Annotated in this window: 64 protein-coding genes, 1 tRNA gene and 1 pseudogene (2 of these 66 cut by a window edge); 28 read left to right on the plus strand and 38 right to left on the minus strand. The window is 68.4% G+C overall.

All coding sequences use genetic code 11. From position 1 onward, the window contains the following. From FHR33_RS13415 to FHR33_RS13465, 11 genes are all read right to left on the minus strand, one after another. Positions 1–51, minus strand: the 5' portion of a protein-coding gene (locus FHR33_RS13415; RefSeq protein ID WP_312895517.1) for an HD domain-containing protein. Its footprint begins 654 nt before the window's first position; 51 of the gene's 705 nt are visible here — the first part of the coding sequence; the start codon lies at positions 49–51; its stop codon lies off the left edge, out of view. Between the two features lie 50 nt (positions 52–101). Next, on the minus strand, positions 102–722 hold the full coding sequence (locus tag FHR33_RS13420) for an alpha-ketoglutarate-dependent dioxygenase AlkB (protein WP_183646732.1): 621 nt from the start codon (positions 720–722) through the stop codon (positions 102–104). An 18-nt stretch (positions 723–740) separates the two neighbouring features. Further along, positions 741–1,076 (minus strand): cupin domain-containing protein, encoded by a 336-nt coding sequence (locus tag FHR33_RS13425; protein ID WP_183646735.1) that lies wholly within the window; start codon positions 1,074–1,076, stop codon positions 741–743. Beyond that, positions 1,076–2,467, minus strand: a complete 1,392-nt coding sequence (locus FHR33_RS13430; protein WP_183646738.1) for an NAD(P)/FAD-dependent oxidoreductase — start codon at positions 2,465–2,467, stop codon at positions 1,076–1,078. Before FHR33_RS13430 ends, FHR33_RS13425 begins: the two co-directional genes overlap by 1 nt. Continuing rightward, on the minus strand, positions 2,464–3,546 hold the full coding sequence (locus FHR33_RS13435) for an ABC transporter ATP-binding protein (protein ID WP_312895518.1): 1,083 nt from the start codon (positions 3,544–3,546) through the stop codon (positions 2,464–2,466). The genes FHR33_RS13430 and FHR33_RS13435 overlap by 4 nt, the downstream gene beginning before the upstream one ends. After that, on the minus strand, positions 3,536–4,318 hold the full coding sequence (locus tag FHR33_RS13440; RefSeq protein WP_183646741.1) for an ABC transporter permease: 783 nt from the start codon (positions 4,316–4,318) through the stop codon (positions 3,536–3,538). The genes FHR33_RS13435 and FHR33_RS13440 overlap by 11 nt, the downstream gene beginning before the upstream one ends. Beyond that, positions 4,315–5,142, minus strand: coding sequence for an ABC transporter permease (locus FHR33_RS50190; protein WP_221241082.1), 828 nt, complete (start codon positions 5,140–5,142; stop codon positions 4,315–4,317). Before FHR33_RS50190 ends, FHR33_RS13440 begins: the two co-directional genes overlap by 4 nt. A gap of 7 nt (positions 5,143–5,149) precedes the next feature. After that, positions 5,150–6,268, minus strand: a complete 1,119-nt coding sequence (locus FHR33_RS13450) for an ABC transporter substrate-binding protein (protein WP_183646744.1) — start codon at positions 6,266–6,268, stop codon at positions 5,150–5,152. Between the two features lie 33 nt (positions 6,269–6,301). Then, positions 6,302–6,859, minus strand: a complete 558-nt coding sequence (locus tag FHR33_RS13455) for a helix-turn-helix domain-containing protein (protein WP_183646747.1) — start codon at positions 6,857–6,859, stop codon at positions 6,302–6,304. A 355-nt stretch (positions 6,860–7,214) separates the two neighbouring features. Beyond that, the gene (locus tag FHR33_RS13460; protein WP_183646749.1) at positions 7,215–7,862 is read right to left on the minus strand and encodes a hypothetical protein; all 648 of its coding nucleotides are present in this window, start codon (positions 7,860–7,862) and stop codon (positions 7,215–7,217) included. Between the two features lie 334 nt (positions 7,863–8,196). After that, a complete protein-coding gene (locus FHR33_RS13465) occupies positions 8,197–8,865 on the minus strand; it encodes a TetR/AcrR family transcriptional regulator (protein ID WP_183646752.1) in 669 nt (222 codons plus the stop codon). Between the two features lie 95 nt (positions 8,866–8,960). Between FHR33_RS13465 and FHR33_RS13470 the strand changes: the two genes are divergently transcribed. Next, on the plus strand, positions 8,961–10,061 hold the full coding sequence (locus tag FHR33_RS13470; RefSeq protein ID WP_183646755.1) for a serine hydrolase domain-containing protein: 1,101 nt from the start codon (positions 8,961–8,963) through the stop codon (positions 10,059–10,061). 157 nt (positions 10,062–10,218) lie between these two features. On the opposite strand, the gene FHR33_RS13475 is transcribed toward FHR33_RS13470, so the two are convergent. The 3 genes from FHR33_RS13475 to FHR33_RS13485 form a co-directional block, all read right to left on the minus strand. Continuing rightward, positions 10,219–10,725 carry an RICIN domain-containing protein gene (locus tag FHR33_RS13475; RefSeq protein WP_183646758.1) on the minus strand — a complete coding sequence of 169 codons (507 nt, stop codon included), beginning with the start codon at positions 10,723–10,725 and terminating at the stop codon, positions 10,219–10,221. A 176-nt stretch (positions 10,726–10,901) separates the two neighbouring features. Further along, positions 10,902–11,834, minus strand: coding sequence for a D-2-hydroxyacid dehydrogenase (locus tag FHR33_RS13480; RefSeq protein ID WP_183646761.1), 933 nt, complete (start codon positions 11,832–11,834; stop codon positions 10,902–10,904). Between the two features lie 26 nt (positions 11,835–11,860). Beyond that, entirely contained in the window at positions 11,861–12,046 is a 186-nt protein-coding gene (locus FHR33_RS13485) for a hypothetical protein (RefSeq protein ID WP_183646764.1), read from the minus strand. 143 nt (positions 12,047–12,189) lie between these two features. On the opposite strand from FHR33_RS13485, the gene FHR33_RS13490 reads away from it, so the two are divergent. Further along, complete coding sequence (locus FHR33_RS13490) at positions 12,190–12,609, plus strand: hypothetical protein (RefSeq protein WP_183646767.1); 420 nt, start codon at positions 12,190–12,192, stop codon at positions 12,607–12,609. Positions 12,610–12,892: 283 nt separating this feature from the next. Here FHR33_RS13490 and FHR33_RS13495 read toward each other — a convergent pair whose 3' ends face one another. Next, positions 12,893–14,440 carry an alpha/beta hydrolase gene (locus FHR33_RS13495; RefSeq protein WP_183646771.1) on the minus strand — a complete coding sequence of 516 codons (1,548 nt, stop codon included), beginning with the start codon at positions 14,438–14,440 and terminating at the stop codon, positions 12,893–12,895. Positions 14,441–14,795: 355 nt separating this feature from the next. Continuing rightward, positions 14,796–17,543, minus strand: a complete 2,748-nt coding sequence (gene aceE, locus FHR33_RS13500; protein WP_183646774.1) for a pyruvate dehydrogenase (acetyl-transferring), homodimeric type — start codon at positions 17,541–17,543, stop codon at positions 14,796–14,798. Positions 17,544–17,927: 384 nt separating this feature from the next. Here aceE and FHR33_RS13505 point away from each other — a divergent pair, with 384 nt between their 5' ends. The 7 genes from FHR33_RS13505 to FHR33_RS13535 all read left to right on the plus strand — a co-directional run bounded on the left by FHR33_RS13505 (position 17,928) and on the right by FHR33_RS13535 (position 20,945). Continuing rightward, entirely contained in the window at positions 17,928–18,110 is a 183-nt protein-coding gene (locus FHR33_RS13505; RefSeq protein WP_183646777.1) for a DUF1918 domain-containing protein, read from the plus strand. Positions 18,111–18,119: 9 nt separating this feature from the next. Next, complete coding sequence (locus FHR33_RS13510) at positions 18,120–18,527, plus strand: YjbQ family protein (RefSeq protein WP_183646780.1); 408 nt, start codon at positions 18,120–18,122, stop codon at positions 18,525–18,527. Positions 18,528–18,628: 101 nt separating this feature from the next. Next, positions 18,629–19,057, plus strand: a complete 429-nt coding sequence (locus FHR33_RS13515) for a DUF3052 domain-containing protein (RefSeq protein WP_183646783.1) — start codon at positions 18,629–18,631, stop codon at positions 19,055–19,057. Positions 19,058–19,102: 45 nt separating this feature from the next. After that, positions 19,103–19,540 carry a peroxiredoxin gene (locus FHR33_RS13520; RefSeq protein ID WP_183660063.1) on the plus strand — a complete coding sequence of 146 codons (438 nt, stop codon included), beginning with the start codon at positions 19,103–19,105 and terminating at the stop codon, positions 19,538–19,540. A gap of 12 nt (positions 19,541–19,552) precedes the next feature. Continuing rightward, positions 19,553–19,867: a hypothetical protein gene (locus tag FHR33_RS13525; protein WP_183646786.1), complete on the plus strand. Its 315-nt coding sequence runs from the start codon at positions 19,553–19,555 to the stop codon at positions 19,865–19,867. 53 nt (positions 19,868–19,920) lie between these two features. Beyond that, positions 19,921–20,853 (plus strand): ROK family protein, encoded by a 933-nt coding sequence (locus tag FHR33_RS13530; protein WP_183646789.1) that lies wholly within the window; start codon positions 19,921–19,923, stop codon positions 20,851–20,853. Between the two features lie 17 nt (positions 20,854–20,870). Beyond that, positions 20,871–20,945, plus strand: a tRNA-Val gene (locus tag FHR33_RS13535). 56 nt (positions 20,946–21,001) lie between these two features. Here the strand turns inward: FHR33_RS13535 and FHR33_RS13540 are convergent. The 8 genes from FHR33_RS13540 to FHR33_RS13575 all read right to left on the minus strand — a co-directional run bounded on the left by FHR33_RS13540 (position 21,002) and on the right by FHR33_RS13575 (position 27,573). Further along, positions 21,002–22,114: a tyrosine-type recombinase/integrase gene (locus tag FHR33_RS13540; protein WP_183646792.1), complete on the minus strand. Its 1,113-nt coding sequence runs from the start codon at positions 22,112–22,114 to the stop codon at positions 21,002–21,004. Then, on the minus strand, positions 22,114–23,733 hold the full coding sequence (locus tag FHR33_RS13545; RefSeq protein WP_183646795.1) for a replication initiator: 1,620 nt from the start codon (positions 23,731–23,733) through the stop codon (positions 22,114–22,116). Before FHR33_RS13545 ends, FHR33_RS13540 begins: the two co-directional genes overlap by 1 nt. After that, the gene (locus tag FHR33_RS13550) at positions 23,730–23,936 is read right to left on the minus strand and encodes a hypothetical protein (protein WP_183646798.1); all 207 of its coding nucleotides are present in this window, start codon (positions 23,934–23,936) and stop codon (positions 23,730–23,732) included. Before FHR33_RS13550 ends, FHR33_RS13545 begins: the two co-directional genes overlap by 4 nt. Before the next feature lie 2 nt (positions 23,937–23,938). After that, positions 23,939–25,408, minus strand: coding sequence for an FtsK/SpoIIIE domain-containing protein (locus FHR33_RS13555; protein ID WP_183646800.1), 1,470 nt, complete (start codon positions 25,406–25,408; stop codon positions 23,939–23,941). 93 nt (positions 25,409–25,501) lie between these two features. Next, positions 25,502–25,774: a hypothetical protein gene (locus FHR33_RS13560; protein WP_183646802.1), complete on the minus strand. Its 273-nt coding sequence runs from the start codon at positions 25,772–25,774 to the stop codon at positions 25,502–25,504. Next, on the minus strand, positions 25,774–26,184 hold the full coding sequence (locus FHR33_RS13565) for a transcriptional regulator (protein WP_183646804.1): 411 nt from the start codon (positions 26,182–26,184) through the stop codon (positions 25,774–25,776). Before FHR33_RS13565 ends, FHR33_RS13560 begins: the two co-directional genes overlap by 1 nt. 121 nt (positions 26,185–26,305) lie before the next feature. Beyond that, entirely contained in the window at positions 26,306–27,040 is a 735-nt protein-coding gene (locus FHR33_RS13570; protein ID WP_183646806.1) for a GntR family transcriptional regulator, read from the minus strand. A 233-nt stretch (positions 27,041–27,273) separates the two neighbouring features. Then, entirely contained in the window at positions 27,274–27,573 is a 300-nt protein-coding gene (locus FHR33_RS13575) for a hypothetical protein (RefSeq protein ID WP_183646808.1), read from the minus strand. A gap of 293 nt (positions 27,574–27,866) precedes the next feature. On the opposite strand from FHR33_RS13575, the gene FHR33_RS13580 reads away from it, so the two are divergent. Together FHR33_RS13580 and FHR33_RS13585 are read left to right on the plus strand one after the other, a co-directional pair. Continuing rightward, complete coding sequence (locus tag FHR33_RS13580; RefSeq protein WP_221241084.1) at positions 27,867–29,081, plus strand: helix-turn-helix domain-containing protein; 1,215 nt, start codon at positions 27,867–27,869, stop codon at positions 29,079–29,081. A 32-nt stretch (positions 29,082–29,113) separates the two neighbouring features. Next, on the plus strand, positions 29,114–29,593 hold the full coding sequence (locus FHR33_RS13585) for an NUDIX domain-containing protein (protein ID WP_221241085.1): 480 nt from the start codon (positions 29,114–29,116) through the stop codon (positions 29,591–29,593). Between the two features lie 442 nt (positions 29,594–30,035). On the opposite strand, the gene FHR33_RS13590 is transcribed toward FHR33_RS13585, so the two are convergent. The 4 genes from FHR33_RS13590 to FHR33_RS13605 form a co-directional block, all read right to left on the minus strand. Further along, positions 30,036–30,485 carry a hypothetical protein gene (locus FHR33_RS13590; RefSeq protein ID WP_183646812.1) on the minus strand — a complete coding sequence of 150 codons (450 nt, stop codon included), beginning with the start codon at positions 30,483–30,485 and terminating at the stop codon, positions 30,036–30,038. Positions 30,486–30,904: 419 nt separating this feature from the next. Beyond that, positions 30,905–31,213, minus strand: coding sequence for a site-specific integrase (locus FHR33_RS13595; protein WP_183646815.1), 309 nt, complete (start codon positions 31,211–31,213; stop codon positions 30,905–30,907). A gap of 619 nt (positions 31,214–31,832) precedes the next feature. After that, positions 31,833–32,252, minus strand: coding sequence for a hypothetical protein (locus FHR33_RS13600; RefSeq protein WP_183646817.1), 420 nt, complete (start codon positions 32,250–32,252; stop codon positions 31,833–31,835). Between the two features lie 23 nt (positions 32,253–32,275). After that, positions 32,276–32,584: a hypothetical protein gene (locus tag FHR33_RS13605; RefSeq protein ID WP_183646820.1), complete on the minus strand. Its 309-nt coding sequence runs from the start codon at positions 32,582–32,584 to the stop codon at positions 32,276–32,278. Positions 32,585–32,708: 124 nt separating this feature from the next. Here FHR33_RS13605 and FHR33_RS13610 point away from each other — a divergent pair, with 124 nt between their 5' ends. Next, a complete protein-coding gene (locus FHR33_RS13610) occupies positions 32,709–33,515 on the plus strand; it encodes a UTRA domain-containing protein (RefSeq protein WP_183646823.1) in 807 nt (268 codons plus the stop codon). Between the two features lie 106 nt (positions 33,516–33,621). Here FHR33_RS13610 and FHR33_RS13615 read toward each other — a convergent pair whose 3' ends face one another. The 3 genes from FHR33_RS13615 to FHR33_RS13625 all read right to left on the minus strand — a co-directional run bounded on the left by FHR33_RS13615 (position 33,622) and on the right by FHR33_RS13625 (position 36,952). Beyond that, positions 33,622–34,227, minus strand: a complete 606-nt coding sequence (locus tag FHR33_RS13615) for a DUF6461 domain-containing protein (RefSeq protein WP_183646826.1) — start codon at positions 34,225–34,227, stop codon at positions 33,622–33,624. Between the two features lie 724 nt (positions 34,228–34,951). Further along, on the minus strand, positions 34,952–35,779 hold the full coding sequence (locus FHR33_RS13620; protein WP_183646829.1) for a hypothetical protein: 828 nt from the start codon (positions 35,777–35,779) through the stop codon (positions 34,952–34,954). Between the two features lie 459 nt (positions 35,780–36,238). Further along, positions 36,239–36,952 carry a hypothetical protein gene (locus FHR33_RS13625; RefSeq protein WP_183646833.1) on the minus strand — a complete coding sequence of 238 codons (714 nt, stop codon included), beginning with the start codon at positions 36,950–36,952 and terminating at the stop codon, positions 36,239–36,241. Positions 36,953–37,500: 548 nt separating this feature from the next. On the opposite strand from FHR33_RS13625, the gene ybiA reads away from it, so the two are divergent. Beyond that, complete coding sequence (ybiA, locus tag FHR33_RS13630) at positions 37,501–38,019, plus strand: riboflavin biosynthesis intermediates N-glycosidase (RefSeq protein ID WP_312895519.1); 519 nt, start codon at positions 37,501–37,503, stop codon at positions 38,017–38,019. A gap of 90 nt (positions 38,020–38,109) precedes the next feature. Here ybiA and FHR33_RS13635 read toward each other — a convergent pair whose 3' ends face one another. Together FHR33_RS13635 and FHR33_RS13640 are read right to left on the minus strand one after the other, a co-directional pair. After that, on the minus strand, positions 38,110–38,322 hold the full coding sequence (locus tag FHR33_RS13635) for a plasmid pRiA4b ORF-3 family protein (protein ID WP_183646836.1): 213 nt from the start codon (positions 38,320–38,322) through the stop codon (positions 38,110–38,112). Continuing rightward, positions 38,319–38,840, minus strand: coding sequence for an SEC-C metal-binding domain-containing protein (locus tag FHR33_RS13640; protein WP_183646839.1), 522 nt, complete (start codon positions 38,838–38,840; stop codon positions 38,319–38,321). The genes FHR33_RS13635 and FHR33_RS13640 overlap by 4 nt, the downstream gene beginning before the upstream one ends. A 106-nt stretch (positions 38,841–38,946) precedes the next feature. Here FHR33_RS13640 and FHR33_RS13645 point away from each other — a divergent pair, with 106 nt between their 5' ends. After that, positions 38,947–39,231 carry a hypothetical protein gene (locus FHR33_RS13645; RefSeq protein ID WP_183646843.1) on the plus strand — a complete coding sequence of 95 codons (285 nt, stop codon included), beginning with the start codon at positions 38,947–38,949 and terminating at the stop codon, positions 39,229–39,231. A gap of 161 nt (positions 39,232–39,392) precedes the next feature. Here the strand turns inward: FHR33_RS13645 and FHR33_RS13650 are convergent, their stop codons facing one another. Then, positions 39,393–40,187 (minus strand): class I SAM-dependent methyltransferase, encoded by a 795-nt coding sequence (locus FHR33_RS13650; RefSeq protein ID WP_183646846.1) that lies wholly within the window; start codon positions 40,185–40,187, stop codon positions 39,393–39,395. A 388-nt stretch (positions 40,188–40,575) separates the two neighbouring features. On the opposite strand from FHR33_RS13650, the gene FHR33_RS13655 reads away from it, so the two are divergent. Then, positions 40,576–41,058: a CHRD domain-containing protein gene (locus FHR33_RS13655; protein WP_183646849.1), complete on the plus strand. Its 483-nt coding sequence runs from the start codon at positions 40,576–40,578 to the stop codon at positions 41,056–41,058. 242 nt (positions 41,059–41,300) lie between these two features. Here FHR33_RS13655 and FHR33_RS13660 read toward each other — a convergent pair whose 3' ends face one another. Then, the gene (locus FHR33_RS13660) at positions 41,301–42,029 is read right to left on the minus strand and encodes a LysR family substrate-binding domain-containing protein (protein ID WP_312895520.1); all 729 of its coding nucleotides are present in this window, start codon (positions 42,027–42,029) and stop codon (positions 41,301–41,303) included. A 55-nt stretch (positions 42,030–42,084) separates the two neighbouring features. Here FHR33_RS13660 and FHR33_RS13665 point away from each other — a divergent pair, with 55 nt between their 5' ends. From FHR33_RS13665 to FHR33_RS13680, 4 genes and pseudogenes are all read left to right on the plus strand, one after another. Further along, complete coding sequence (locus FHR33_RS13665) at positions 42,085–42,456, plus strand: DUF5997 family protein (protein ID WP_183646852.1); 372 nt, start codon at positions 42,085–42,087, stop codon at positions 42,454–42,456. Between the two features lie 229 nt (positions 42,457–42,685). Next, positions 42,686–43,516 (plus strand): SDR family oxidoreductase, encoded by an 831-nt coding sequence (locus tag FHR33_RS13670; RefSeq protein WP_183646855.1) that lies wholly within the window; start codon positions 42,686–42,688, stop codon positions 43,514–43,516. A gap of 142 nt (positions 43,517–43,658) precedes the next feature. After that, a pseudogene (locus FHR33_RS13675) lies at positions 43,659–44,100 on the plus strand (transposase family protein); the annotation flags it as partial. A gap of 191 nt (positions 44,101–44,291) precedes the next feature. Further along, entirely contained in the window at positions 44,292–44,687 is a 396-nt protein-coding gene (locus FHR33_RS13680) for a DUF2809 domain-containing protein (RefSeq protein ID WP_183646858.1), read from the plus strand. Positions 44,688–44,815: 128 nt separating this feature from the next. Here the strand turns inward: FHR33_RS13680 and FHR33_RS13685 are convergent, their stop codons facing one another. From FHR33_RS13685 to FHR33_RS13695, 3 genes are all read right to left on the minus strand, one after another. After that, complete coding sequence (locus FHR33_RS13685; protein WP_221241086.1) at positions 44,816–45,430, minus strand: hypothetical protein; 615 nt, start codon at positions 45,428–45,430, stop codon at positions 44,816–44,818. Positions 45,431–46,192: 762 nt separating this feature from the next. After that, positions 46,193–46,918, minus strand: a complete 726-nt coding sequence (locus FHR33_RS13690) for a helix-turn-helix transcriptional regulator (protein ID WP_183646863.1) — start codon at positions 46,916–46,918, stop codon at positions 46,193–46,195. 131 nt (positions 46,919–47,049) lie between these two features. Then, positions 47,050–48,069 (minus strand): PHP domain-containing protein, encoded by a 1,020-nt coding sequence (locus tag FHR33_RS13695; RefSeq protein ID WP_183646866.1) that lies wholly within the window; start codon positions 48,067–48,069, stop codon positions 47,050–47,052. An 82-nt stretch (positions 48,070–48,151) separates the two neighbouring features. Here FHR33_RS13695 and FHR33_RS13700 point away from each other — a divergent pair, with 82 nt between their 5' ends. The 9 genes from FHR33_RS13700 to FHR33_RS13740 all read left to right on the plus strand — a co-directional run. Further along, positions 48,152–48,508 carry a hypothetical protein gene (locus tag FHR33_RS13700; RefSeq protein WP_183646869.1) on the plus strand — a complete coding sequence of 119 codons (357 nt, stop codon included), beginning with the start codon at positions 48,152–48,154 and terminating at the stop codon, positions 48,506–48,508. Continuing rightward, complete coding sequence (locus FHR33_RS13705) at positions 48,508–49,014, plus strand: hypothetical protein (RefSeq protein ID WP_183646871.1); 507 nt, start codon at positions 48,508–48,510, stop codon at positions 49,012–49,014. The genes FHR33_RS13700 and FHR33_RS13705 overlap by 1 nt, the downstream gene beginning before the upstream one ends. Continuing rightward, complete coding sequence (locus tag FHR33_RS13710) at positions 49,014–50,168, plus strand: glutathionylspermidine synthase family protein (RefSeq protein ID WP_183646874.1); 1,155 nt, start codon at positions 49,014–49,016, stop codon at positions 50,166–50,168. Before FHR33_RS13705 ends, FHR33_RS13710 begins: the two co-directional genes overlap by 1 nt. A 9-nt stretch (positions 50,169–50,177) precedes the next feature. After that, positions 50,178–50,612 carry a DUF350 domain-containing protein gene (locus FHR33_RS13715; RefSeq protein WP_183646876.1) on the plus strand — a complete coding sequence of 145 codons (435 nt, stop codon included), beginning with the start codon at positions 50,178–50,180 and terminating at the stop codon, positions 50,610–50,612. A gap of 103 nt (positions 50,613–50,715) precedes the next feature. After that, on the plus strand, positions 50,716–50,988 hold the full coding sequence (locus FHR33_RS13720) for a hypothetical protein (RefSeq protein WP_183646878.1): 273 nt from the start codon (positions 50,716–50,718) through the stop codon (positions 50,986–50,988). A 61-nt stretch (positions 50,989–51,049) separates the two neighbouring features. Then, on the plus strand, positions 51,050–52,174 hold the full coding sequence (locus tag FHR33_RS13725; protein ID WP_183660067.1) for a PucR family transcriptional regulator: 1,125 nt from the start codon (positions 51,050–51,052) through the stop codon (positions 52,172–52,174). 103 nt (positions 52,175–52,277) lie between these two features. Next, on the plus strand, positions 52,278–53,174 hold the full coding sequence (locus FHR33_RS13730; protein ID WP_183646880.1) for an ACP S-malonyltransferase: 897 nt from the start codon (positions 52,278–52,280) through the stop codon (positions 53,172–53,174). After that, positions 53,171–54,127 (plus strand): beta-ketoacyl-ACP synthase III, encoded by a 957-nt coding sequence (locus tag FHR33_RS13735; RefSeq protein ID WP_183646881.1) that lies wholly within the window; start codon positions 53,171–53,173, stop codon positions 54,125–54,127. The genes FHR33_RS13730 and FHR33_RS13735 overlap by 4 nt, the downstream gene beginning before the upstream one ends. 55 nt (positions 54,128–54,182) lie before the next feature. Next, positions 54,183–54,329 carry the 5' portion of an acyl carrier protein gene (locus FHR33_RS13740; RefSeq protein WP_183646883.1) on the plus strand. Its footprint extends 93 nt past the window's final position, so 147 of the gene's 240 nt are visible here — the first part of the coding sequence; it begins with the start codon at positions 54,183–54,185; its stop codon lies off the right edge, out of view.

Below are 54,329 nucleotides of genomic sequence, written 5' to 3' on the forward strand. Positions count from 1 at the left end.
CGCCCTCGACCGCCCGGCCAGCGCCGTCCATCCTTCGAGGAGAGTCTCCACCCCTGGAGCCTACTGAGCGCGCCCAGCCACAGGGAAAGGGGGCGAAGGGGTCAGCGCACGCCGCGCGGGCGGTACTGGATGCTGATCCTGGGCCCCACCGGCTTGGCCGTCTTGGGGATGGCGTGCTCCCACGTGCGCTGGCAGCTGCCGCCCATCACGATGAGGTCGCCGTGGCCGAGGTCGTGGCGCACCGTCGCGCCACCGCCCCCGCGAGGGCGCAGGAGCAGCGCGCGGGGCGCGCCGACCGAGACGATGGCGACCATCGTGTCCTCGGTGCTGCCGCGCCCGATCGTGTCACCGTGCCAGGCGACGCTGTCGCGCCCGTCGCGGTAGAAGCACAGCCCCGCCGTGGCGAACGGCTCGCCCAGCTCGGCGCCGTAGTGCGCGTCGAGCGCCGCCCGCGCCTCCTCCAGCACCGGATCGGGCAGCGCCTGCCCCTCCTCGTAGAAGGCGAGCAGCCTCGGCACGTCGACGACCTTGTCGTACATGTGCCGCCGTTCGGCCCGCCACGGCACACCGGTGACGAGCCGTTCGAGCAGGGCGTCGGCCCCGCCGATCCAGCCCGGCCGGACATCGATCCAGGCGCCGTGGCCGAGCTGGACGCGCTTGACCGTGAGGGGCCCCGGCCCCTCCTCGGCGCCCAGGTCGAGCAGTGAACCCTGGAACAGCATGCGTCCAGGATAAATGAACTAATGTTCGATTGTCACATAGATCTTGCGCAGCTTCTCGTGCACCACCCACGTGCCCTGCCAGCCGTCCGGCAGCACCACTGTCGATCCGGGGCCCAGCTCGGTCACCTGCCCGTCCACGGTGGTGAGGGTGGCGCTGCCGCTCAGGATCTGGCAGATCTCGTGGAATCCGTCGCGCACGGCGGTGAAGGTGCCGGGTTCGCACTCCCACACGCCCGTCTCCGCGCCGCCCGCGCGCCACAGTTCGAGCGTCGACTCGCGCTGCCCCGTGAGGCTGGTGGGCTTGGCCACGGCGGGCGGCATCGCCACGGTGTAGGCGTCGTCCAGGTACGTCATCAGCGACCCGCGATCAGGTTGGCCAGCCGGGCGTAGCCCGAGGTGGAGGTTCCTCTGTCGTTCTCCCGCCGGTCGGCGGCCCTGAACAGGGTGTAGATGAGCTGGACTCCCGCGTAGCGCAGCGGCTCGGGCTCCCACTGACGCACCTGACGGCCCACCCACGGCAGCCCCGTGAGCTCGGTGTCGCGCCGCAGCACCAGGTCGCGCAGCGTGCGCCCGGCCAGGTTGGTGGTGGTCACGCCGCTGCCGACGTAGCCGCCGGCCCAGCCGAGCCCGGTGGAGTGGTCCAGGTGGACCGTGGAGCACCAGTCGCGCGGCACGCCGAGCACGCCGCACCAGGAGTGCTGGATGCGCGCGTCGGCCGCGGCGGGGAAGAGCTTGACCAGCATCCGCCACAGCGACTCGACGGTCCACTTCTGCGTGGCGCCGCGGTCGTCGGTGCGCGAGCCGTAGCGGTAGGGCACGCCGCGCCCGCCGATGGCGATGCGGTCGTCGGAGGTGCGCTGGGCGTAGATGTAGGCGTGTGCCTCGTCGCCGAGCAGCTCGCGCCCCTCCCAGCCCAGGTGCTTCCACACGTCGGCGGGCAGCGGCTCGGTGACGATCATCGAGCTGTTCATCGGCAGCCACTGGCGGCGCTGTCCCTCGATGCCCGCGGTGAAGCCCTCTGTGGCCCTGATGATGTACTCGGCCCTGACCACGCCTCTGTCGGTGATCGCCTCGCGTGGCTTGATCTGGGTGACGGTGGTGCCCTCGAAGATGTCGACGCCGAGCCCGGCGACGACGCCGGCCAGCCCGACGGCCAGCTTGGCCGGCTGAATCCTGGCGCAGTGGGGGCTGTAGGTGGCGTCGAGCGCTCCCGCGACGCGCAGCCGCTTCTCGCGCTCGTCGCGTTCGAGCAGGCGCAGGTCCTGCTCGCCGTAGCCCCACGCGCGCAGCTCGTCGAGCTCCTCGTGCAGGCGGCGGCGCTGGGCCGGGTTGGTGGCGGTGTGGATGAGACCGCCCTTGTGGATGTCGGCGTCGATGCCCTCGGCGTCGGCGACGCGGATGACCTCGTCGACGGAGGCGAACATCGCGTGCTGCAGGTCGATCATCGACTGGCGGCCGCGCGCCTTGGCGTGCCGTTCGCGTGAGCCGGCGAACTCGGCCGACAGCCAGCCGCCGTTGCGCCCCGATGCGCCGAACCCGGCGAACTCCTTCTCCAGGATGGCGATCCGCAGGTCGGGCTGCTCCTTCTTCAGGTAGTAGGCGGTCCAGAGGCCGGTGTAGCCGCCGCCGACGATCGCCACGTCGTAGTCGCGCGAGCCGGGCAGCGCCGCCCTGCGCTCGGGGATGCCGATCTGGCGGTACCAGAAGGAGACTCCTCCGTTGGCGAAGTCCTTGGTGAGGTTCACGTGAGCACAGCCTCCGCGTCGCTTTCGTCGGGTAGGAGGACGGAGTCAGCGACGCGCCAGGTCAGCGTCACCTCGTCGCCCACGCGAGCCTCGCTCAGGCCGCCGGCCTGCTCGCGGGCCAGGGCGGGCGAGCCGTCCGGCAGTTTCAGCTCCAGCTTGCGGCTGGAGCCCAGGTAGATCTCGCCGGTGACCGTCGCGGGCAGGGCGTTCCAGCCGGACTCGGCCTCGTGCCCCTGCTTGCGCACGGCCAGCCGCTCGGGCCGCACGACGAGCGCGCCGTCCCTGCCCTCGATCGAGCCGGGCACCCGCAGCAGCCGGGCGCAGGCGCCGAGGCCCTGGCCGTCGACGGGGCCGCGCAGGACGGTCGACTCGCCGAGGAACTTGGCCACGAACAGCGTCCTGGGCCGCTCGTAGAGCTCGGCGGCGGGGCCGACCTGCTCGATGCGGCCCTTGTTGAACACCGCGATCCTGTCGGAGAGCACCAGCGCCTCGTCCTGGTCATGGGTGACGTAGACGAAGGTGGTGCCGAGCTCGGCGTGGATGCGCTTGATCTCCAGCTGGAGCCAGTCGCGCAGCTTCTTGTCCAGGGCGCCGAGCGGCTCGTCCATCAGCAGGACGCGCGGGTTGTAGACGATCGCGCGGGCGACCGCGACGCGCTGCTGCTGGCCTCCTGACAGCTCGCGCGGGTAGCGGTGACCGAAGTCGCCGAGGTGGACGGTCTCCATCGCCGCCGCCACCAGCTCGGCGCGCCTGGCCTTCGGCACCTTGCGCTGCTTGAGCGGGTAGGCGATGTTCTCGGCGACCGTCATGTGCGGGAACAGGGCGTAGTGCTGGAAGACCATACCCATGTCGCGTTTGTGCGGAGGGGTGGCGCCGATGGAGGCGCCGTCGACGGTCAGCTCGCCGCTGGTCTGCCTGACGAACCCGGCGATGATGTTGAGCGTCGTGGTCTTGCCCGAGCCGCTCGGCCCGAGCAGGGTCATGAACTCGCCGGGCTCGATCGCCAGCGACACGTCGTCGACGGCGACGAAGTCGGCGTAGGTCTTGGTGAGGCCGGTGAGCTGGATGCTACTTGGCACGGGTCCTCCTGGCGACGAAGAAGGTGGCGACCAGGACGAGCGTCGTGGTGAGCACGATGATCATCGTGGCCGCTGCGGCGATGGTGGGATCGGTCTCGCGGGTGACGCTGGCGTACATCTTCACCGGCAGCGTCTGCAGGTAGGGGCTCTGGATGAACAGCGAGACGACCACCTCGTCGAAGCTGGTCACGAAGGCGAACAGGGCACCCGAGGCGACTCCGGGGGCCACCAGCGGCAGCGTCACGCTGCGGAAGGCGGTCCACCTGCTCGCCCCGAGGCTGGCCGCGGCGTCCTCGAGCCGCCTGTCGAAGCCGCGCAGCGACGCCGTGACCGGGATGATCACGAACGGCAGGGCGAGCACGGTGTGCGCCATGACGAACCCGGCCAGCGTGCCGACGAGCTGGAGCTTGAGGAAGACCGCGTAGGTGCCGATGGCGAGCACGACACCCGGCACGATCATCGGCGCCAGCATGGAGCCCTGGGCCAGCGCCAGGCCCCTGATCTTCGCCCTGGTCAGGCCGAGCGCCGCAGCCGTCCCGAGGACGGTGGCCACGACCGTGACCAGCAGCGCCACCTGCACCGAGGTGCCGAGCGCCGACATCCAGGCGGGGTCGCCGAAGAAGTTGGCGTACCACCGGGTGGAGTAGCCGTCGGGAGGGAACTTCAGCGACGGCTTGTCGGTGAAGCTCAGCGGCACCACGATCAGCGCCGGTGCGACCAGCCACACGCCGATCAGGGTGCAGAAGGCCCAGAGCAGGCCGCGGGCCCTCATCCGGTCACCTTCCTTCCCGTACGGCGCAGCGTCACGGCCAGCAACGCGATCATGGCGAGTGTCAGGCCCAGCAGGACCACGCCCATCGCCCCTCCCCTGCCCCACTTGAGCAGGCCGTTCACCTGCGTGAAGATCTGCTGGGAGATCAGCGCGTCGGTCGGCGAGCCCAGCAGCGCGGGGGTGACGTAGAAGCCGAGCGCGCTGATGAACACCGTCAGGCAGCCCGCGGAGACGCCTGGCAGCGACTGCGGCACGTACACCTGCAGGAACGCCTTGACCGGGTGCGCGCCCAGGCTGGTCGCGGCCGACAGCAGCCGCCTGTCGATGCCGCTCATCACCGCGTACAGCGGCAGCACCATGAACGGCATCAGCAGTTGCACCATGCCGATGACCACGCCGGTCTGGGTGCGGATGAGGCTGAAGGGCCCCATCCCGATCGCGCCCAGCGCCTTGTTGATCACGCCGGTGTCCTGGAGCAGGATCACCCAGGCGAAGGTGCGCACCATGAGGCTGGTCCAGAACGGCACCAGCACCAGCAGGGTGAGGACCGCCTTGGCCCTCGGCCCCGCGATGGTCATCGCGTAGGCGTAGGGGTAGGACAGCGCCAGCGCGACCAGCGTCACCCAGAAGGCGGTGCTGAACGTGCGGCCGAGCACCTGCATGTTGGCCTGTTCGCCGAAGAACCAGGCGAAGTTGCCCAGCCCTGGCTCCGGGTCGGTGAACGCGCTGACCAGCATGGACAGCAGGGGGTAGAGGAAGAAGACGCCGAGCGCGATCAGCGCGGGCAGGATCAGGAGCGCGGGCCCCGCCGTTCTCTCTTTCACGGCGTGCTCAGCCTCCGAGCCAGGCGGACCACTTCTCGATCATCTCCGGCTGGTTCTCCGCCCACCACTTGTCGTCCACCGTGAGCCGCTTGTCGGCGACCTCAGGGCGGGTGGTCAGGAAGGAGGTGCCGAGCTCGTCGAGCTTGGGCTTGGCGTCGGTGTTGATGGGCGAGTAGGAGGTCAGCTCGGTGAGCTTGGCCTGCTGCTGGGCGCCCAGGTAGTAGTTGATCATCGCCATGGCGGCCTTGGGGTTCTTGGCGTTCTTCGGCACGGCCAGCGAGTCCATGATGGGCATCCACTGGTTCCACTGGACGTCGAACGTGCCGCCGTTCTTGATACCGGCGTAGGCGCGGCCGCTCCACATCATGACCATGTCCACCTCGCCGGACTCCAGCAGCTGCTGGGACTCGGCGCCGGTCTTCCAGAAGACCAGGTCGGCGCGGACGGTGTCGAGCTTCTTGGTCGCCCTGGGGACGTCGAGCGGGTAGAGCTTGTCGGGGGCGACACCGTCGGCGACCAGCGCGGCCTCGAACGGGCCTGGCGCCGAGTCACCGGGGTTGCCGGGGATGGCGCGCTTGCCGGGGAACTTGGCGGTGTCGAAGAAGTCGGCCCAGCCCTGCGGCGGGTTGGCGCCGAACTTGTTCTTGTTGTAGGCGAGGACCATGCCGTACTGCATCGCGGGGACGCTGCACTCGGTGGCCAGGCCTTCGGGGACCTTCGACTTGTCGATGATCTTGTAGTCGAGCGGCTGGAGGAGCTTGCCGCACTGCGCCGCGGCCCAGATGGAGTCGGTGTCCACGACGTCCCACGTGACGTTGGCGGAGTCGACCTGGGCCTTGACCTTCGCGTAGTCGGTGGGGCCGTCCTGCAGCACCTGGGCGCCCGACTCCTTGGCGAAGGGGTCGATCGCCGCGTCCTGCTGGCCCTTCTGGTAGACGCCTCCGTAGGAGACGAAGGTCAGGTTGACGCCCTTCAGTGCGTCCTTCTTCACGACTCCGGACTTGGCTGGGCCGGAGCCGAGGTCGATGTCCGCGGGCGCCGCGGCGCCACCGCCGCAGGCCGCGGCGAGCAGCAGGGAGGCGGAGGCTACGGCCGTACCGGCCAGTCGCTTGGTTATGTTGAGCATGGTCTGCCCCCTCTGTAATGGAGAAACGGGGTGTCAGTCAGGGGTTGGCGGGCTGATGATCCAGAGGACCTCCGCGTCGTCGTCTCCGTCGTTGACGACGCGGTGCGGGATGGAGGTGCGGTACTCGACGCTGTCGCCGGGCTCCAGCCGGCGCGGGATCGCCTCGCCGAGGTGGACGGTGACCGTGCCGCGCAGCACGAGCAGGATCTCCTGGGAGTCTCCGTGGGTGTACTGGTCGTCCCCTGTGGAGGCGCCGGGCTCGAACTCGCCGCTGTACACCTCCAGGTTCTGGAGCGGGCGTTGCGAGATCAGGTACTTGCGTGAGCCGCGCCCCGCGTGCAGTTCGGGGCGCTCCGCCCTGCGAACGAGGCGGTGTCCTGTCGCCTGCTCCTCGTTGAACAGATCGGCGACCGTGATGCCGAGCGCCACGGCGATCCGCCGCAGCATGCCGACACTCGCGCTGGTCTGCCCGCGCTCCAACTGGCTGATGAAGCTGGCGCTCGCCTGTGCATGCGCAGCCAGACCCCTGACGGTCATCTGGCGCATGGTCCTGTAGGCACGGATCCGATCGCCCAAGGGCTCAGATGCCATCGAACGTCTCGATTCTCTGCACTGAACATTTTGTTAAGTAGCAATGAAGGGACCGTACAAACGCATCAACCGCCCCGACAAGGGGGCGGTTGATTACGAATCGGTCAAATGTGATGACGATCACGTCGGAGAACGTATCAGGAGGCCCGACAGAGCCGCTGGTAGCGGTGCATCCCCGCCTTCGGCGCGCAGGTCGTCGAGGTCGGACAGCACAAGCGCCAACGCCTCCATGCGAGGCAGCACCTGCGCCAGGTACCTGACCTTCGGCCGCCGAGATGTGGCTCTCTCCCTCGGTCCCGTCGGTGCCGCTCGAAGGCCGGCTTCTACAGCCGCCGGCCGAGGGCGAAGAGGAGGGTCATTCGGCGTCCGAGTCTGCCGACTCCACGGGCGGCGCGATCTGCAGTGGTGCAGCGGCCCCGCCGGCGATCTCGCGCCCTTGACTCAGTGTGTGGTCAAGCTGCCTGGCCAGGAGTGGGAGGGTCGCCGGAGGGAGATACGCGTCAGCGCCGGCATCGAGCAGTCGCCGGACCGGGCCGTGGTACCGAACTCCGAGTTCGGGGTCCTCGATCTCGGTGACGACGACGCGAGCCTTCGGGAACATCGATCGGAGCGCTCCGATCAGCTGTGGGCTGCCCGCAGGTACCAGCAGCACATCGGCCGTCGCGGGAGCCGCATGCATGTCGAGCACCACGTAGTCCGCCCCGAGCTGGGTGGACAACGCGACCCGAGCCGCGGTCGACAGCTCCATCGCGGTGGCCACGACCGTCACGCTCTCGTAGTCCGTCGGTGCTTGATCGCCGGCCCCATCCAGCGCGCCGCGTTCGACGATGGCGCCTTGGACCACGTCGACGGTGCTGGAGATCGTCGCGATCGACGCGCCGTCACGCGTGACGACCAGGTTCTCACCAGGCCGGAGGGCGTCGATGAGCGCCACGACGTCTTCGGGAAGGCGGGTCACGTCGATTCGCTGTGTGGAGCGTGGGGCGCGTTTGCGGATCACCATGCCTGGGACACGCTCACGGCTGCGAGGGCAGCCTGCGTCCCGCGCAGCCCCGGCCGCCCTGGCCGCCTACCGAAGTTGCCTGCTCCGAAGGCGCCGCTCAACCAGGTGATCACGTGAGTCCCTTCTGATGCTGTGATCTTGTTGGATGCGACGACACCCTCATTGGTTCGAGGCGGCGTCCGAGTTTCCCTCATCGACCATGCCTGCGCCCGTCCACGGCGGGACGCGGATGGGACCCGTCCCTGACCGCCAAGGCGCTGCGGGATCCGTGTCGATCTCGGAGGGTCGTGGTGCCTTCGAGCTCCGGCGCACGTCGAACGTCGGCCCGCGGTCCTCAGGCGTCTCCGGCTCCGCCGGCCTGTGGGCGCGAAGCGTCCTGGCCGTAGGCTCGCAGGAATGCCGCCACCGCCGCCTCCGCCAGCCGGTCGAGCTCGGCATCGGTGTAGGAGGCGCTCCCGCCGCAGAACATGACCCTGTTCACCGGGATCCACAGCAGCAGGCCCATGAGGTGGTCGGCGGCCAGCCGAGGGTCGTCCAGACGCAGCAGACCGCGCTCCTCCAGGCGCCCGAAGCAGCCCGTCAGCGTCTCCAGTACCCGCTCGAAGCCCTGCTCGTACCAGGTGCGGCCCAGATCCGGGAAGCGGTCGGCCTCGGCGATGATCAGCCGTCGCAGGCGCAGGACCTCGGGCCGCATGAGCGAGCCGAGGAACGCGCGGGCCAGCTCGCCCAGGGCCTTGCGAGGATCGTCGCTGTCGTCGAGCGTCGCCGTGATCACCCGGGTGAGGCCCTCGATCTCGCCGGTGGTGTCGAGCATGAGGTGGGTGAAGAGCTGCTCCTTGTCGGTGAAGTGCTTGTAGACCGTCTGCTTCGACACCGCCGCGAGGGTCGCGACCTCGTCCATGCTGGCGCCCACGTAGCCGTTGCGCAGGAAGACAGCCCTGGCCGCGTCGATGATCTGCCTGCGTTTGCGGGCCGTACGGCCTTCGTCCACGTCCGGTGCCATGTGATCCCCTCTGCCGATGGTCGGATAGTACTAGACAGTTCCGTACCCGGTAAGTACTGTACCGTCTAGTTCCCACCATGGACAGGATGGTAGCGATGGGTGATCTCCAGAAGCTGGTACAGGAAGCCGCCGACGAGCTGGTCGAGTCGGGCCAGGAGCGGGGCCTCCAGGTGGCCGTCTACCGTGACGGCCGGCAGGTCGTGGACGTGGCCGCCGGTGTGGCCGACCCCGAGAGCGGCAGGCCCGTGACGCCCGACACGCCCTTCTACAACTTCTCCATCGGCAAGGGCGCCACCGCCACCGTCGCCCACGTGCTCGTGGAGCGCGGGCTGTTCGGCTACGACACGCGCGTGGCGGAGCTGTGGCCGGAGTTCGGGGCGCACGGCAAGGAAGGCGTGACGGTGCGCCACGTGCTGACGCACACCGCGGGGGTGCCCGGCGTCCCGCTGGACACGACGCCGGAGGACGTCTGCGACTGGGGCACGATGGTCGCCGCGCTGGAGAACGCCGAGCTGTGGTGGGAGCCGGGCACCAAGATGGGCTACCACGCCTACACGTTCGGGTTCCTCGTCGGCGAGATCGTCCGGCGGGCCACCGGCAAGCCGATCTCGCAGGTGCTGCGGGAGGAGGTGAGCGGGCCGCTCGCCGTGGCCGACGAGCTCTACTTCGGCATGCCCCGGTCGGAGCACCACAGGCTCGCACGGCTGGAGGACGCCCCCATGGACATGTCGGCGTTCGCGGACATGCCCGAGGACCTGCCGATGTTCAAGGCCGGCCCGATGGACTTGATGCCCACCGCCGCGCTGGGCAGTCGCCCCGACTACCTGTCGGCCGACATCCCCGCGGGCGGCAAGACCTCGGCCAGGGCGATCGCGCGCATGTACGCCGCGCTGCTCGGCGAGGTGGACGGCACGCGGCTGATCTCGCAGGAGAGGCTGCGCGAGGTGACGGCCGTGGCCTACACCGGCATGGACGAGGTGTTCGGCATGCCGTCGGCGTGGGGGCTGGGCTACGCGATCGGCCGGCCGGGGTCCACGCCCGAGGAGACGCCGACGGTGTTCGGCATGGCCGGCGCCGGGGGGAGCGTGGCGTACGCCGACACCGCCTCCGGCCTCGCCTTCGCCGTCACCAAGAACCGGCTGGCCAACGACTTCGACACCGTCACCAAGCTCGGCGACATCGTCGCCCGCGGCTGAGGTGCTCCCCTGCCGCCGGACAGGTGAGCGCGCTCGAGCCGAGCAGACCGAAGGCCGGGCCTCGCGCGAGCCGTGAGGAGCAGGCCGCCTCATGCCTCATGCCCGGCTCGGCCCCTTCCGTCCGTCTGGGATCGGCTCTTCAGCGCGTGGACGTCGCTCACCAGCCCCACCGCTGGTTGTTCCCCCCGTGGCAGGTCCACTGGCCGACCCTGGCCCAGTCGGCCGTGCTCCATCCCAGGACTTCGAGGCACTTGCCGCTGTGGAGGTTGCCGATCAGTCCGTTGGACGTGTTCATGTACCACCGCTGGTTGTTCCCCCCGTGGCAGGTCCATTGACCGGCCACCGCTCCCTCGGCCGTGCTCCAGCCAAGGATCTCGAGGCACTTGCCGCTGTGGACGTTCTGGATCAGTCCGGTGGTGTAGCTGTAGTTCCACTGCTGGTTGTTGCCGCCGTGGCAGGTCCATTGACCGGCCTGCGCCCAGTCGGCCGTGCTGTAGCCGAGGATTTCTAGGCACTTGCCGCTGTGGAGGTTGCCGATCAGAGTGGATCTGACGCTCGATGACGCCACGGCGCTGGACACGCCGGAGGTCGTGCCGGTCAGGAACACTGCCGCGGTGACCAGGACGACCGATGCCGGCCTCACTCTTCGATGGGTCGTGGGCATGGGGACTCCCGCGTTGCTGGAGCGATCTGTTCCAGGAATGCTGGCGCAGGCAAGCGGGGTTCCGCATGGGTAGGCCCTACTCACCTTGCGCTCGACGCGGGCATGAAGGGGAGGACGCTGGTCCGCCAGGACCCTCCACCTGAGAACCCCACCGTCCGCCGGCTGGCGGCCCGGCGCTAGAAGCCCCTTGACCACTCCACGATGTTGCGCAGCGGCCGCCCCGACGTGAACCTGCGCCAGTTGTCCTCGAAGACCTCGAGGATCTGGCCGGACTCCTGGTCGGAGCCGCCCGCCGTGTGCTGGGTCAGCAGCGTGCGCGGGCAGCTCCACAGCGGGTGGTCGGGGGGCAGCGGCTCGGTCGCGGTGACGTCGAGCACCGCTCCGCCGAGCCGTCGCTCCCGCAGCGCGGCCACCAGCGCGTCCTCGTCGACCAGGGAACCGCGGCCCGCGTTGACGAAGATCGCCCCGCGCGGCAGGAGGGCCAGCCGCGCGGCGTCGACCAGCCCGGCCGTCTCCTCCGTGCCCGGCAGCAACCCCACGAGCACGTCGGTCTCGGGCAGCAGGGCGTCGAGCTCGCCCGCCGTCATCCTGCGCGAGTAGAGCGTCACCTCACACCCGAACGGCGCGAGCAGCTCGGCCAGCCGCCTCGCGATCGTGCCCGCGCCGAGGATGACCACCGAGGCGCCGGTCAGCAGCCGCAGCCCCGGCCGCAGCGGGGTGGTCGACCACTGGTGCCGCTCCCCCAGCCTGGCCAGCTCGTCCACGCCCCGGTAGAGGGCGAGGATTCCGGCCAGGCAGGTCTGCGCGACGGGGTCGGCGAAGGTACCCGTCAGGTTCGTCACGGTGATCCGCCGGCCGAGCTCGGCCCAGTCGAGCCCCACGTACCTGTCGATCCCCATGGACGACAGCTGCAGCCATCTGAGGCTCGCCGCCTGCTTCAGCCATTCGGGCGGGCAGTTGCCGACGGCGACCTCCGCACGCGCGAACGCCTCGGCGTCACGGTCGGTGTGCTCCTTCGGCTCGGCGAACCACACGGGGACCTCACCGGCGAGCGAGCGCACTCTGTCCTTCTCCGCCGCGGTGAGCGCCAGCTCCACATACAGCCTCATGGTTCCAGTGTGACCAGCCTTCGCCGTCAGAGCGCCGCCGTGGCGGTGACCAGGCCGGCGGGCGCGGCCATCTCCCTGAGCTGGTCGGCGAAGGCCAGCGCCTGCTCAGGCGTCATGCGCGGCTCGGTGCCTGTGTAGAACACCACGATGTCGCCCGAGGGCGAGCGCACGGGGGTGAAAGGAAGAAGAGGGGAGATCGCCATAGTGAGCATGATTCTTCCCTACGGCACCGACATTTTCCCGGCCATTTCCGGCCCTCCCACCGGCGCTCACATCCGGCTCCAAGCCGGACGCAAGCGCGCGGGGATACCTCTGGAGGGGTCGGCAACCGTTCTTCCAGCTTGGAGAGACCCTCGTGCGCATCGGTGCCCGCGTCCTGATCGGCATGACCGCCGCCACCACGCTCGCCCTGTCCTGCTCGACCGCCGCCTCCGCCGAACCCTCCACCGTGTGGAAGTGGGGCGCCCTCCACTCCACCGACGGGTGGGCCACCGCGTGGGGCAAGGTCTCGGTCGGCCAGTCGGGGCTGGTCGTGTCGGGCAACCTCGACGACTCCTACGGCAAGGGCTGCTCGTGGGCGCTCATCCGCTACCAGAACGCCCGCAACGGCCGCTGGCGGACGCACGGCGTCTACAACTGCGTCACGGGCACGGGCACCTTCCGCAAGGACGTGGGGGGCGTGCTGCAGATCAGGGTGAAGGTCTGCCGCGGCACGGCCAAGCGCCCTGTCGGCAAGTGCTCGCGCTGGAAGACCGTCTACACCCAGGGCGGCTGATCTCGCCGGCCGTACGGGCCCGGCTTCTGCGAGGCCACCGCGCGGCGGTCCCTTCCGGGCGTTTCACGGAGGTGGCGCCGGTCACCGGCGCCTCCGTGCTCGTGGACGGCGGCATGCCCGCCCTGTGAGCCACCCGCCCTGGCGCCTCACTCCGTGCGGCCAGGGGACCCTTTCGGGTCCGATCCGCGACAGCCGCCCCGCGCTTCGTCTCGCGGGCCGGCTGCTGCGGCTTCGGCTGGCGCCTACGGAGGCTCACGCGAGGGCAGGTGGCCCCGCGCCGCCGTCAGGCAGGGCAGGAGGCGCCGGAGTCCGGCATCTTGCCCTCCAGCAGGTAGGCGTTGACCGCCCCTGCCACGCAGCGGCTGCCCGACAGGTAGGAGCCGTGGCCCTCACCCTCGTACGTCAGGAGCGTGGCGGTCTTGAGCTGCTCGGTCAGCTTCGGACCCCACTGGTACGGCGTGGCGGGGTCGCCCTTGCCCGCCACGACCAGGATCGGCCCCGAGCCCGTCGCGTCGACCTTCCTGGCCTCGTCGCTGCCTGGCACCGGCCAGACCGAGCACATGGAGCCCGCCCCGGCGTTGCCGAACAGCGGCGAGATCTTCAGCGCCGCCTCCTCGGTGCGGACAAGCTCCTCCTCGCTGGGCCGCTCGGCGGTGTCGACGCAGGTGATGGCCGGGAAGCTGGACATCTCGGTGGAGTAGCTGCCGTCGGGCTTGCGGCCGGTGTAGGTGTCGGCCAGGTACAGCAGCGCGCCCCCGTCGCCCTTCAGCGCCGAGGCCACCGCGTTCTCGAGGAAGGGCCAGGTCAGCTTGGAGTAGAGCGCGGCCGCTACCGCGGTGCTGGCCAGGCCCTGAGTCAGCAGCCGGTCGCCGACCTGCAGCGGGGCGGCGACCGACCGGTCCATGAGACGGTCGATCTTGCTGCTGGCCGTCGCGGTGTCGGGGCCGAGCTCACAGCCCTCGGCGACGCAGGCCTTGAGGAAGCTCTCGTAAGCCTGCTGGAAACCCTTGGTCTGCGCCATCGTGCGCTGGTAGAACGTGACGCTGGGGTCCAGCGGGGCGTCGAGGACGGTGCGGCCCACGTTCTTCGGGAACTTGGTGGCGTAGACGGCGCCGAGCTGTGTGCCGTACGACATGCCGAAGTAGTTGAGCTTGGCGTCGCCGAGCGCGACGCGCATTCTGTCGAGGTCCTGGGCGGCGTTCACGGTGCCGACGTACGGCAGGACCTCTCCCGAGTCCTTCTCGCACAGCTGGGCGAACTCCCGCATGGCCGCCTCGTTCTTGTCCCTGGTCTCGGCGTTGGCGGGAAGGGTGTTGAGCGAGACGTAGGAGTCCATCTGCGCGCCGGTGCCGCAGGTGACGCCGCGGCTGCGCTGCACGCCGCGCGGGTCGAAGCTCACCAGGTCGTAGCGCGCGCCGAGCGTGCCGAACGCCTTGGCCGCCTGCGCCATCGTGTCGACGCCCGACGCGCCGGGCCCGCCGAAGTTGAACACCAGGGAGCCGATGCGCTGGCCGGGGCCTGTCGCGGGAATCCTGATCAGCGCCAGGTCGAGCGTCTCGCCGTCCGGCTTGCCGTAGTCGAGCGGCACGGCCAGCTTCCCGCACTGCATGGTGGCGGCCGGAGTGGCGGGCGAGTCACCGCCCGGCCTGCGCAGATCCGTGCAGGCGCCCCAGGCGATCTTCCCCGCCGGGGCCGCGCCGGGCTCAGAGCCCGAGGCGGAGGCCGAACCGCTGGGCGTGGCCCCCGCGGAGGTGCCCGCGGAGGTGCCGCAGGCGACGAGCGAGATGGACAGCCCCGCCGTCACGGTGACCGTGATGAGAGTCCAGCGCATGAAAAACATCCCCCGATATCGAGTAGCGACAAAAGCCTGTCACAATCCCGGGCGAGGAACACGCCGCCCCGCGCGCGTCCTCATCGGCCGATGCTCCCCCTTGACCGGGAATTTTCGCCGTCGAACCGCAGCGCCTTCCACGCTAGCTCCGGCACGCGCGCCTCGCGCGCACATGGCGGCAGGCGCCGTCGCGCCCCGGCATGGACGGCGAGGCGGCGTGCACCCCTCCTGAACACGCCGCCTCACCATCCAAGACAGCGCCCCCGCCCATCCATGACGCGACCGCACGGAAAAACTTCCGGCGAAAAACCAGGAGCCCGCGCCGCGGACGGCACGGGCTCCCCTGGAGCGAAGGTCAGACGCCCATCGACTGGGTGTCGTTGCTCTCGGCGCCACCGGCCTCGGTGACACCGTTCTTCAGGTGGTAGCGCGCGATCGCCTCGCGCAGCACCTCGGCGTCGAGCTCGCCGCGCTTGACCAGACTGGTGAGCACCGCGAGGGTGATCGAGGCGGCGTCGACGTGGAAGTGGCGGCGCAGCGCCGAGCGGGTGTCGGACAGGCCGAACCCGTCGGTGCCGAGCGAGCTCCAGTCGCCTGGCACCCACTGCGAGATCTGGTCCTGCACGGCCTTCATGTAGTCGCTGACGCCCACGAACGGCCCCTGGGCGCCGCTGAGCGCCCGCGTGACGTACGGCACGCGCTGCTCGGCGTCGGGGTTGAGCAGGTTGTGCTCGTCGCAGGCCAGCGCCTCGCGGCGCAGCTCCGACCAGGAGGTCGCCGACCACACGTCGGCCGACACGCCCCAGTCCTCGGCCAGCAGGCGCTGCGCCTCCATCGCCCACGGGCCCGCGACGCCCGAGGAGAGGATGTTGGCCTTCGGCCCCTGCGTCTGCGGCCCGGCGGCGAACTTGTACAGGCCCTTCAGCAGGCCGTCGACGTCGAGGCCCGCGGGCTCGGCCGGCTGGACGTAGGGCTCGTTGTAGACGGTCAGGTAGTAGAAGACGTTCTCCGGCTGCTCGCCGTACATCCTGCGCAGGCCGTCCTTGACGATGTAGGCCGTCTCGAACGCCCACGACGGGTCGTAGGAGATGGAGGCCGGGTTCGTCGAGGCGATCAGCGGGGTGTGGCCGTCCTCGTGCTGCAGGCCCTCGCCGTTCAGCGTGGTGCGGCCCGCCGTCGCGCCGACCAGGAAGCCCCTGGTCATCTGGTCGCCCATCTGCCACATCTGGTCGCCGGTGCGCTGCCACCCGAACATCGAGTAGAAGATGTAGATCGGGATCATGTGCTCGCCGTGCGTGGCGTAGGAGGTGCCCGCCGCGGTCGCCGAGGCCATCGAGCCCGCCTCGTTGATGCCCTCGTGCAGGATCTGACCCTCGGTCGACTCCTTGTACGACAGCAGCAGGTCCCTGTCGACGGCCTCGTAGGTCTGGCCGTGCGGGTTGTAGATCTTCGCCGTCGGGAACATCGCGTCGAGGCCGAAGGTGCGGGCCTCGTCGGGGATGATCGGCACGAACCTCTTGCCGATCTCCTTGTCGCGCATGAGGTCCTTGAGCAGCCTGACGAAGGCCATCGTGGTGGCCACCTGCTGCTTGCCCGAGCCCTTGGCGAACTGCTTGTAGACGTCGTCGCCCGGCAGTTTGAGGGACTTGGCGCGCACGACGCGCCTGGGCAGTACGCCGCCCAGCGCCGCGCGGCGCTCCTTCATGTAGGCGATCTCTTCGTCGTTCTCGCCAGGGTGGAAGTACGGCGGCAGGTCGCCCTCGAGCGCGGAGTCGGGGATCGGCAGGTAGAGCCGGTCGCGGAACTCCTTCAGCTCGGCCTTGGTCATCTTCTTCATCTGGTGCGTGGCGTTGCGCGCCTCGAAGTCCTTGCCGAGGGTCCAGCCCTTGATGGTCTGGGCGAGGATGACCGTCGGCTGGCCGACGTGCTCACGGGCCGCCTTGAAGGCCGCGTAGACCTTGCGGTAGTCGTGGCCGCCGCGCGACAGCTTGCGGATGTCGTCGTCGTTGAGGTGCTCGACCATCTTGCGCAGGCGCGGGTCGCTGCCGAAGAAGTTGTCGCGGATGTAGGCGCCCGACTCGACCGAGTAGGTCTGGAACTGGCCGTCGGGCGTGGTGTTCATCTGGTTGACCAGCACGCCGTCGACGTCGGCCGCCAGCAGCGGGTCCCAGTCGCGGCCCCAGACGACCTTGATGACGTTCCAGCCCGCGCCGCGGAAGTACGACTCGAGCTCCTGGATGATCTTGCCGTTGCCGCGCACGGGTCCGTCGAGCCGCTGCAGGTTGCAGTTGATGACGAAGGTGAGGTTGTCGAGCTCCTCGCGGGCGGCCAGGCCGATGGCGCCGAGCGACTCGGGCTCGTCCATCTCGCCGTCGCCGAGGAAGGCCCAGACGTGGCTGCGCGAGGTGTCCTTGATCTGGCGGTTGAGCAGGTAGCGGTTGAACCGCGCCTGGTAGATCGCGCCGATCGGGCCCAGGCCCATCGACACGGTCGGGAACTCCCAGAAGTCGGGCATGAGCCGCGGGTGGGGGTAGGAGGGCAGGCCGTGGAAGCCGTGCGACAGCTCCTGGCGGAAGGCGTCAAGCTGCGCCTCGTTGAGGCGGCCCTCGAGGAAGGCGCGGGCGTAGATGCCCGGCGCGGCGTGACCCTGGAAGAAGACCTGGTCGCCGGACTCGCCGTGGTCCTTGCCGCGGAAGAAGTGGTTGAAGCCCACTTCGTACAGCGAGGCGGCCGAGGCGTAGGTGGCGATGTGGCCGCCGACGTTGGTGCGCGCGTTCGCGCGCGAGACCATGACCGCGGCGTTCCACCTGATGTAGGCCCTGATGCGGCGCTCGACGTGCTCGTCGCCGGGGAACCAGGGCTCGCGCTCGGGCGGGATGGTGTTGATGTAGTCGGTGCTGCGCAGTCCGGGCACGCCGACCTGATGCTCTCGGGCCCGCTCCAGCAGGCGCAGCATCAGGTAGCGGGCGCGGGTGCGCCCCTCGGTCTTGATGACGTTGTCGAGGGACTCGAGCCACTCGTTGGTCTCGCTGGGGTCGACATCAGGCAGCTGGCTGGGTAGGCCGTCGCTGATGATCGAGAAACGCTGGCGTCCGGAAGCCACTGGGTCTCGCCTTCCGAGGATCGACTGATGTCTGGTCTGGGTCGCCTTCCATCCTGGTCGCTAACTCCGGAAAGTGCATCTCTACTGACCGGTAACCAGAACGTCCCTGCTGGCAGGGCCATGAATGGTGGCCTAGACCACCGATGGTAGGACGAATCGCCACCAAAGGTTACATCTAGGTACGGATTTAACAACCCCGGAAAAGCTACGAAATTTCTGGCAAGGAGTCGAGGCGCCGACCGGCCGCCGCGACGGACCGCGCGTCAGCGTAGCGCCACAGGAGAAGGGGTCGGCGGGCGGGTAACGTTTCGGTCATCATTCCGCCAGCCGCTCTGTGAGCTGAAGGCCCTTTTCCTATCGCGTCCGCCGTACGAAGGTGGAGGTATGAACGCGACGGTAGGAGACCGGCTGCACGTGCACGGGAGCACCGTGGGCGAGAGAGACCGGATCGGAGAGATCATCGAGGTCCGCGGCACGGACGGCGGGCCGCCTTACATGGTCAGGTTCGACGACGGCCACACCGGCCTGGTCTTTCCCGGCCCGGACGCGGTGGTCGAGCCCAAGTAGGATTTCCATGTGAAATCCCAGATCATCTCGCTGACCACCGGGTCGCGCGAGACGGTGCACGACATCACCGGCGAGTGCCAGTCCTTCGCGGGCTCGGTGGGCGGCGACGGGCTGCTGCACGTGTTCGTGCCGCACGCGACGGCCGGGGTGGCGATCATCGAGCTCGGCGCGGGCAGCGACGACGACCTGCTGGCGGCGCTCGGCGACCTGCTGCCGGCCGACGACCGATGGCGACACGCCCACGGCTCGAAGGGCCACGGCAGATCGCACGTCATGCCGGCGCTCATCCCGCCCTTCGCCACCGTCCCCGTGCTGGGCGGGCGGCTGGCACTGGGCACCTGGCAGTCGGTCGCCATCGTCGACCTCAACGTCGACAACCGTGAACGCCAGGTTCGCCTGTCGTTTTTGTCTGATTAATCCGTCTCGAGTACGGCCGTCATCGTGGCGACCGTTGACGACTGAGGGTCACAGCGTGTGGACTGTCCCGAAGCGATGACCGCATATCAGGAGGGATACAAGTGAGCGCGACCGCGGGTCAGGCGCAGGGCGAGCGCGGCCTGGCCGAACGACTCGGCCTCAAGCCGGGTCAGGTGGTGCAGGAGATCGGTTGGGACGAGGACTGCGACGAAGAGCTTCGCGAGTCCATCGAGAACCTGACCGGCACCGAGCTACTCGACGAGGACACCGACGAAGTCGCCGACGTGGTGCTGCTGTGGTGGCGCGATGGCGACGGGGACCTCTTCGACGCTCTGAGTGACGCCATGCGATCACTGGCCGACGCGGGCCAGATCTGGCTCCTGACTCCCAAGGCAGGCAGAGACGGCCACGTGGAGCCGAGCGACATCGGGGAGGACGCCACCACGGCGGGCCTCTCCCAGACCAGCAGCATCTCCGCCGCACCCGATTGGTCGGGGACCAGGCTTGTGGCGCCCAAGGGCCGGCGCTAGTCAGACGTTGAGCCTGCCGTGCGGCCCCCAGGGCCGTACGGCAGGATGAACCGCATGGCTCCCGACTTCGAACTGCCCGACCAGCACGGCACGCCGGTCAGGCTCTCAGGCCTGCGCGGCAGCCGCGTCCTGCTGATCTTCTATCCGGTGGCCTTCAGCGGCGTGTGCCGCGGCGAGCTCGCCCAGGTACGCGACGAGCTCATCCCCCAGCTGCCCGCCGACGTACGGGTGCTCGGCGTCTCGGTCGACTCGATGTTCGCCCAGCGGGCATGGGCGGAGCAGGAGGGGTACGAATTCCCCCTGCTATCCGATTTCTGGCCCCACGGACAGGTCGCTCAGGCGTACGGTGTCTTCGACGAGAAGAGAGGGCTCGCCAAGCGCGGGACCTTCCTCATCGATGGCGAGGGCGTGATCAGGTGGTCGGTCGTCAATCCGATCTCCTCGGCGCGTGACGTCGCCGACTATCTCAAGGCTTTGTCGTAACGGAGGGAAACCATGCCCTGCTACCAGTGCGGGGCCCGGCAGACCGACCCGGTCCGCGGCGTCTCGCCGTGGCGGCGCGGCGTCCGCGGCGAGGTCCAGGTGCTCATCTGCCCGGACTGCCAGCTGTCCCACGACCTCGAACTCGACGTGTGCGAGTCCTGTGGCTCCTCGTCGCTCATCTGCCGGCTCGGCGAGGTCGAGTGCCGTTCCTGCGGTTCGGTGCGGCTCGCGCGACTGTCGGCGCCCACGGGTTCGACCCCGCTTCCCGGCCTGGCCGACGAGGTCGAGGCGGCGCTCAACAGAGTGCTGGGTCTTTCTCGACATTAGGTGCGCTATCGTTCATAGCCGTTGACCTGCCCCTGCCCCTCAGGATGACCGCTATGAGTTCCTACGTTGTCGCGCTCGATGTCGGTGGCACGTCCATGAAGGGCGGCCTCGTCAGCGAGAACGGTCAGGTGCTGGTGACCGACCGGCGTCCCACGCTGCGCGGCGACGAGGCGGTGGGCGCCGTCAGAGAGTTCGTCTCCGACCTGGCGGCCAGGGGCGACGGCCCGCCCGCCGGGGTCGGCCTGGCCGTGCCCGGCCTCGTCACGGCCGACAGCGCGATCTACGCCGCCAACATCGGCTGGCGCGACGTGCCCGCGCGCTCCTTCGTGAACATGGACGTCCCCGTCATGCTCGGCCACGACGTCCGCACCGGCGGCCTGGCCGAGAGCGTGCTGGGCGCGGGGCGCGGGATCTCCGACTTCCTGTTCCTGCCCATCGGCACCGGCATCGCCGGCGCCATGATCCTGTCCGGCCGGCCGTACGGCGGTGCGGAGGGCTGGGGCGGCGAGATCGGCCACATCCCCGTCTTCCCCGACGGCGAGCCCTGCGCCTGCGGGCAGCTCGGCTGCCTGGAGACCTACGCCTCGGCCGCCTCGGTCGGACGCCGCTACAGCGAGCGCTCGGGCATCGCGGGGGTGAAGGCCGAGGAGGTCGTCGCCTCCGACGACCCGCTGGCCATCGAGGTGTGGGACGAGGCGGTGGAGGCGCTGTCGCTGGCGCTGGCCACGTACACGCTGCTGCTCGACCCCTCCGTCATCGTGCTCGGCGGCGGCCTCGCCGAGGCGGGCCCCGCCCTGTTCGACCCGGTACGCACCAGGCTGGTCAAGCGCCTGGCCTTCAGGGAGGCGCCTCCCCTGGTGGCGGCGGCACTGGGGGTGAACGCGGGCATGCTCGGCGCGGCCCTCCTGGGCTGGAGGGCGGCGGGCGTGCCTGGAGCGGGCACGGGATGGACAATGGATGTGCGATCGGCGCCCGCGGTGTCGTAAGGTGTAGTGCCGATCAGGGGCGGTTAGCTCAGCGGTAGAGCACTCGCCTTACAAGCGAGGGGTCACTGGTTCGATACCAGTACCGCCCACCAGCGCAAAGAAGCCCGGTAGCGATCTTGCTACCGGGCTTCGTGCCATTAGCGTGCCATTAGGTCGAGTTGATTATGGCGTCTATCGCGTTGACGATCTTGCGGTCGGCCTCTTCGGTGCTGTGCTGGTAGATCAGCGCGGCGCGCACCGAATCGTGGCCCATCCGCACCATGAGATCTTTGAGGCTTGCGCCGGACGCGGCGGCGATCGTGTTGCCTGTGTGGCGAAGATCATGGAAGTGCAGACCAGGCATGCCGATCTTCGTCGTGTTCTCGTCCCACTTGGCCGCGCGCCTGAAGTTGCTTCGGCGCAGGACTCCGCCCCGTGAGCCGGTGAAGACCAGGTCATCGGGTTCCGGTCCCGTGAACGAGTCGAGATGTTCCTGTACGGCGGGGATGATCGCCCGGGGGATGGCGACCGTGCGAACACCGGCGCGTGACTTGGGTGGCCCGACCAGGAGTTCGCCAGTGTCCAGCTCGACGTGCTGTTGCCGAACGCTGACCGTGCCCTTCGCCAGGTCCAGGTCCATCCGCCGTAGGGCGGCCGCCTCACCCCACCGCAGGCTCGCGAAGGTGGCCAGGAGGATCAGCGCCCGCAGCCGCTTCGAGACGAGGTCAGCCAGCTTGAAGACTTGTGCCACCGTGAGCACCGGTCGTTCGTCGGGCTTCTCCTCACCGGCTCCCCTGATGCGACAGGGGTTGCGCGGGATGATCCGGTCGTCGGCGGCCGTCATGAGCACGGCGCGCAGGAAGCGGTACGCCTTGGCCACCTCCGACGCGCCGACTCCGTTCGAGATCAGCGCGGCCCGCCACTCTCGGACGGTCGACGTGTCGATCTTTCCGATGGCGACACTGCCGAGGTAGGGCAGGATGTACCGCTTGAGTAAGCCCGTGTAGATCTCGACAGTACGAGGGCGGAGGTTGGGCCTTTCCGCGATCCACTTCGCTGCGCAGTGGCCGAGCTTGACCTTCGAGCGCTGAGGGTCGGTCCAGTCGCCTGTGATCAGCTTGGCTTCGATCAGGGAGAGCGCCTTCTCGGCGTCGCGTTCCTTCGCATAGGTCGTCTCGCCGACGTGGATCCTGCCGTCAGGCCCGGGATGCCTGATCTGGAAGCGGCCCGAGGGGAGCGCGCGGATGCTGCCGAAGCGGCGCTTACCTGGTTTGTTCGCCATTACGCTGCCCTCCTGCGTTCGCCGGTTGCCGAAAGATCTGTGTCGTCTGCTTGGGCCTGGTGTTCGGCCAGGAGCGCACGCCAGCGTTGGCGGTTGGCGATCTCGACCAGGAGCCGTTGTCCGAGCGGCGGAAGGTCTGGGTCGCCTGGTGGGATCGGTCGCCAGGTGTAGCGGTTCGGGTCGATGCCGGCGGTTGCCGAAAGACCGAGGGTCTCCAGGACCCAGGCGCGGCGGTCGGCTCGGTGTTCGGTGAGGGTCTTGTTCGACCACTTGCGGGAGACCAGGACGCGGCGGCCCGGGTAGCCGAGGTGTTCGGGCTTGTGGCCCTTGCCCCGGCACTGTCCGGGAGCCTGGCCAGGCTTGGCGCCCTTGGGTTGCACGCCGTAGCGGAGCCAGTTCGGGCAGGTGGGCGAGCACGGCTCGTAGCGCAGGGCGTCCGCCATCCGGTCGGCGTGATCCCTCTGGCGCGGGTTGTCCAGGTCGCAGGTCTCGGCGATCGACTTGGTGAGGTACTTGGACAGGTAGCGGATCACCTGGTCGGCGTTCGGGGTTCCGGCGAGCACGCCCTTGGCGTCGACCTGGTCGCCGAAGGTGAGCACGTGCAGCGGCTCGGCGTCCTCGTCGGTGAGGGCGTCGAGGGCTTGGTCCCAGGTCGGGAGTACCTCACCGGTGCGGGGGTCGAGATAGCCGACCTCGTCTTCCCAGACGGGAAGCGTCTCGCCGTCGAAGACGACGCGATCAGCTTGAGGCCACCACACCTGGTGGTATGTGGCGGCGGCAATCTGCTTGATCTCCGCTCGGGAGAGCGTGCCGCGCATGGCCAGATGCAGGTGTGGAGCCAGCCGCTTCTGCGGTTCGACGGTGGCGAAGTACTGCACGTCCCAGCCAGCCACGCGCCGCAGGTTCTGCACGAAGCGGTCCACCAGCTTGGAGAAGTGCAGAGCGTCACGGGCGGCCCGCCGGTAGTCGTAGGCAGTGGGGTCGAGCGGTGCGCCGTCGAGGATGCGCCCATAGGACGGCAGGGTGAGCGTGATGAACATCGAGGGCCGGAACCGCTGGCCGTCCGGCGACTCGTAGACCCTCCCGAGGGTGCTGGACACCTTCTTACGCTTGGGGAGGTCGGGGGCATCCTGCCGTCGCCTGGTCGAGCGCCTACGGCCCGTCGAGGTCCTGCCGAGGACGCTGCCCCGCAGTCCCGAACGGCGTAGGTCAGCGTCGACCTCTGCCAGCGCGTCATCCCAGGGGGCGAGGTCTTCCCCGTCCTGGTCGGCCTGGTCGCGCAGGGCTTGAAGCTGTGCCCGCAGTTCGACGAGGTAACGCTGTTCGTCGGTCGGCTCGCTGGCGGGGATGACCGGCTCATGGTCGAGGTGCCAGCCCTCCCGGCACTGCGCCTTGCGGAGCTGGAGGTTGCGCTTGGCGCACGGCGGACACTTGCTCTCCAGGGTGGCACCACAGGGGATGTCGACCACCCGGGCGGTGCCTTTCGCGTTGTCGACACAGCGCATCGGCACGGGACGGATGCACACGCCGAGGGAGATGGCGAGCTGGTCGACGACCTCCCGCGCGAGCGGCATCGCCATCCGCACCGCGCGGGGAGTCGAGCGAACATTGCCGGTCATCGGGTCTTGCTCCGGGTGGCGCGGGCCGTGCGGGTACGGCGGGGCTTGGCCTTGACCGGCTCGGGCTCGACCAGGACGAGGGACGCTTGTCCGCACTCGCCGCAGGTGACCTGCTGAGTGGCCTGGTCGAGGAAGCACTTGCCCTTGGTCCGGCAGGTCGGGCAGCGGTGGCCGGGAAGCAGTTCGGTTCCGGTGTCGGTCATGGTCAGGCCGCCTCTCCACTGGTCTGGATCTGGGGGAGGGTGAGGGTGTCGCCGTCGTGCTTGCGGTCGGTGAGCCAGGCGACCATGTCGCGGATGTCGGTGTCGGAGACGTAGGCCGCTCGCACCCGTACCGGCTCAGGCGAGGTCTCCAGCCGGACGTAGGCGACGCCCGCGCCGATCTCCGGGACAGGTGAGATGAGGTCGGCCAGTGCGCCCCGCTCGCGAGCGCCTTCCCCGAGCACCATGTCCACCTGTTCCGACTCGTCCAGCCGCATGGCGATCTTGTCGGGGAACAGGTTGCGGATCGTGATCACGTCTTTGCGGGGGTCTTGCAGCAGCGCCATGACGCCGACGCCGACCGCGCGCCCCTGTGTGGTCAGGGTGGCGAGCGCGGCGTTGATGCGCCGCTTCAGGTCGCGATCGTTCTGGTAGGCGGTCAGGAAGGCGAGTTCGTCGACGATCACCAGCATGAACGGGTACTCGATCGTGGGGGTGTGGGAGCGCTGGTGCCCGCCGTAGAGGGCGGCCCTGTCCTGCATCAGCGAGACGACCTCTTCGAGGAGGTCGGCGCAGTCTTCCGGGGTGGCGGCGTAGCGGTGGAAGAGTTCGCGTCCGTAGGACAGCTCCATCAGTTTGGGGTCCAGCCCGACGAGCGTGACCAGCCCCTCACCGATGGCGGGCAGCAGTCCGCGCACTGTGGACCAGATGAGCGAGCCCTTGCCCGCCCCGGTCGCGCCAGCGCCGAGGATGTGTGTGCCGTGGACCTTAAGCGTCCACGGGGTGCCGTCCTCGCACAGCCCGACCGGGACCGCGCCAAGATCAACGGTCTGGGGGATGGGCAGTGCGGGCAGCGGCTTGCGGAGGGGGTCACGTCGCGGGAACGTCAGGCGCAGCAGACCCGCACGGACGATCGCGGTCCGGCAGCCGAGAGCGCCGAAGGCGTGCGCGAGGTTGTCGGCCCGTGCGGTCCAGTCGGCGAAGGACTGACCCTTGAGCATCTTGACCGTCACCGTGTCGGCCACCGGTCCGCAGGTCACCCGGACGAGCCGGGGCCGATACTCCACGTTCCTGGCCGTCTTGGTCAGGCCCGCGCCGGACATGGCGAACGACCAGTGAGGGCGGTAGATCCAGATCAGCCGCCAGAAGGCCAGTAACCGCCGGCCGATCCACCGGGCGAAGGTGGCGCGGTCGGTCAGCCCCCAGGCCGTGAGCGCGAGGAGGACGGAACCGAACGGCCAGGCCGCCGCCTGCCAGCCGTACCGGATGACCAGATAGACGGGGGTCAGGGTGGCGAGGATCGCGACGGGGTGCCGGTAGAGGAGCCGGATCAGACCGCAGGCGAACCGCCAGACCAGGATCGTGATGGTGATGAAGGCGGGGGTCTGCACGACGGTCGGGCGGAACATGAGCGGTGCGCCCGGAGTGGTCGTGACCAGGTCCCCGGCTACCTCACCGTGGGTTCGACGAAGCATACGATGGACACCTCCTTGAGTTCCTTGCTGGGGATGTTGGGGAGATCAGGGGCCACCGGAAGTTGCCGCTTCGTGGTGGCCCCGCCTTGCGTCTCAGGCCGCGCCTTCCCTGTTGAGGGGGGCTATGGTCTGCCACTGCCGTTCGATCTCGGCGGCCCAGAGCTGCGCCGCGTTGGCCAGGTCGCGAGCGAACTCGACCGACTCGGCAGTGATCTGGTCGGCGTGCAGGCAGATCGACACGACCGAGTTACCGGCGCCCAGCGCCAGGACCGGTGTACGGCCCGGGTAGATGCCGCAGGATGCCTGACCCTTGCCGTCCACGTGCAGTGCCGTCCGCTGCCGTGAGCCGCCCCGCCGCGCCGTCATCACGCACCGTCCTTGTGCGCCGGAGCGGGCTTGACGCCGTTCGGCTTGACGATCGCGCTCGCCCGCAGCGAGTAGGCCAGCCGCCTGGTCTTCTCGTTCAGGTACGGCGTCACCGTCATGTCGGTGAACTCGACCTGCTCGAACATGACGCCGGTCGGGGGAACCGGCTGCATGTCGGCCAGGATCTTCACCGACACCTCGCGCGACTTCGCACCGAGCTCGGGGTCCATGTCCATGACCCGGCACTGCCAGACGCGGCCACCGGTGACCTTGTCCTTGGCCGGGGACCGCTTGCCCGACTTCTCGTCGTAGTCCTCCGCCTGGGCGATCGAGCCCGGCACCAGCACGCAGCCAGCCGGGAACACCTCGTCGAAGCGGACCTTGAACCTTGCTCCACCCTGGAGAGCCAATGCAAACCTCCTGATCTGGCAGCATCTTCGATGCTGTCAACCTGACCTATCAGGTCGTGATCTGAAGGTACGTCCGCCAACCTGACATGTCAAGTTGCTTTTGTTGGCGGACTGGTTAGGTCTATGAGAGCGGATAGACGTCCCGAAGCTCGTGGCGATCACCAGGCAGTACGGCGTCGACGAGCTGGCGGGCGTGTCCCGCCGAGTCGTGTCCTGTGACGACAAGGTTCAGCACTGGTGCGCCTGCCTCTATGCCGAGAACGGTCGCCTCGTCGGGCGTGGCAGCCCTGGACAGGGTGCGTTCGACGGCGTGGTCGAGGCGCAGCCTCTTGCGCCCGTAGAGGTGTCGCCGGATGCCCTCGTCCAGAGGTTCCGGCGATGAGAGCTTGGTCCCCGCCACGAGATCGAGCGGAAACCAGGCTGACACCAGCTCAATCGGCCCACCTTGATCACTGATCACGTATTGCCGCAGGAAGGCCTTGGTTCCAGGGGGAATCTCAAGGAGTGTCGCGACCTTGAGAGGGGCGACCACGATCCCCGCTTGCAGGAGCTCGGCGGAGGAGTCCGACTCCGACTCGTCGAGCAGTCGTTGCCCGGGGTACGAGCGCTGCTCGGTGATGGCGGGCACCTTGCCCCGCACGAAGGAGCCGCGTCCGGTCTGGGTCTCGATCAGGCCTTCTTGCCGGAGAAGTCGAAGCGCCTCGATGACGGTCGGCCGCGACACGTCGAACTCGGTGACGAGTTGGTGCTGTGAGGGCAGCAAGGTGCCGGCCGCGTAGGTTCCGTCTTGGATGCGCGATTTCAGCGCGTTCAGCACCCGCTCGTACTTCAAGGTGTCTTCTTCGCGCTTTGCCATGACAGCTACTCCACTTACATGTATATGACCTGTCAGGCTGACAGTAGCATCGGGTTGAACGCTTGCCACCCCCAACCCGTTGGGGAGCCCGACAGAGCCGTTTCGGGGGGAAGGGCGGAGCCGTGACGTGGGGGCGTCACACGGCTCTGTCGGGCGTGAGGCGCGACGACGAGGGAATTGACCTGGGCCGCACGGCACCCATCCGGGCCTCGACCTCGTCGCCGCGCCAGCTGTCAGGGGCGGCGGTCGCGGTTGACGTAGGCCGCAAGCGTCTGCGCCGCGCCCTCGATGTCATCGACCGGGTGGCGCTTCTCGGCGTTCTGCCACGAGAAGTACGCGCCGCCGTACCCCACGAAGACGTGCACAGGCAGGCACGGCTCCGGGCCGTACACGAGCAGGCACTCCAACTCGGGCCGCAGGCTGGCCACGACGTGCTCAGCCCGGAGAAGCCGGAACTGCAACTTCTCCAGTTGGATCAGCTCGGTCGCAGGCGTGGAAGGGAGCTTCGCCACCCTGATGAAGATGTGGTTCATCAGCGAGACTCCTGTCCTGAGCCCGCGCATTCGGCACACTGAACCCGAGGCGCGCTTGAGCTGCGAGCGTTCAGGGTGCGCGAGCCGTACGCCCTGCGATCCTGTGCGTACCGCCACCCGATGCCCCTGCATGATGAGCACTGCGGCTTGCTCCCTGTGTCCACGACTGCCCTCCGTGCGATGGACGGGACGACTGGTAGCGGTGACACTAGATCGCGGAGCAACCTCTGACCCGGAAGGATTTTCCGGGTTCCCCGAACCCATCCAGCGAGGTCGGAGCGGGCATGCGCGGTATGACAGATCACCTGACCATCGGCGAGCGCGTCGCGTGGTACCGGCGACGGCGAGGGCAGTCCCAAGAAGTCCTCGCGGGCTTGGTAGGCCGGACCGTCGACTGGCTCAGCAAGGTCGAGAACGATCGCATCGAGCTTGACCGGCTGTCCGTCATCAAGTCCCTGGCTGTCGCGCTGGACGTATCGCTCGGCGATCTTCTCTCTGAGCCGTCCTTGCTGGAATGGACGCCTGAGAGCGGAGACCGAACCGTTCCGGCACTACGCGCAGCGATAACCGACTATCGCCAGCTTTCACCCTTGCTCTCCCTGGTCGAGGCGCACGAACCGGCCAGTCTCTCGGAGCTACAGGCCGAGATCGCTGACATCTGGGACGCCTACCAGGAATCGCGATACGGCCTCGTCATCAGGCGGCTGCCCACCCTGCTCACCGAGGCCCAGCACGCCGCCAGAACGTATGACGGAGACGAGCAACTGCGGGCTCAGGCTCTGCTCGGGCAGGCATACCACGCCGCCGCCACCATCCTGGTGAAGATCGGTGAGGCAGATCTGGCCTGGATCGCAGCCGAACGTGGGTTGACGCACGCGCAGAACTCCGGCGATCAGATCGTGACCGCTTCACTGTTCCGTTCGGTCACCCATGCCTTGCTTGCCACAGGTCGTTACGACGCAGCCACCCACCTCACCAGCGACGTTACCGGGCTGTTGGACGGCCAACTTGGCGGTGCCTCACCCGCCCTGCTCTCGGTTCACGGGACGTTGCTACTGGCAGGTTCCATGGCTGCCGCCCGAGCCGAGGACCGGTCGACGGTGCGCGCTTTTCTCGCCGAGGCTGACCAGTCCGCCCGCAGGCTCGGAGGGGACGCCAACCACGTCTGGACCGCCTTCGGTCCCACCAATGTGGCCATCCACCGCGTCGCCACGGCGATCGAGCTGGGAGACGTGCAGGTCGCCGTCGACATCGGCCCCGATCTCGACACCAGCGCCCTACCGATCGAACGTCGTGCCCGACATGGCCTCGCTGTCGCCCAGGCGTTCAGCATGTGGAATCGCACAGAGCAGGCGTTGGACGCGATGCTTGCCGTCGAACGCATCGCCCCCGAGCAGCTACGCCACCACTTCTTGAGTCGCCAACTCGTCCTCTCCTGGATACGCCGCCAACGCGGCAAGCCCAGCCGCCCTCTGGCCGACCTCGCGCGACGTCTTCATGTCGCATGACGGCACCCGATGAACCCCGTAGGGTCGAGATCATGAGCGACCAAGGGAACACCCCGCCGCCCATGGCCACCGCCCGAGTAGCCGCAGGCGCTCTGTTCTTCGACGAGCACGGACGCGTGCTGCTGGTGAAGCCGACCTACAAGTCGTACCGGGACATCCCCGGTGGCTACGTCGAGCCGGGAGAGACCCCGTTCCAGGCGTGCGTGCGCGAGGTTCAGGAAGAACTCGGCATCCAACCGCCCATCGGGGATCTCCTCGTCGTCGACTGGGCACCCCACCCCAAAGAGGGCGACAAGATCCTCTTCATCTTCGACGGCGGACGACTCAGCCCCGAGACTCTCAGCAAGATCTCGTTCGGTGACGGCGAGCTTGCCGGCTACGAGTTCCACGCAGTCGAGGAGCTGGACGGCCTAATGATCGAGCGCCTGGCCAGCCGGGTCTCTTCCGCCGTCACCGCTCACAACATCGGACGAACCCTGTACCTGGAGCATGGCCGTACCCTGCCGACCTGACTCGGCGGATCTTGCCGAATTGTTCTTTTAGGGATCAAGGCGGCGGCTGCGCCGCCGCGCCCGCGCGGCCCTCCCCGCGCGAGCTGCGGCCTGGGGGCCGGTCTCGCGCGGGCGCCGCGCGGGCAGGGGTCACAGTCGGCCAAGCCGATCACCAAGACAGGCGGCCACCCGAAGTGCTGCTGAGAGTGGCAGCAGTTCAGAACATGCCTCCGGCGGGGAACTCAGCTCCGGGATGATCGCGTCGGCCAGGCCGGTAGTCAATGAGCTGAGGTGGAGCCCGATCTCCCCGCCCGCAACGTCCCAGGCGAAGCCCAGCAGATCAAGGCCAGGGGTCAAGGTCGTTCGTCCAGCGGGGCGCTCCACCTTGACCCCTGACCTTGATCCGCTGCATCACATGTGGGACGAGGCAGACGGGAAGATCGGGCGGGCGCGGCGCATGTCGCTAACGCGAGAACTCACTTCCGAGGTAGCCGTGGAAAAGCGAGAACGGGCTATACCTTGATCGCTCCTCTTGGCCAAGGAAAAGGTAGTCAGCGAGGACACGCCCACAGAAGTGATCATTGCTGACAACGAAGGTCACGGCGTCCGCTTCGCCTTGCACCCGCTCATCTATATCGACCACGAGTCCATCCGGCATCGCCGCGGGAAGGTTGATTTGATAGACCGGTTTGAAGAGCAGTTCGATGTGCGGGGCACCTGGCTGAAACTCCGTCCGCAAAACGAGCTCGCTATGCGAAGGCATGTAGCTCCAGATGCGGAATCGGCGCTCTGGGAAGCTCAGAGGCAGGGATAGCTGGCCGGGATAGCGATCATGGCTCACGGCTAGAGCCCACCACGGCCACATCAGCCAGACAAGACGACGACGCCAGGAGAGCACCTGGGATTCTGGCATGGGTAGCCTCCACGTCCTGAACGACACCTCTCAGACGTGATCTACCGCGCCCTCGTCGCGGACCACAGCCACGGCGAGGAGGGATCAAGGTAACCGTGTTCCATCCCTTGCAGGCAGACGCGTCGGAGGAGCGTGTGCGTTCGCAGTGAAAATCGCGTGCCATTCGCGTGCCATTCGGCCCCCTGGGTACGGCCGAGCGGCCATGATCCGAAGGCTAGCCGACGTGCAACAGAGGCATGATCGCCGTGCCATTAGCGTGCCATTAGGTTGGGTCCGGGTAGCTTCGCTGCGGTAGCCGTACGAGGTCGGCCCGCAGGTCGAGAGCACGCCCGAGGCGATCTTGGCTCCTTACAAGCGAGGGGTCACTGGTTCGATACCAGTACCGCCCACCAGCACAAAGAAGCCCGGTAGCGATCTTGCTACCGGGCTTCGCGCTCGACATGCTGTTGCCGAACGCTCACGGTGCCCTTGGCCAGATCCAGGTCCATTCGCCTGAGCGCGGCGACTTCGCCCCACCGCAGACTCACGAACGGGGCCAGCAGGATCAGGGCGCGCAGCCGTACCACGACCAGCTCGGACAGCTCGAAGACCTGGGCTACCGTCAGGACGGGACGCTCGTCCGGTTGCTCCTCGCCGGCGCCGCGGATACGGCATGGATTGCGTGGGATGATCCGGCCGTCAGCCGCCGTCATGAGCACCGCCCGCAGGAAGCGGTACGCCTTCGCCATCTCCGACCCCCCTACGCCCTTGGGCGATCAGCGTGGCGTGCCACTCCCTCACCGCAGCGGTGTCGAGCTTGCCTGCGATGGGCAGGACAGTCGGTGGTCAACGGCGCCGGAGGCTTCGGCGCCCTGGTGGCGTACTTGGCGATATAGCCCGCCACCGCGCGTTCGCTGAGCCGGTCGGCGCGAGCGTCGAGCAGGGTGGGGGATGTCGAGCTGGTCACCCCAGGCCAGGGTCCACCGGCCGAGATCGCTGGCAGGAGACAGCAGTTCAACGGCTTGCGCCGCAGCAGGCGCCGCCCGAACCAGCAGGTGGTGGTCGGCCCAGTCCGGTGGTGGGTGGTCCGTCACGTCCATCGAGGCGGATGATGGTGTGGAAGGCCAGACCTCGCCGCACCCCGCAACCACTCCGACGTCAAAGCCTTCGCCAGGAACCTGGCCATGCGCGACGTCGAACCCGACGCCCCATTGTTCACCGCCGAAAGATCACCGCAAACCGCGAGTCGCGATCATGCTCGGCGGCCACACAATCTGGCAGCCATCGGGGGCGCGGGGAGGAATGGGCCGTGGGAAGAACCGACCCACGACCGGCGGCGCGACGGCCCAGCTCGCTCACCAGCGATGCTCATGGGAGCTCCGCCCGGTGTACGCACTCCAGGCAAGCCCGGTCCGCTGTGGGCGAGAACGGTATCGACCAGCCGCACACGGACAATGGATACACCGACTCCCCACACAAGCTGATCTTCGTGTCGAGTGGTACGGCGTGCTGCACCGCTTGCCGTCCAGCGCCGGACAGCCCGAGCCGGTAGTCGTCGACGGGATGGCCCGACACCGATTCCATGCCGTACACGAGCAGGTCGTCCCAGTGAACCGGCCAACGCCGAACGCCACCCGGCAGATCGTCGGCCGCTGAGTCGAGCTCGAGCAGGGCCAGGGTGCCGTTGCGTAGGACCATGACCACGGTTCCACGCTGACCCACTAGCCAGGCGCCCGAGGCACGGGTTCGAGCGGGACTGTGCAGCAAGTCCACGATCTTGGCCCGCACCCCCGGCACCTGCCGAGGCGACGTCACCCCGGCGCCTTGCTCGCTGTTCCCACGTCATCAGATACGGCCGACAGTGGTTGTTTCTCTCGTAGGTCGGCGTAGCGGAAGGCGACCCGTCGAGCGGCCCGTGATGGGTCCATGGCCGGATGGCGGGCGTAGACAGCGCGCTTGCGCCGCTCGTCCCACCCCGACCGCCACCAGAACCACTCGCCGTCGCACCACACCACCAGCCCGACCCAGACCGAGACGAGCGCCATGCCGTACCCGTCGTGCGTGTCCGCGATGCGTTCTGGACCCCCGTTGTGGGCGGTGTTCCAGCACCGTGCTCCCATGGCGGGGGTCCTACTTAGTCCCCCACTTTAGGGGGGCTAAAGTCGAGAGTAGAACCTGGCCTTGACCCTCGCAATAGGGGGGCTAAAACCGGCTCTCGTCAGTCGCTGAGGAGGCATTGCCCGGATGGATCTGAAGACGCTGAGGGAAGTCGCCCAGATGAGCGACCCCGTGGAACGAGCCCGCATCCTCAGTCGGCTCATGACCGAGGAACAGGGCTTGGTCACCGAAGCGGCGAAGATGCGACGCCAGGCGATCGCCGAGGCGCGCGAGTCCGGCATGAGCCTGGAGGAGATCGCCGGACGCCTGGGCGTCTCCCCCGGCCGCATCTCGCAGATGAGGAAAGGACCGACCGCCCGCGCACCCGAAGGGCCAGCGTCTCCGGCACCCAGGGTGCTGGTCCAGCGAGCGTTGCCGACCGAGCCAGCCGTACGCGGCTCCAAGTCGCTCTTCCTCGCAGAGGCGGAACGGCAGGGGCTCAAGGCTGACCGGCGGATGCTGTACGTCGGACTGGAGCCCGCCAGTGATCACGTGGCGGCTTGCCTGCGTGTCGAACCGAGCACGGAGATCGTCGCCAGACGGAAGATGATGTTGGCCAACGACGTGCCGGTGAGGATCGCGACCAGCTACTTCCGCGCCGATCTGTTCGGTGACACCCGCTTGGCCGAGCCCGAGTTCGTGCAACCGTCGCTTCAGTCCGCCTTGACCGCCCTGGGCTACACGTTCGGTCACGCGGAGGAGAACCTGACCGCCAGGCCGCCGACACCGTTCGAGCGGGAGACGCTGGAGCTTGAGCCCAGCGAGTGGATCGTCCAGGTGCTCAGGGCCAGCTACTCCACCGAGGGCACGCCTATCCACGTACTGGAGACGATCTGCGCCGCCAACCGGCACATCTTCCCGATCGGCCAGGTCTCCGGATACGACGAATTCTGAGGTAGCCCCACATTCTCCGCGTACACGTATTGTGCGGGAACCGTTGACCCGCTATCCCGTGAGCGACCGAGCCCGCCGACAGTCCGGTCTCTGCGGGACCTGCCGATCATTCATCAAGAGGTTCTGCGCCGAGGAACCGCAGGTCCAGCATGTCCGGGGAGAAGGGAAGACCGGTGATCCTGCTCGCCAGGGCGAACGACCTCTCCATCGGGTACTCGATACCCGGGCCCTCTATACCGTGGTCTGGATCCAGTCCGACCTCGTGCATCTCCCGGACGAAGCGGTCTGGATCACCGCCCGACCGCTCGGCCGGAAAAATTGGGTCGAACCGGACGACCGGCGCGCCGTCGACGATGTACGCGAAGGTGTCCTCGGCGTAGTCGTGGCGGCAGACTGACACGACCTCGGTTCCCCGGGAGACTCGGGTGTAAATGTCGGAGTCGACGGCAATCTTCCATCCCCCCGGTTCGATGACCACGGCCCAGTCGCCGACCTTCGCGGCACCGATGTAACCGGCCGCGTCGTCTCTCATACTCTCCACCGAGCGCTCGTCCAGCTCATCCAATGCCACTTCCTCCATAGTGTTCTCGTCTACGCCGAACCGGCGGAGGACTTCCTCCGGAGAGAGATGCCGGACGAAGGACACGCAGTAGATTTCACCTAGCGTTTCGTAGCCTGGGAAGCCGGGGAATTCGTCGGGGGTCTCGGTCACGGTCACTCCTTTGATCACGTGAGTGGCATGATCGCAGTAGTCCCCGACAAAACGGGTTCGGAGACCCCGGTGGGTGGGGTGATGGCCCGGTCCTCAGGAATGCCTTCTGGGTGACCAACTGGGTGACAACGGCCACGAACGGGGGCCGGATACCAGTGCACGGCCATGGACCGTAGTCGCAGTGCAGAGCCGTACGGAGCCTGGCCGGGGATTCGTTCGGATTGCCAGCGAGGGGTCACTGGTTCGATACCAGTACCGCCCATCTGCGAGAAGGCCCGTTTCCGATCATGGAAACGGGTCTGAGTGGCTAACTCCCGAAGATCTTGTCCATCGCCGCAGCTTCTTGCATGATCACCGGCTGGGCCTGATGCCGATAGACGGTCGGTCACCACCGTGTTGGAGTGGCCGACCAGGCTTGCTCCGACTCGACGGCCACCCACCTTCCAGCCGCGTACCTGACCTCTCAGGTCAATACACCTAGAGACGATTTGCGCCGCCAACGGCACATCTTCCCGATTGGGCAGGTCTCCGAATACGACTAATTCCGAGTAGCCCCGCGTCTCTGTGTACACGTAGGCGACGAGGCGATGCGCGTCTCGAAAGGAAGCCTCGCCGGCGACCACACCGCCCAACGCGCCGCGCGGTCCGGGCGCGACTCAAGCCCTATCGACGTTGTTCGCCAGATCGCGCGAGCCGCTGTCCGGCGTCGCAACGCTTGAACAGGCTACGTGCTTTTCCTGAGCCTCGCCTTGGCCTGGGTCACTACGTCGGGATGTGAGTCCTCGGCGAGAACTCGCACGATGGATTCTGGAGTCGTAGACCATGTGGCCAGCCACCATCGCACGTTGACCGAGCGATCGTGGGCAAGGCGCTGCAAATCCTCATACGGGAGTTGTTCTGACATCACCGCGGCTGCACGGACGGCTGCGGATCTGTCTCTTACAAGAAGGCGGTGCTGGTCCGTTGTTGTGAGCGGGTTCTGAGCAGCGCCGGTGCGGACCTTGGGGTCGGCGTCGGCCATCAGAATGGCGAGGACGTCCGGAGCATCGGCATGCGCCGCCAGGCCCGCCCGAACGTTTGGAGAGGGGTCCGAGACGAGTTTGGCGTTGGTCTCGTCGTCCAATCCGCACCTCTCGGCGAGCAGTCGACGCAGGTCCTCGTCGGTGGACCGGCAGATGGCATGGCAGACCTCGATATTGGCTGCTGGATGTTCCGGCAGCGACCACCGGACCGACCAGTGACCATCTTCAACCAGCGTGATCAGAACGTCAGGCGGGCAGGCGGGATTCTCGGCGAGGAGCTGTCGGGTTTTCAGATCCGAGTCCCGGGCGAGTTCACGCAGCAACCTGCCCGGTGCGTCGGTTCGAGCCGCCAGGGCACGCCTGACCGAGCGGGAAGGGTCTGTCCTCATGGCTTTTAAAATCTCCGGAGGTGCGGCGGGATCCGTTGCCACAGTCAGCCGGACCTGGACTTTCCGGTCACGAGCGCGTACGGCCAGATGGCTCTTATCCGTGCCACGTTCGGCTTTCGAAGCACCTGGTTCCTGCCGCACCTGTCAGTCCTTCCTCGACCATGTGCCAGCATGATCGCAGGGGCACGTTGGCTGTCACAGCTCGAGGTTCGATGTCACAGGATCATCTGACCAGACGCGGGATCGGCACCACTCCCCAGCAGGCTGACCAGTCAGCCGGCCGCTCCACTCCGATGGGCAAACGCTTCCTCCGGCGGGGAGTCCGGCTTTGGTATCGCTAGTCGCTGAGGAGGAGGACCCTGATGGCCACCCTCTATGTTGACGTTCACATGCGCGTGACTTGGGCGGCCCGACAGGAGTTCGCCAGTGTCCAGCTCGAGCTGCTGTTGCCGAAGTGACTGTGCCCTTTGCCAGGTCAAGGCGGCGGCGCCGTCGCGCCCACGCGGTGCTCCCCCGCGAACTGCGGCCTGGGGGCCGGTCTCGCGCGGAGGTGACCGTCGGGCCAGACTGGTCCCGAAGAAGGACACATCCGAGGTGCGGCTAGAGCCGCGCTTCCAAACGCTCCTGGAACGGGGTGTAATCGCATCCAGGAAACAGCCGGGGGAAGACCTCAAGCATGTTGCGCAGATTCGTCACGATGTCATGAAACCCTGGTTTCCCCAGCTCCATTTCAGCGAACAGAAACTCCCAGCCGCGAGCCCCTCTGGTGGCGAGCAAGGCGTCCATGTACTCACCGTAGGTGAGATCGAGCTTGGTGCAGGTCACGGGGTATGGGTGACCGGGGTACGGCCCAGTGTCGGCATGCTGGTCGTCGAACCAGATTTCGACCGGGCCGGCATCTGGCTGCACGCGCAAGTGGGTCAGGTGGCCGCTCCCTGTGCCCCGGGAGCCCGCGATGCACCGTAACTGAGAATAAAAGCGACGTTGGAACTCTGAGGTCGGGTACCCCATGGGCACATCGCCCTGCTCGACCACATCCAACAGCGGAAACACATCGAACTCGCCGTGGACGCGGAGAAGCGGCCCGGTCGTCTGCCACGCGATGAAGAACTCCGAGAACCGGAGCTGGTGAGACACCAGCCCTCCAGCCATGGACACATTCTCCCACTCGGGGCGATATTCTCCCAGGTCATCACCGATCGCCGGGCGTAGCCCTTCGCCTACCCCTGCGCTGAAGACCTCGAAGTGCGGGCTTTGTTGAATCTCCTCAAAAGAATCCAGGTGCAATCGTTCGTACGAGGTGAGACCCTCCACGGCTGCCTCCAATAGCCAAACTGTTGATATCGGGACATGATGCCGGATCTCTGCGTCAAAGATTCCCAATCTCGCCCGCGAGGTCGGTACCTCATAAGGCCGGCAGCAGGCCAGAACCCGCCTCCGGCGGAGGACGGAGCTCCGGGATGATCACCTCGACCAGTCCGGAAATCGGTGAGCTGAAGTGGAGCCCGAGCGCTTGGAGGAGCCCGAGTCCACCGACCTGGCCTGTTCCAGTTAGCAGTGCCGATGCGATCGCAGGCGTCGATGGCGAGGCCACCGTCTCCGGCACACGATTCGATCACGACGGTACGGCTGTCGCGCTCGACGTCCTCGATGTCAGCGGCCCACACGTCTCCGACCGGAGCACTGCGTTTCCTGCTCGACGGGCACCACGAGCCGCTGGCCGCCGCCGGGGACGGGGCGCTCGATACCGTTGCTGTCGTTCCTCTCCATGGGCAGTTCGCGCGGCTCCGCACCCTAATTGAGGGGTGCCACGAGGGGAGGCATGGCAGGGTATCGGGGTGATTGAGCGACTCCCTGGAAACGTGGCCGAGGCGATCGCCGCCGAACAGGCCGGTCAATCGTTGAAGTTCCTCTACTTCTGGGGCCACCAGACCCTGCGCCCCGGCTGCCTGTCGCAGTGGTGGCCGGTCACCTTCACCGAGGACGGGCAGACGTACGGCTCAGCCGAGCACTACATGATGGCGCACAAGGCCTGGCTGTTCGACGACCGCGAAACCGCAGCCAAGATCCTTGCTGCCGGGCATCCGGGCGAGGCCAAGAAGCTGGGCCGCGCCGTACGGGACTTTGACGAAGAGGTCTGGGACGCCCACCGGTTCGACATCGTGGTGCGCGGCAACATCGCCAAGTTCGGCCAGCATGCCGCGCTGAAGGAGTTTCTGCTTGGCACGCGGAACCGGGTGATCGTCGAGGCCAGCCCCCTCGATCGGATCTGGGGGATCGGCCTGACCGCCGATGACGAGCGAGCCGCCTCTCCTGCGACGTGGCGGGGGCTCAACTTGCTGGGCTTCGCGCTGATGGCCGCGAGGGAGACACTGGCGTGAGTTTCGGCCACGTCGCCGTGCTGAAGCGGTCGGCTTCAGGCTCGTCGATGGCCGTGCGCGATGGGGGTCGCCCACCGCGACAGCGTGTCGCTAGATCACCCGGGGCTCGTTGTCCGCCGGGTCCACCGGGACGATCTCCTCCACCGTCACCCTGTGGTCGCGGCCGTTGTGATAGCCGAACGACTGGCCGGGCTCGCCGGCGAGCTGTGTGAGGGTCGCGTGCGGAGCCTGGTCGGCGTCGATCTCGCCGTCCTGGATGGAGAAGCTGTAGTGGCCGCCCGCGCCGGCGTCGGCGTCGATCACCGTGTGGAGCCGGTCAAGCCGAATCCTGGAGGGGACCTGCACCCGGAGCGGCTGGGGTCCATCGACACGCAGGATGGCCCGCCCTCGGTCGGAAACGGCTGGTCGCGGAATCCGGGCCGTCCACAGCATTTCTTGTACTTGCGCTGAGAGATGCACCAGCAGGGCGTGTTGCGCTCCGGCGGCCAGGAGATCGCGTCCCGGTCCGGCAGCGTAGACAGGTAGGCCAGCCGTGTACTTCGACGTCGGGGGTCGCGTCCCGTCCGCTTGGCGAACGCGTCGACCTCCGCCAGGTCGATGGCGACCACCGAGACCTTGCCGAGCTCGGCCGAGTCGTGCAGCGATACTTCCAGCTCGCGACGGTAGTCCTCGTGGTCGAGGGGGAATGTGGCGTCGAACAGCCCTTCGGCCAGGCCCTTGGCGTACTCCCGTGGGGGCAGATAGGCCATCCGGAACCTGGAGCGCACGCCACCCAGCGCCCGCTTCCCTGAGGGCGTGGCTGCGCTGAGCAACTCCTCCATCGCGCGGCGCCACGGTCGGTCTGCCCCTGTGTTCGGCGAGGAAAGCCGGAGCCAGGTAGTAGAAACGGATGTCGCGGCGCTCCGGCAGCAGGAGTGACATGTCGCGATGGAGGGCCTCCATCTCGGCCAGGCCCTCGGCGTCGCGGTGGGCCGCGCGCAGGGCACCCAGGGCGAAGCGCTGGTCGGGGTGGGCGTTGAGTACCTCGGTCAGCGGCTCGACCGCGTCGTCGAGTTCGTCGTCGTCATAGAGCTCGACAAGTTCCCATGCGAGCTCGAACACCCCGGGAACACCCTGGCTGCGCGGGTCCAGCAGCACCTGCAGGACCGTCTCCCTGCCGCAGACTCGTTGGTGACCTCGCCGGACTCGTCCAGCTCGCCGAACTGCTCGTAGACGGCGTCGAGCACCTGCGCGGACTTGAGGGGGTGGAAGAACATGTCGGGGAGCATGGGCTCATTTCCATGACGCGTGGGTACCGTGAGCCGTTCTTGGCTGAGGTCGGCGGAGTGGCATGAAGCAGCCTGCTCGCAGCGTCACGAGATCGTGGATGCCCGTCATGGCGCGCCGGGCCGCCAGGCGATGGTGAGCAGATGGCCGCTCATCCCCAGCAGCGACGGGACGGACTCCATCGAGCGCTGGGCATCGAGCAGCAGCGTGCGGCGTTCCGGATCGTCGAGCCACTCGTCGATGTCGCCGTACAGCCAGAAGGCGCCCTCGAGCCCGTACCGCTCGGCGGCGGGAAGTCCTGCGTCGGCGAACTCGCCAGGGACCTCGTCGGGGTCGTGGAAGTAGGCGGGGAACCCGCGCCCTGGTGAGAGCATGATCCCGTTCTTCGCGGCCGCGTGCGCCGCCTCCCGCTGTCGCTCCTCGGTGTACGCGCCCGTGTGAACCATGTCGTGCACGGCCGCGTAACGGTTGATGGTCGCGGCGGCCACCAGTCCGCCTGGCCGTACGGCGCGGCGAGCCTCGGCCAGCGCCCGCACCCGGTCGGAACGCTCGGCCAGATGGTAGAGCGGGCCCAGCAGCAGGACCGCGTCCACGCTCGCGTCCGGCACCGGAAGCTCCCGCGCGTCTCCCAGCCGCGCTGTCACCCCGGCCAGCTCCGAGGCCCGCTCCACGTGCAGCGGGACCGGATCCAGCAGCTCGACCTCGTAGCCGTCGGCGACCAGCCACTCGGCGTGCACCCCTGTGCCGCCTCCCACGTCGAGCACCCGTGCCGGAGCGGGCCGCAGCGATCGGCGCAGCACATCCTGTGTCCGCCAGAACTCCAACCGGTCACGCCCTTCACGAAGCCGGCCGTGTTCCCTGTCCTGTTCGTAGTAGGCGAGCAGCTCCCGTGTCACCGTCATACTCGATCATGTCGTGGGCCGTGCGCTGCGGGCAAACGAGTTGCTCTCCAGCCGTTCCGTGGCCCGATTGACTGGTCGAGTCCCGCTCTTTGGGCTGACCTTGAGGCGTTTGCCGTGCGGTCGGCCAAGCCGGAGGTCCACGGGCCTCCGCCCCCGCCCCGCGGTGACGACGCCCACGTCCCGCCCCGGCACATCGAGGCCCGCCTCACGGACGGCGCATGGCCCCCGTCAGCCGAGAGGCCGGCTTGCCCACGCCTCTGCGAGGTCGTCGTCGGGCATGCCGCTTCCTTGACGATCCCGCTCATGACGGCACGGTTTCACTTCGACAGAACTCGGATACATTACGCAAAGTAGCGCATCGCTACTCATAGTCACCAAGGAGAGTACGTTGATCAAGTCGATCATCCTGATTCCGGCACTCGCCGCGGTAGCGGCCGTCTTCCCCGGCACGGCCGGCGCGACCACAGGCGACCCGTCGCCCTACGAGGTCGTCGAGATGACCGGGGCTCAGGAGGTTCCCGGTCCCGGCGATCCGGACGGCGTGGGCATCTTCGCCTGGAAGGTGAAGGACAAGTCGCTCTGCTACGTCATCACCGCCCACAACATCGACCCCGCGACCGCGGCGCACATCCACAGGGGCGAGGCAGGAGTGGCGGGTCCGATCGTGGTGACGCTGGAAGCGCCCACCGACGGCTTCGCGAGCGCCTGCATCCGCGTCGAGAGGCGCGAGACGCCTGAAAACGCCGACACCACGCTGACCCGCGAGGAGCTGCGGGAGATCGTCCGGAATCCGAGCCAGTTCTACACCAACGTCCACAACGAGCCGTTCCCGGATGGCGCCATCCGTGGCCAGCTCGGTGATGCCGTCTAGGTCGCGTCTGAGCGGCCCCGTAGCGACCGGGTAGAGATCCCGTAGTCGCCCGCCCAGCGGCTGGCCGTACGGGCAAGCTGTCCCGTCCAGCGGCTTCTCGATGACGTTAAGTGACCGCTTCACGGAGTCTGGTGCCGGATTCCGTGAAGCAGCACCATCTGTATCGACTGGCTGCGAAAGTCGATGGGCGCGCGTGCTCTACCGGTATTGCCGGCTCCGAACCGGAGGTTCGGAGCTGCGGGTCACCGGGGTCGGTGGCCCTTCTTCTTACGGCTGGCCGGTACGGCCCGGCGTCCGGAGCCGTTCTGGGCGGGTTTCTGGGCCTGCCGCTGTGCCGGTTTCTCCGCAGAGGAGGCGGGGGTACGGCCCCGCGAGCTGTTCACCGTCCGGCCGCGGACGACGCCGATGAAATCCTCCACCAGGTCAGTGGTCGCGTCCGTGGGCCAGGCCAGCGCGACCTGAGACTGCGGCGCGTCCGTCACCGGCCGGTAAGTGAGGTCCCTGCGGTGGTGGAGGCGTGCCAGCGACTGCGGAACCAGGACAAGCCCGGTGCCGGCCGCCACCAGCTCGACGGCCTCCGCCGTGGTGGCCGGGCGGCTGAACGCGGGCAGCCCGGGCCGGGCCGTCCAGTCGATGGTGTCGTCCAGAGGATGGAACACCTCGTCGTCGGTCAGGTCGGCGATGGTCACCTCGTCGGCGGCGGCCACCGCGTGGTCCTTGGGCACCACGACCACCGTGGTCTCCACGTAGAGAGGGATCACGCTGAGCCCCTCGCGGTCGACCGGCAGCCTCACGAATCCGGCGTCGGCGCCGCCGTCCCGCAGAAGTCGCACCACCTCGGCGGCGGCGACCTCGACCAGGGTGATCGGCACGCTGGGCATCCTCTCGGTCCAGACGTTGACCCATTTGGCGGGGGTCACCCCGGGCACGTACGCCAGCCGGAACACCCTGCCGATCTCCCCATCAGTCACTTCCTCAGGGTACCGATGTCAGGGGAACCCGTTCCGACTGACTACTCTCGACGCCATGACCTCGCCCAAACCGAAGACCATCCAGACGATGAAGCCCGAGACCGCGGCCAAGAAGCTGGGGGTCCTCCTCTCGGCCACGCCCGCCGAGTTCCAGGCGGGTGTCGTCTCCAGGGACGAGCTGAACGAGTTGCAGGCCAAGCCACCCGCCTGGCTCGCTGACCTGCGCCGCAACGGCCCGCACCCCAAGCAGGTCGTCGCCGCGAAGCTCGGGATCTCCATCTCCGGCCTGGCCAGAGGCGGGATCACCGGACCGCTCACCACCGCTGAGATCGATGAGCTGAAGGCGGAGAACCCGGCATGGCTGGAGCGCGAGCGGTCCGTCCAGGCCGAGGCCCGCAAAGAGGCACTCCGCCTCAAGCAGCGCTAGGCAGCTGAGATCCCGCACGGCTCAAACCGGAGACGAGCTCGTCCGATGAGCCGCCAGGCAGTCCTCGTTGCCCTGTGGAACCAGAGAACTCACGCACTGGCACCAGGCGATGCGGTCCGCGCCGGGTCAGACAGCACACCTGCGACAAGAGCTCTGTTTCCGATCGCGGAAACGGGCCATGAGCCACGACGGCCGTCTCAGAACGGCTGGCCAACTATGGTGACCGACCATGAGGACCCTCATCGTCGGCGGCAGTGGCTTTCTCGGCAGCGAGCTCGCTCGACAGTGTTCGCAGGCAGGACACGAGGTGGCTGCGACGTACCTGACCCGAGCTGGAGAGACCGCCGACGTTGAGTGGTTGCCGCTCGACGTGCGCCGACGAGAGAACGTCGATGAGCTGATCTGCGCCTTCCAGCCGGAGGCGGTCATCCACGCCGCCTTCCGGCAGACGGACTGGACGGCCACGGCGACCGGCGCGGCGAACGTGGCTCTCGCCGTCTCCATGGCGGGTGCACGCCTCGTCCATGTGTCCAGCGACGCGGTCTTCTCCGGCGCGGCGATTCGCTACGACGAGACGTGCGTCCCTGACCCGATCAGCCCGTATGGCGCGGCCAAAGCCGCCGCCGAGACAGCGGTGAGCGCGATCGCGCCGGCTGCGGTGGTAGCCAGGACCTCCTTGATCATTGGCGACGATGACTCCTCGCACGAGGCCCTCGTGCGTTCGCTTGCCACCGGCAGCGCTCGAGGAGTGCTGTTCACCGACGACGTGCGGTGTCCAGTACATGTGGCTGACCTTGCTGCGGCGCTCCTGGAACTTGCCGCATCCGGGTATCGCGGCATCCACCACGTCGCCGGAGCCGATGCCGTGAGCCGATACGAGCTTGGGCTGCTCATCGCTCGCCGCGATGGCCTCGACGCGGACCGTTTGCCTCCAGGCCGGCGGGCGGACACCAGGTCGCCCGGCCCCATAGACGTGCGCCTGGACTGCGCCATGACCCAGCGACGGCTTCAGACCAAGTTGCGCGGCGCACGGCAATTTCTGGGTGACGGTCAGTGGTGATCGCGACAAGCCGTGCTCGGCGCACCGGACTCTCTTCGCCATCAGGCCATCGCGTATCCAAGGCAAGGGCAAGCGGAGGATCTTCGTCGCGAATCGGTATCGCGTGTGGTACTTCGGCCTGGGTGCAGCCCGCTGTCGGTGACGGAAGTTGGCGGCGTCCCAGCAGGCCTTGCTGGTCCTGGGCCACCGGCGTAACGGCGACACCTACGCCCGTCTGACTGCCGGCTTCGCCAACAGCACCACACGACAGGGCGTTACGTCCGTGAAAGCGTGGACCTGCTGGCGACGCCGGCCGACGATGTGCACGCCGCCGTCAAGCGCGCCGCCCGGCTGGCCTACGCCATCCTGGATGGCACTCTCATCCCGATGGACCGCCTCGCCGACGAGCGGCCGTACTACAACGGCAAACGCAAGCAGCATGGGATGAACGTGCACCTTCTGGCCGACCCCGCGGGCCGGCTGGTGTGCGCCTCACCGGCAGTGCCGGCGCCGTCCACGACGTGGGTGCCGCTCGCGCGGTGGCCTTGATCGACGCATTGACCGTTGCTGGCGTGAAGACGTTCGCGGACAAGGGCTATCCCGGTCTACATCGTCCAACTCCTCGGCGAGAGTCTGCCGAGGCCGGGCGGCGGACCAGGAAATCGGCCCTGGCATGCCGTCGCCATGGCACTCCGCCGCGGTCGCTGACCTGCCGCAGTCAGCATGCCGCCGTAAGGGACGAGCTCTATGATCAGGTTCGTCCTGATCGTTGAAATCCGGAGAAGATGTCAATCACATGCGCCGTGCCATGGTCCTTCTTGGCGGCGTCGCCCTCGCCGTCGGCGCGTTCGCCCTCTTCTACCGGGGCCCGGGACAACCGTTCATCCGCGGTTACGTGAGCGACGTCGGCGCCACCATGCTGGTCTACGCGTTCTTGGGGCTGCTGTGGCGCACCACCGCCGCACGCCGCACCCTGGCCACGGCCGCGATCGCCGCCGCCGTCGAGTTCTACCAAATAGTCGGCATGACCCCGCCGGGCATCGGCGGTGTCCTGGTCGGCGCGTTCCCCGACCCATGGGACCTGATCGCCTATGCCATCGGTGTGGTCGCGGCCCTGGCCTGGGAACGCCGATTGGTCCGATCCGGTGATCAGACCGGCCGACTCCCGGACTCCACCCCACCGGCACGCTGACGGTACGGACGCCCCCAGCGGCGAGGTCATCGGGTTCGTCCTGCGCGGCGGCCAGCCGTTGCTGAAGGTGCTCATCTGGGCGAAGAGCGAGCCGCTCAGCTCTGGCAGACGGCACAGTCCTCGAGCAGTCAGCCACCACGACGGTCGTCGACGGTGACGACCAGGCCAGGCCATCCGTCCGCAAAACGGCGCAGGTCGTCAGCGAGTGGGGGCAGGTGCCCGCAGGGCAGAAAGTGCACGGTCGTCCCTGTGGCGCCGTCGCCGGCGACGGCCTCCAGACCGGTGACGGGGACGCCGTGCTCGTACCGCTGTGCCCAGGACCCGTTCACGCGGCGGTTGGTGTGGATGAGCCACTCGCTGAGCGCGGCGACGACGGACATACCGCGGCGCGGATGCCCGTCAGGAAGTGTCTCCGCGCCTGGGTCGTCGAAGAAGCGCAGGTCCTTGGACGACATGACGGGCTTCTTCACCGGCCGCCCCTGCTCATCGAAACGGGTGTCGGTGCCCCGCCCCTCGTCGGCCACGGACACCGAGCCGTCGAGGTGGAGGGTGACGGTGCAGCGTCCAGCGCCCGTGCTCGCCGCCTCGTCGGCCGGGTGGGCGAGGACTTCGAGGATCAAGTGCCGGACGCCGCCGGGGGCGAACTCCGCCGGGTTCCCCTGGATGCGGGCGAGGTGGCCGAGGTCGACGTCGGTCGCCCAGTCATGGGTGGTGTTACGCCAGGAGGATCGGGATGCGCCCACCACAGCACCCTGGTCACGGCTCAAGAGACGTTGAAGGACACTACCTCGCTGAGGCAGGAGCGTTGAGCTGACCGTTGCTTGATCGGGGCTGTCGTTGGGTGGCCACCCTCCTCATCCGCGTTCACAGACGTGTTGCGACGCGGATCAGGTCAGCAACTGCACGAAGGCGGCTGTGCGGCGGCCAGGCGATCACCGTTGTCACGGGCGGAGCGTCCAGGACCGGCACGGCGGCGAGGTCCCGGCGCTGGCTGGCTCGGGAGTGACCACAGTTGTACGGCCGAGCGCGATCAACTGGGCGGTGGCGGACGGTGTGCTCGGTGTGAACCATGACCCAACGCGTGGTCTCTCGCGTGGGAGCCGTCCGAGTGGGGTCCCGAGTGTCCCTGAGGTAGTCGGTGCCAGGCGGGCGGGAATGCCCTGGGCGCGCCGCCGCTCGGCGGTTGGCGGCGTGCCCAGGGAGGCGACCGCCCGGATGGGGCGGTCGGTACGCGTCACGTCCGCGGCGGGGAAGGCGCCTGACGAGGCGTCGGAGGGAAAGGTCCGACGCCCTCCAGCGGACAGGGGTGACGCGGGTCAGCCGGCCGGCTCGGCGAGGCGCCGTCCGGACAGGTCGCCGGAGGGGCGCCACGCACCCTCGGGGTCGCCGGTGGCGACCTCGAAGCACGACACGGTGTTGACCACAGGAGCTCCAGCCGTCGAGTTTCTCGAACAAGGCAACGATAAATCGCGAAGGCGACAACCCTATGTCGGTGTTTCGAGCCATTAATCGAGCAGAGTGCCGTGAACGATCATGTCAGGGACGTCCGTCACGTAGCCCTCGAGCGGCCGGTCGGGACAGCGCTCGTCGCTGACGGAGGCGCTCGCGATGCGGTCGAGCCTGAAGACGCGGACGTCGTCGCGAAGGCGGCACCAGGCCACCAGGTACCAGAATCCGCCCCGGCCGCCCAGAAAGACCCCGGGCTCGACGTCGCGGGAGGTGAGCGCGCCCTTCCTGTCGGCGTAGTCGAGGCGCAGGACGCGGCGGCGCAGCAGGGCGTCCTCGATGACGCGGGAGACGCCCGCGCGGCCGAGCGGCTGGATCTCCTCGCCTGTCTCGACGGGGGCGACGAGCTGGACGCGACTGGCGAGCTCTCGCGCCAGCTCACCCTCCGAGCCCGGCATCGCGGCGACGACCTTGCGCAGCGCGCTGCGCGCCTGGCGGCCGAACGGCTGGTCGCCCGCCCTGCTGAGGGCGATGGCGATGGCGACGGCCTCGGCGGGGGTGAAGTTGAGCGGCGGCAGCGAGTGGTTCTTGTCGACCGCGTAACCACCGCTGCGGCCCGGCTCGGCGTAGATGGGCACGCCCGACTCCTGAAGGGCGGCGATGTCGCGCTCGATCGTGCGCACGCTCACCTCGAAGCGTTCGGCGAGCTGGCGCGCTGACCGGCACCTGGGAGAGATCGCGCGCAGGTCCTCGACAAGCGCGTAGAGCCGATCGGTACGGTTCACAACCGGCACGCTACGCGCCGCCACCGACATTTCACCCCGTCGCGCCCTCGGGGTGACATGACTCTTCCCCGAACGGCACTCTCCGTGACCACACCGCGCGCAACCGCCGTCCGCTCACGATCAGCACAGAGTCAGGAGGTCCACTCCAGGACTCGCTCCAGGGGCCAGGTGTTCACCACGCGCTCGGCCTCGACGCCGCACAGGGCCGCCCGCTCGCACCCGAAGCGCTGCCAGTCGAGCTGGCCCGGCGCGTGCGCGTCGGAGTCGATCGAGAACACGCAGCCCATCTCGTAGGCCAGCCGCAGCAGCCGCTTGGGCGGATCGAGCCTGTCGGGCCTGGAGTTGATCTCGACGGCCACCCCGAACCTGCGGCAGGCCTCGAAGACCAGCTCCGCGTCGAAGTCCGACTCGGGCCGCAGCCCTCCGCGCCTGGTGCCGCCCTTCACGATCCGGCCGGTGCAGTGGCCGAGCACGTCCACGTTCGGGTCGGCGATCGCCGTGACCATCCTGCGGGTCATCTCGTGGGCGTTCATCCGCAGCTTGGAGTGCACGCTCGCGACCACCACGTCCAGCCGTCCGAGCAGCGCGGGGTCCTGGTCGAGGGTGCCGTCGACGTTGATGTCCACCTCGATGCCGGTGAGGATCCTGAACGGCGCCAGTTTCTCGTTCAGCTCGGCCACCCTGTCGAGCTGCCTTCGCAGGCGGGCGGGCGACAGTCCGTTGGCGACGGTCAGGCGGGGCGAGTGGTCGGTCAGCGCCCAGTACTCGTGACCGAGCTCCCTGGCCGAGGCGGCCATCTCCTCGATCGGCGAGCCGCCGTCCGACCAGTCGGAGTGGCTGTGCAGGTCGCCCTTGAGCGCGGCCCGCAGCACGGCGCTGTCCGAGTCGAGGTCCGCGCCCACGGTGGCCTGGAGTCTGCGCAGGTAGGTGGGGGTCTGGCCGTCGAGCGCCTCGGTGATCGCCAGCGCGGTCACCTTGCCGATGCCGGGCAGGTCGGCGAGCGCGCCGGCCTGCGCCAGCCGTACCAGCTCGTCGGGAGGGAGGTCCGCGACCACGGAGGCGGCGCGTCTGAAGGCCCGCACCCTGTAGGACGGCTCGCCCGCCCGCTCCAGCAGAAAAGCGATGTCACGCAGTGCTTTGACCGGTTCCATGCCGGTTGAATACCCGAGGGGAACCCGGCACTTCACCTGCCCGTTGTTCCAGTCATAAAGCACCGATAAGCTCTGGAGCCCCATGGCAGAAACCCGGAAATCGTCCAAGGCGATCACACTGACCGCGCTCGGAGTGGTCTCGGTGCTGGTGGTCGGGTACTGCTCCGCACAGAACGACGACTACGAGGAGGTCGGCGCGGACTGCGTCGATCTCGACACCCGGTTGCCTGACGGCTCCTACCAGGTGGTCGACGACGACTACTGCGACGAGGCGCGCGGCTCGCACCACGCCTACGGCTGGTACTACGGCGGCGTCAGGACCGGCGCGCGGGTGCTGCAGGGCTCCACCGTACGGCCCGCCGAAGCCCGCATCACCAGCAGGAACGGGCACGTCATCCAGAAGGGCGGCTTCGGCGGCAGAGGCGGAGGCGGCAGCTGATGCGCCGGGCGCTCTCCTCGCGCTCGGTCTCGCTCGGCGCCCTCGTGGCCTTGTCCTCGGCCGTGCTGACCGGCTGCGCCTCCCCCGAGCCCTCCCCGACCATCGAGTACGCCGCTCCGTACGACGACTCCGCCGAGGACGAACCCGTCGACGACGCCGAGGAGGAGCCCGTCGACGACGCGGGCGAGACCCTCGAAGAGGACGACGAAGACGACTTCGAGGAGGTCTTCGAGGAGGACGAGGTCGTCGCCACGTGCGTCGAGCGCGACAGCGAGGACGACGACTCCTACGAGGTCGTCGACGACGAGAACTGCGACGGCGTGGGCAAGCACGGCGCCTACCTCTGGTACTACGGAGGCACGACGACGAACGGCGGCAGGATCTCCGGCGGCACCACCGCCCGCCCCCGCGACGTATCCATCGTCACGGAAGGCGGCGACGAGCTCACCCGCTCGGGAAAGATCTCCACCAACGGCTTCGGCAACCGCACTTCGACGGGATCCTGATGCGACGCGAGCACGCCACTCCCCGCGAGGGCTGGGAGAAGATCATCGAGGGCCAGGGCCTGGCCTTCCACCGCTCGGTGCAGGCCACGCACCTGCCCCGTCCCTACTGGGACGAGTCCGTCCACTACGTCTTCACCATGGAGCAGGTCCTCGACCTCGAAGCGCAGGTCGAGGAGTTGCACCGGATGTGCCTGGCCGTCGTCGAGCACGTGATCGCCGAGCGGCGCTTCGCCGACTTCGCGCTGCCCGAGTGGACCTGGCAGGAGATCACCCACTCGTGGGAGCGGCGCGACCCGCACGTCTACGGCCGCTTCGACCTGCGTTACGACGGCGTCTCCCCGCCGAAGCTGCTGGAGTACAACGCCGACACCCCGACCTCGCTGCTGGAGTCGAGCGTCGTGCAGTGGTACTGGCTGCAGGACCGCTTCCCCGGCGACGACCAGTGGAACTCCATCCACGAGCGCCTCATCGACAGGTGGCGCGAGCTGGTCCTGCCCACGGGGCCGACCCACTTCGCCTGGACGAACATGGACGAGACAGGCGAGGAGGCGATGACCGTCGCCTACCTGCAGGAGACGGCCGACCAGGCCGGGCTGAAGACCGTCGCCATCGCGATGGAGGACATCGGCTGGGACCCTCTCAACAGGCGCTTCGTCGACACCGGCGGGCGGGTGCTCCGCTCTGCCTTCAAGCTCTACCCGTGGGAGTGGATGCTGGCCGACAGGTTCGGCGAGCACGCCGTACGGCACGCCGCCTCCACCACCTGGATCGAGCCGCTGTGGAAGGCGCTGCTGTCGAACAAGGCGCTGCTCGCGCTGCTGTGGGAGCTCTATCCGGGCCACCCGAACCTGCTGCCCGCCTATCTCGACGGCCCCCGCGAGCTGACCTCCTACATCGTCAAGCCACTCCTGGGAAGGGAGGGCGCCTCCATGCAGATCGTCTCGCCCGACCACCAGGCGCGGACCGAAGGCTCCTACGGCGCCGAGGGCTTCGTCTACCAGGGCTTCGAGGCGCTGCCCTCCTTCGAGGGGCAGCGGCCCGTGCTGGGCGCGTGGATGGTCGCCGACGAGTCCGCGGGACTCGGCATCCGCGAGACGGCAGGATTGATCACCGACGACACCTCGTCGTTCGTCCCCCATCGCATCGAGCTGTAAAGGCACCCCATGTCCCCTCTGGTCGACCACCTGCTCTCCGGCGCGCTCGCCATCGCCGCCTACGCCGTCCTCGGCATGATCCTGCTGATCATCGGCTTCTACGCCATCGACCTGGCCACGCCTGGCAAGCTCAGCGCCGTGATCAAGCACGAGCGCAACCCCAACGCCACGCTGCTTGCCAGCTCGGGCCTGGCCGCGGTCGGCCTGATCGTCGCCGCCTCCATCTGGTCCTCGGGCGGCGCGCTGCACGAGGGGCTGCTGGCGACCGCGGTGTTCGGGCTGGTCGGCATCGCCGTACAGACGGTGGCCATGCTGGTCTTCGATCTGGTCGCGGGCATCTCGGTGCGCGAGCTGGTCAAGCAGAGCGACCTTCAGCCGGGCGCCCGCCTGCTCGCCGTCACCCACCTGGCCATCGGGCTCATCACTGCCGTCGCGGTCATCTAGCGCCCCTCAACCGGCGCCGCGGGAAGCACCGCCAGCGCCTCTCCGGGCACCGCCGCGACGTCCACCGCGCCGACGGCGGTGCGTTCGACGACCCGCGTTGTTCATGTTCACCGACGACCTCATGACCGAGGCCACCACCCGCAACGTCCGAGGCCGCCCGCTCGTCCGCCACTACGTCCTGTCGGGCGACCTCACCCGCCTGGAGATCAGCGACACGGTCAGCATGCGCCAGTGGCGTTCGTCACGGGAGGGCAGCGATCTGTACGAGACGGTGGGCCTCCTCGAGAACGTCCACCGCGAACTCTCCGTACCCGACAGGATGGCCGCCGTCAGGCTCGGGCGGGAGCGGCGCACTCCGTCGGACCTGGCACTCTAGAGGCGTGACAGACCACGAGGACCGGACACGGGAAGACACCACCCGGCGTCTCGAGCGCAACATGGGCACCCTGGGCACCGCGGCCATGGCGCGCATGGACGATCGGCTGCCGTGGTTCCGCGCCCTGTCGGCCGAGGACCGCTCCTGGGTCGGCCTGGTCGCGCAGGCGGGCATCGCCGCCTTCGTCGAGTGGTTCGCCCACGCGGGCGAGGGCCGTCCCACCCCGAGCATCGAGTTCTTCGGCACGGCGCCGCGCGAGCTGAAGCGCTCGATCTCGCTGCAGCAGACGGTCGACATCGTCCGCATCGTCGTCGAGGTCGTCGAGACCATGACCGACGAGCTGGCCGCCCCTGGCGGCGGCGACCAGCTGGAGCAGGCGATGCTCCGCTACACCCGCGACGTGGCCTTCGCCGCCGCACAGGTCTACGCCCGCGAGGCCGAGGCGCGCGGCGCGTGGGACGCCAGGCTGGAGGCCCTGATCGTCGACGCGCTGGTGCGCGGCGAGGTCGACGACGGGCTCCACTCGTGGGCCGCGGCGCTCGGCTGGACCTCCGCCCCCGTCGTGGTGGTCGCGGGGCACGCCCCCGACGAGGACCCCCGAGCGGTCATCGACGGCCTGCGCGAGAAGGGCAGGCGCATCGGCATGGACCTGCTGGCGGGTGTCCAGGCCGACAGGCTCATCGTGATCGTCGGCGGCGCCGACAACGTGGACCACGCGGCCAGGCAGGTGGTGCCGCGCTTCGGCGCGGGCCCGATCGTCATCGGCCCCGAGGTGCCCGACCTGCACGCCGCCGCCCGCTCGGCGCGGGCCGCGATCGCCGGGCTGAAGGCCTCCTCGGGCTGGCCCGACGCGCCGAGGCCCGTCCACGCCGAGGACCTGCTGGCCGAGCGGGCGCTCGACGGCGACGACGACGCCAGGCAGCAGCTCGTGGAGAACGTCTACCTCCCGCTGGCAGGCACGCCGCTGCTCGACACCCTCGCGACCTATCTGGAGCAGGGAACCTCGCTCGAGGCCACGGCCCGCCTGCTGTTCGTCCATCCGAACACGGTCAGGTACCGGCTGAAGAAGATCACCGAGCTGACGGGCTACCAGCCGACGGAGGGCAGATCGGCCTTCACCTTGCAGGTCGGCCTGATATTGGGCAGGCTCACAGAGAGCGCCGTAACCTGGCGCGCTCTAACGTAACTCCACCGAAACCCCTACTGTAGGGTTCCTACAAAAACCCTGGGACAAAGTTCGTACGGATCTCTATCCGCGTGTCGGACTTCTACAGGGCATGGTGGAAATCGTGTTCGTACTCGTCGCTCCGGGCCAAGGCGCCCAGACCCCAGGCTTCCTGTCCCCATGGCTAGAGCTACCAGGCCTCGCGGACAGGCTCTCCGCATGGTCGGAGGTCGTCGGGCTCGACCTGATCGCCTACGGCACCACCGCCGACGCCGACGAGATCCGTGACACCGCCGTCGCCCAGCCGCTGCTCGTGGCCGCCGCGCTGGCCGCCGCCGAGGCTCTGGGCGCGACCCCCGATCTGCTGGCCGGCCACAGCGTCGGCGAGTTCGCCGCGGCCGCGCTCGCCGGGGTGCTGACCCCGGAGCAGGCACTCAGCCTGATCCGCGAGCGCGGCCAGGCCATGGCCAAGGCCGCCGCGGTCACCGAGACCGGCATGACCGCCGTCCTCGGCGGCGTCGAGGCCGACGTGCTGGCCGCCCTCGACCGGCACGGCCTGACCCCCGCCAACATCAACGGCGCCGGTCAGATCGTCGCGGCGGGCACGCTCGAGCAGCTGGCCGCCTTCAAGGAGGAGCCGCCGGCCCGCGCCAGGCTGATCCCGCTGCAGGTCGCCGGCGCCTTCCACACCGTGCACATGGCGCCCGCGGTCGACCAGCTGCGCCAGGCCGCGGCCGCCCTCACGCCCGGCGATCCGCACACCAGGCTGCTGTCCAACGCACACGGGCAGGTCGTCGGCAGCGGCGCCGAGTTCGTCGAGCTCCTGGTCAACCAGGTCAGCAACCCCGTGCGCTGGGACTCCTGCATGGAGACCATGGCCGCGCTCGGCGTCACCAGGATGGTCGAGCTGCTGCCCGGCGGCACCCTGACGGGCCTGGCCAAGCGCGCGCTGCGCGGCGTGGAGAGCGTGGCACTGAAGACCCCCGATGACCTCGACGCGGCCAGGGAGCTGATCAAGTGAGGATTCCCGAGGTCGCGGCAGGAGCGAAGATCCTGTCCTTCGGCCACTACCAGCCGGCCAACATCGTCACCAACGACGATCTGGCCAAGACCATCGAGACCAACGACGAGTGGATCCAGTCGAGGGTCGGCATCAAGGAGCGCAGGGTCGCCCCCGCCAACGAGTCCGAGATCGACATGGCGGTCCACGCGGGCGGCAAGGCCCTGGCGGGCTCCGGCCTCGACGCCTCCGACATCGACCTGGTGATCGTGGCCTCCTGCACGCTCGAGTCGCAGATCCCCAACGCCGCGGCGAGGGTGGCCCACCGCCTGGGCATCGACTCCCCCGGCGCCTTCGACGTCAACGCCGCGTGCGCGGGCTTCTGCTACGCGCTCGGCACGGCCAGCGCCGCCGTACGGGCGGGCTCGGCCAGGAACGTGCTGGTCGTCGGCACCGAGAAGCTGTCGCAGTGGATCGACTGGACCGACAGGGCGACGGCGGTGATCTTCGCCGACGGCGCGGGCGCGGCGGTCGTCACCGCCTCCGAGACCCCCGGCATCGGCCCCGTGGTCTGGGGCAGCGCGGGCGACAAGTTCGACGCGATCATCATCAAGGACCGCGACTCCTTCCTGCAGCAGGAGGGCCAGACCGTCTTCCGCTGGGCCACCACCGCGCTCCACCCGGTGGCCAAGGAGGCCTGTGACCGTGCGGGGGTGGACCCGGCCGACCTGGCCGCGTTCGTCCCGCACCAGGCCAACCTGCGCATCATCGAGGCCATCGCCCGCAAGCTAGGCGCGGACAACGCCGTCATCGCCCGCGACATCGTGCTGGCGGGCAACACCTCGGCGGCCTCCATCCCGCTCGCGCTCTCACGCATGATCGAGCGCGGCGAGGTGCAGTCGGGCCAGCTGGCCCTGCTTCTCGGCTTCGGCGCCGGCCTCGCCTTCGCCGGCCAGGTCGTCGAGATCCCATAGCTTGTACGGCTCGCCGTACAAACCCAAGAAAGAAACTCAAAGGAGAACTACCGACATGGCAGTCAGCGAGCAGGAGATCCTCGAGGGCCTCGGCAAGATCGTCAACGAGATCACTGGGATCCCGGCGTCCGAGGTCACCCCGGAGAAGAGCTTCGTGGACGACCTCGACATCGACTCCCTGTCCATGGTCGAGATCGCCGTG

Source organism: Nonomuraea dietziae (assembly GCF_014195505.1).
In the GTDB taxonomy this organism is placed as follows: Bacteria; Actinomycetota; Actinomycetes; order Streptosporangiales; family Streptosporangiaceae; genus Nonomuraea; species Nonomuraea roseola.

Bases quoted from the DNA above. Each gene is read 5' to 3' on its own strand.
- FHR33_RS13665 (WP_183646852.1), top strand. From the start codon at position 42,085: ATGACCTCGCCCAAACCGAAGACCATCCAGACGATGAAGCCCGAGACC.
- FHR33_RS13570 (WP_183646806.1), bottom strand. From the start codon at position 27,040: ATGGCAAAGCGCGAAGAAGACACCTTGAAGTACGAGCGGGTGCTGAAC.
- FHR33_RS13425 (WP_183646735.1), bottom strand. From the start codon at position 1,076: ATGACGTACCTGGACGACGCCTACACCGTGGCGATGCCGCCCGCCGTG.
- FHR33_RS13590 (WP_183646812.1), bottom strand. From the start codon at position 30,485: ATGCCAGAATCCCAGGTGCTCTCCTGGCGTCGTCGTCTTGTCTGGCTG.
- FHR33_RS13720 (WP_183646878.1), top strand. From the start codon at position 50,716: ATGTTCACCGACGACCTCATGACCGAGGCCACCACCCGCAACGTCCGA.
- FHR33_RS13420 (WP_183646732.1), bottom strand. From the start codon at position 722: ATGCTGTTCCAGGGTTCACTGCTCGACCTGGGCGCCGAGGAGGGGCCG.
- FHR33_RS13530 (WP_183646789.1), top strand. From the start codon at position 19,921: ATGAGTTCCTACGTTGTCGCGCTCGATGTCGGTGGCACGTCCATGAAG.
- FHR33_RS13440 (WP_183646741.1), bottom strand. From the start codon at position 4,318: ATGAGGGCCCGCGGCCTGCTCTGGGCCTTCTGCACCCTGATCGGCGTG.
- FHR33_RS13475 (WP_183646758.1), bottom strand. From the start codon at position 10,725: ATGCCCACGACCCATCGAAGAGTGAGGCCGGCATCGGTCGTCCTGGTC.
- FHR33_RS13550 (WP_183646798.1), bottom strand. From the start codon at position 23,936: ATGACCGACACCGGAACCGAACTGCTTCCCGGCCACCGCTGCCCGACC.
- FHR33_RS13705 (WP_183646871.1), top strand. From the start codon at position 48,508: ATGCGCCGGGCGCTCTCCTCGCGCTCGGTCTCGCTCGGCGCCCTCGTG.
- FHR33_RS13455 (WP_183646747.1), bottom strand. From the start codon at position 6,859: ATGGCATCTGAGCCCTTGGGCGATCGGATCCGTGCCTACAGGACCATG.
- FHR33_RS13585 (WP_221241085.1), top strand. From the start codon at position 29,114: ATGAGCGACCAAGGGAACACCCCGCCGCCCATGGCCACCGCCCGAGTA.
- FHR33_RS13495 (WP_183646771.1), bottom strand. From the start codon at position 14,440: ATGCGCTGGACTCTCATCACGGTCACCGTGACGGCGGGGCTGTCCATC.
- FHR33_RS13480 (WP_183646761.1), bottom strand. From the start codon at position 11,834: ATGAGGCTGTATGTGGAGCTGGCGCTCACCGCGGCGGAGAAGGACAGA.
- FHR33_RS13465 (WP_183646752.1), bottom strand. From the start codon at position 8,865: ATGGCACCGGACGTGGACGAAGGCCGTACGGCCCGCAAACGCAGGCAG.
- FHR33_RS13595 (WP_183646815.1), bottom strand. From the start codon at position 31,213: ATGGCGAAGGCGTACCGCTTCCTGCGGGCGGTGCTCATGACGGCGGCT.
- FHR33_RS13605 (WP_183646820.1), bottom strand. From the start codon at position 32,584: ATGGGAGCACGGTGCTGGAACACCGCCCACAACGGGGGTCCAGAACGC.
- FHR33_RS13695 (WP_183646866.1), bottom strand. From the start codon at position 48,069: ATGGAACCGGTCAAAGCACTGCGTGACATCGCTTTTCTGCTGGAGCGG.
- FHR33_RS13555 (WP_183646800.1), bottom strand. From the start codon at position 25,408: ATGCTTCGTCGAACCCACGGTGAGGTAGCCGGGGACCTGGTCACGACC.
- FHR33_RS13575 (WP_183646808.1), bottom strand. From the start codon at position 27,573: ATGAACCACATCTTCATCAGGGTGGCGAAGCTCCCTTCCACGCCTGCG.
- FHR33_RS13520 (WP_183660063.1), top strand. From the start codon at position 19,103: ATGAACCGCATGGCTCCCGACTTCGAACTGCCCGACCAGCACGGCACG.
- FHR33_RS13715 (WP_183646876.1), top strand. From the start codon at position 50,178: ATGTCCCCTCTGGTCGACCACCTGCTCTCCGGCGCGCTCGCCATCGCC.
- FHR33_RS13640 (WP_183646839.1), bottom strand. From the start codon at position 38,840: ATGGAGGAGTTGCTCAGCGCAGCCACGCCCTCAGGGAAGCGGGCGCTG.
- FHR33_RS13710 (WP_183646874.1), top strand. From the start codon at position 49,014: ATGCGACGCGAGCACGCCACTCCCCGCGAGGGCTGGGAGAAGATCATC.
- FHR33_RS13700 (WP_183646869.1), top strand. From the start codon at position 48,152: ATGGCAGAAACCCGGAAATCGTCCAAGGCGATCACACTGACCGCGCTC.
- FHR33_RS13645 (WP_183646843.1), top strand. From the start codon at position 38,947: ATGGAGGGCCTCCATCTCGGCCAGGCCCTCGGCGTCGCGGTGGGCCGC.
- FHR33_RS13525 (WP_183646786.1), top strand. From the start codon at position 19,553: ATGCCCTGCTACCAGTGCGGGGCCCGGCAGACCGACCCGGTCCGCGGC.
- FHR33_RS13650 (WP_183646846.1), bottom strand. From the start codon at position 40,187: ATGACGGTGACACGGGAGCTGCTCGCCTACTACGAACAGGACAGGGAA.
- FHR33_RS13450 (WP_183646744.1), bottom strand. From the start codon at position 6,268: ATGCTCAACATAACCAAGCGACTGGCCGGTACGGCCGTAGCCTCCGCC.
- FHR33_RS13725 (WP_183660067.1), top strand. From the start codon at position 51,050: ATGGGCACCCTGGGCACCGCGGCCATGGCGCGCATGGACGATCGGCTG.
- FHR33_RS13505 (WP_183646777.1), top strand. From the start codon at position 17,928: ATGAACGCGACGGTAGGAGACCGGCTGCACGTGCACGGGAGCACCGTG.
- FHR33_RS13680 (WP_183646858.1), top strand. From the start codon at position 44,292: ATGCGCCGTGCCATGGTCCTTCTTGGCGGCGTCGCCCTCGCCGTCGGC.
- FHR33_RS13670 (WP_183646855.1), top strand. From the start codon at position 42,686: ATGAGGACCCTCATCGTCGGCGGCAGTGGCTTTCTCGGCAGCGAGCTC.
- FHR33_RS13545 (WP_183646795.1), bottom strand. From the start codon at position 23,733: ATGACCGGCAATGTTCGCTCGACTCCCCGCGCGGTGCGGATGGCGATG.
- FHR33_RS13610 (WP_183646823.1), top strand. From the start codon at position 32,709: ATGGATCTGAAGACGCTGAGGGAAGTCGCCCAGATGAGCGACCCCGTG.
- FHR33_RS13540 (WP_183646792.1), bottom strand. From the start codon at position 22,114: ATGGCGAACAAACCAGGTAAGCGCCGCTTCGGCAGCATCCGCGCGCTC.
- FHR33_RS13560 (WP_183646802.1), bottom strand. From the start codon at position 25,774: ATGACGGCGCGGCGGGGCGGCTCACGGCAGCGGACGGCACTGCACGTG.
- FHR33_RS13460 (WP_183646749.1), bottom strand. From the start codon at position 7,862: ATGGTGATCCGCAAACGCGCCCCACGCTCCACACAGCGAATCGACGTG.
- FHR33_RS13580 (WP_221241084.1), top strand. From the start codon at position 27,867: ATGACAGATCACCTGACCATCGGCGAGCGCGTCGCGTGGTACCGGCGA.
- FHR33_RS13485 (WP_183646764.1), bottom strand. From the start codon at position 12,046: ATGCTCACTATGGCGATCTCCCCTCTTCTTCCTTTCACCCCCGTGCGC.
- FHR33_RS13470 (WP_183646755.1), top strand. From the start codon at position 8,961: ATGGGTGATCTCCAGAAGCTGGTACAGGAAGCCGCCGACGAGCTGGTC.